Below are 56,428 nucleotides of genomic sequence, written 5' to 3'. Positions count from 1 at the left end.
GGGGCCCACAAGCTTACCGAAATCAGCCAAACTCCGAATGCCGGTAAGTGAGAGCGCGGCAGTGAGACTGCGGGGGATAAGCTTCGTAGTCGAGAGGGAAACAGCCCAGATCACCAGCTAAGGCCCCTAAGCGTGTGCTAAGTGGAAAAGGATGTGGGGTCGCATAGACAACCAGGAGGTTGGCTTAGAAGCAGCCACCCTTTAAAGAGTGCGTAATAGCTCACTGGTCAAGTGGTTCCGCGCCGACAATGTAGCGGGGCTCAAGCACACCGCCGAAGCTGTGGCATTCACATTTTAACCACGCAACGCCTTGATGTGTTGTGCAGGTGTGTGGATGGGTAGGGGAGCGTCGTGCCGGGGGTGAAGCAGCGGGGTGACCCAGTTGTGGACGCGGCACGAGTGAGAATGCAGGCATGAGTAGCGAAAGAAGGGTGAGAAACCCTTCCGCCGGATGACCAAGGGTTCCAGGGCCAGGCTAATCCGCCCTGGGTGAGTCGGGACCTAAGGCGAGGCCGAGAGGCGTAGTCGATGGACAACGGGTTGATATTCCCGTACCCGCGAAAGAGCGTCCCTGATGAACCTCGTTGTGCTAACCACCCGAACCGGCTGCGATCTTCGGATCAAGGTTGGGGAGCGTGGGAACCTGGCGGGTAGTAGTCAAGCGATGGGGTGACGCAGGAAGGTAGCTGAGCCCGGCCGGTGGTTGTGCCGGGGTAAGCGTGTAGGCCGGTGTGTAGGCAAATCCGCACGCCATGAAGGCTGAGACGTGATGCCGAGCCGATTCAGGTGAAGTCAGTGATCCTATGCTGCCGAGAAAAGCCTCTAGCGAGTTCTTAGCGGCCCGTACCCCAAACCGACACAGGTGGTCAGGTAGAGAATACCGAGGCGATCGGGCGAACTGTGGTTAAGGAACTCGGCAAATTGCCCCCGTAACTTAGGGAGAAGGGGGGCCGGAGACGTGAAGCCCCGCGCGGGTGGAGCGTTGTATGGCCGCAGAGAGCAGGGGGAAGCGACTGTTTACTAAAAACACAGGTCCATGCGAAGAAGTAATTCGATGTATATGGACTGACGCCTGCCCGGTGCTGGAACGTTAAGGGGACCTGTTAGCTCCTTCGGGGGCGAAGCGGAGAACTTAAGCGCCAGTAAACGGCGGTGGTAACTATAACCATCCTAAGGTAGCGAAATTCCTTGTCGGGTAAGTTCCGACCTGCACGAATGGCGTAACGACTTCCCCACTGTCTCAACCACAGGCCCGGCGAAATTGCATTACGAGTAAAGATGCTCGTTACGCGCGGCAGGACGGAAAGACCCCGGGACCTTTACTATAGCTTGACATTGGTATCCGAATTAGCTTGTGTAGGATAGGTGGGAGCCGGTGAAGTCCATACGCCAGTATGGGTGGAGGCAATCTTGAAATACCACTCTGGTTGATTTGGGTATCTAACTTCGGACCGTTATCCGGTTCAGGGACAGTGTCTGGTGGGTAGTTTAACTGGGGCGGTTGCCTCCTAAAGGGTAACGGAGGCGCCCAAAGGTTCCCTCAGCCTGGTTGGCAATCAGGTGTTGAGTGCAAGTACACAAGGGAGCTTGACTGTGAGACTGACAGGTCGAGCAGGGACGAAAGTCGGGACTAGTGATCCGGCACTTGCGAGTGGAAGCGGTGTCGCTCAACGGATAAAAGGTACCCCGGGGATAACAGGCTGATCTTCCCCAAGAGTCCATATCGACGGGATGGTTTGGCACCTCGATGTCGGCTCGTCGCATCCTGGGGCTGTAGCAGGTCCCAAGGGTTGGGCTGTTCGCCCATTAAAGCGGTACGCGAGCTGGGTTTAGAACGTCGTGAGACAGTTCGGTCCCTATCCGCCGTGCGCGTAGGATACTTGAGAAGGGCTGTCCCTAGTACGAGAGGACCGGGACGGACGAACCTCTGGTGTGCCAGTTGTCCCGCCAGGGGCACGGCTGGTTAGCTACGTTCGGAAGGGATAACCGCTGAAAGCATCTAAGCGGGAAGCTCGCTTCAAGATGAGGTATCCCACCCACCTTTGGTGGGGTAAGGCCCCCAGCTAGACGACTGGGTTGATAGGCCGGAAATGTAAGCCCGGTAACGGGTTCAGTTGACCGGTACTAATAGGCCGAGGACTTGACTACTAAGCTGCTACGCGTCCACTGTGCAACTCACAGCAAACGAACAACAGACCACATTGTGTGTGTGGTGTTGTTTGATATGTTGATAGAGTTACGGCGGTCATGGCGGAGGGGAAACGCCCGGTTACATTCCGAACCCGGAAGCTAAGCCCTCCAGCGCCGATGGTACTGCACTCGGGAGGGTGTGGGAGAGTAGGACACCGCCGGACAATCTTTCAGTTCAGGGCCACCCCGTACGGGGTGGCCCTGAACTGCTTTCCGTGAACGGGAGCCCGTCAGAAGGCGTAGCGGACCCGGCAGTACGGTGCCTTCGCGGCGATCAGGTCCGTCAACGCCGCCACGTAGGCGCCCTTGCTGCCGGTGCGGTACCGCACGTTCCAGCCGCCGGTCTGCGACCGCTTCGGCTGCTGGAGATCCGGCCGCCAGAGGATCTCCTCGGCCTTCGGGTGCCAGCCGAGGTTCACCTCGTGCAGCCGGTCGTTGTGGGTCAGGAAGATGACCTCGGCGGCGAGCTGCGCCTTGGCGGCGGGCCCGAGCGCGTCGTCGAGCTGGTCGAGCAGCTCCGCCCAGTCGTCCAGCCACCCGTCGCGGACCACCACCGGGCTGAAGTTGACATGCACCTCGTAGCCGGCCGCGACGAAGTCGTCGATGGCGGCCAACCGCTCCGCGACCGGGGAGGTCCGGATGTCGAGCAGCTTGGCGTCGCGGGCCGGCATCAGCGAGAACCGGACGCGGGTCCGGCCCCGGGGATCCCAGTCGAGCAGGTCACGGTTGACGTGCTTCGTGGCGAACGTGGCCTTCGCGGTGGGCAGGCCCCGGAACAGGGTCACCAGGTCCCGGACGTTGTCGGAGATGCGGGCGTCCAGCGAGCAGTCGGAGTTCTCGCCGATGTCGTAGACCCAGGCGGCGGGGTCGCACTGGTTCGGCTCACTTTTGACGCCTTGCCGGCCCACGTGCCGGCCCAGGTAGCCGGTGATCCGGTCGATGTTGGCGAAGACCGTCACCGGGTTGCTGTAGCCCTTGCGGCGCGGCACGTAGCAGTAGGCGCACGCCATCGCGCAGCCGTTCGCCGTGGACGGGGCGATGAAGTCGGCCGAGCGGCCGTTCGGGCGGGCGGTGAGGGACTTCTTGACCCCCAGCACCAGGGCCTCCGTCTTGATCCGCACCCACCGGGCCACGTTCGTCTCGTCCCCGTACAGCTCCGGGATGCGGGAGTGGCTCTCGACCTCGACGCGCTCCGCGTCGGGAAAGCGCTCCAGCACGGCCCGACCACGGGGCAGCGCGGCGGCCTCCGGCTCCACGTAGATCCGCCGGATGTCGAACAGCCGCGGGTGCGGAGCAACGTCGGTCACGAAAGGGACAACTGCGGACCGATCGGTGTTGTTCCCGCACCCCGGACGCACCGTTTTCGCGCCCGTGCCGCGGGTACCCGGGCCGCATGCCCGAGGGCCACCTCGTCCACCGGTACGCGCGCGAGCAGCACGCCGCCCTCGCCGGGCAGGTCCTCGCCGTGTCCAGCCCGCAGGGTCGCCTCGACGCCGGCCCGTACGACGGGCGGCGGTTGCGCGCGGTGGACGCGTACGGCAAGCACCTGCTCTACCACGTCGACGACGCGCCAGCCCTGCATGTGCACCTCGGCATGCGCGGGCTGTTCCTGCGTCACGACGACCCGGCCGTCCCGCCCCGCAAGGGCGTCCGGCTGCGCCTGGCCCGCGCCGGCGTCGCGTACGACCTGATCGCGCCCATCCGCTGCGAACCGCTTCCGGACGACGGCGAGCGCGCGCTGCGGGCCTCGCTCGGCCCGGATCCGCTGCGTGCCGACGCCGACGGCGAGGACGCGGTACGCCGGCTCGGCGCCGCCAGGGGCGCGGTCGGCGCGGCGCTGCTCGACCAGGCGGTGTGGGCGGGCCTCGGCAACGCCTGGCGGGCGGAGCTGCTCTTCCTCGCCGGCCTCGACCCGGACGCCCGGGCGGTCGGTCCGGCACCGGCCCGCCGGCTGTGGGAGCTCGCCGTCGGGTACCTCACGCTGGGCCGCGACGCCGGCCAGGTGGTCAGCGACCCGGCGGCGCCCGACGAGCGGTGGGTCTACAAGCGGCCGACCTGCCGGCGCTGCGGCGCCCGGGTGCGCACGTGGCAGCTGGGCGGTCGCACGGCGTACGCCTGCCCGGTCGACCAGCCCGCGGCCTGACCCGTCCCCGGGCCGCCGGTCCGCCGGGATACCCCTCGGCCGGGAGGAGAGGTCCTTCCGGCCGGACGCCGCGGCGGTCGTCGGGAGCGGGCGTCCGGTGAAGGGGCAGGCATTCGGTGAAGGGGCGGGCGCTCAGTGGCGGGGCCGGCGCGAGGCGGCGAGCCGCAGGGCGTTGCAGACGTCGGCGACGCCCCGGACGTCCCAGGCGATCTCGCCGGCCACCCGCCGGGTCTCCGGGCCGGTCACGACGCCCGCGAGGATGACGACGCGGTTCTGGACGGTCACCACGATCTGCTGGCGGCGGGTGGTCCAGTCGCTGCTCAGCCGCTGGGCGACCAGCGCCGCCAACCGGCCGTCCTCGTCGTCCGGCGCGGGGCCCGGCGGCTCGGGGCGGAACGCGCCCTCGTCCGGGTACGGCCAGGGGATGAGCATGGCGTGCTTCCTCTCGATGGTCTGCGGCCGGGTGGTCCGGGCCCGGCGATCGGGTCAGCGGGACGACGCGTCGGTCACCGCCGCCGCGCGGAGACCGCGCGGATCCGGCCCGGCGGCGACGGCCGCCAGCCCGGCGGTGTCACCTGTCCCGCCCGGGGAGAGCCGCCGGAACGCCTCCTGCGGGCTCGCGAAGACCGGGAACAGCCCGTCGAGCCGCATGGTGTGCAGCACGGTGCGGATGAAACGGGACGGAGCGGCCAGGCAGAGCACGGCGTTACGCTCCCGGGCGTCGCGGTGGGCCCGGACGAGCAGCGCGAGCCCGCTGGCGTCGATGAGGTGCACCCGGGTCAGGTCGACCACCACGTGCCCGGCGACGTCCACCGCCTGCCCTAGCGCGGACCGCAGCTCGTCGGTGGTGTCGACGTCGACGTTCCCGGCGGCTGTCGCCGCCGCGACGTCGTCGAGGTGGTCCACGCCCGGCACCCCGCCCTGACCGGTGGCGTCGGCGTCGCCCCCGCCCGCGAGACCCGGCAGGCTGCACCGGGGACAGCGGTGCGGGCCCGTGGCGAACGGCGAGCCGCTCCAGCCGTGTTCGGCCACCAGGGTCCAGACGACCTCGGCGTCGGGCAGGACGCAGGCGGTGCCCGTGGTGGTGTCCCCGCAGCTGTCGCAGATCAACGTCATCAGGTGCTCGTCCGGTACGACGGTCATCGTGTCTTCCTCCACGGGAGGTCGGGCCGTGCCACGCGCCGGCCCGCGACCGGCGGCGTCTGGGCGGTGTCGAGGTCCGGCCCCGTCCCGCGCGGCGGGGCGGCGGCGCGCCGGGGGCCGGCCGTGGCCGCCACGAGGGCGACGCCGACGACGGCCGAGGCGGCCGGCACGCCGACGCGCCACGCGCCCGACCGGTCGGTGTCGAGGCCGACGATGCGGGCCAGGATGACGCCGAGCAGCGCGGTGACGATCCCCGCCACCAGGGCCAGCCAGGCCGGCACCTCCCGCCGGCGCGGGGTCACCCACCAGCCCGCCCCGGCGACGAGGAGGCCGACGGCGAGTGCGGTGAGGAGACCGGCGACGGTCATCTGGTCCCTCCTGCCGGGCCGGTCGGCCGACGGCAGCCGGCCCACGGATGTTTCCCCACCACCCTCGGCGCCGCCCGTGGCGCGGGTCACGCGGTTGTATGACAGTTGCGTGACAAAACCGCCGAACGCCGGACACGGTTGGGCGCCCGTCGCCGCCTTGGGGATGATGCCGGTATGACGGACGTGCTGGTGATCGAGGACGACGACCGGATCCGTCTGGCGTTGCTGCTCGCGCTCGAGGACGAGGGCTACCGCGTCCGGGGCGTGGCCACCGCCGAGGAGGGACTGCTGCGGCAGCGCCGGGAACCGGCCGACACCGTACTGGTCGACCTGATGCTGCCGGGCCTCGACGGCTTCGAGTGCATCCGGCGGCTGCGCCGCGACGACGACGTGCCGATCGTGGTGGTCAGCGCCCGCGACGACACCCACGACATCGTCGCGGCACTGGAGGCGGGAGCCGACGACTACGTGGTCAAGCCGGTGGCGATCAAGGAACTGTCGGCGCGGCTGCGCGCCCTGCGGCGCCGGGCCCGGGCGGCGCCCGAGCCGGTACCGGTACTCACCTTCGGGCAGCTGGAGGTCAGCCCGGACGCCGGGGAGGTACGCCTGGCGGGGCAGCCGGTGCCGGTCACCCGCACCGAGTTCCGGCTGCTGTGCGAGCTGGCCGAGCACGCCGGCCGGGTGCTGTCGCGCCACCAGCTGCTGCAACGGGTCTGGGGCTACGACACCGGCGACGAGCGGCTCGTCGACGTGCACGTGGGTCGGCTGCGGCAGAAGATCGAGGACGATCCGGGCAACCCCCGGCACCTGGTCACCCTGCGCGGCCTCGGCTACAAGCTGACCCGGTGAGGCGCCTCGGACTGCGGGCCCGGGTGTCCGCCGGGTTCGCGGTCGGCGCGCTGCTGCTGTCGGCCTCGATGGCGCTGGTCTCGTACGAGCTGACCAGGCGATCCCTGCTGGACGAGCGGGAGCGCACCGCCGTGCGGGCGGCGTACTTCGACGCGGCGGTGGTGCGTACCGGCCTGGACACGGAGGCCCCCGACGTGGTGGAGGTGCTGCGGTCCCTCGACACCGGCGGCAACCGCCGGCCGCTGCTGCACCGCGGCGACGACTGGTACGCCCGTACGGCCGACGCCGGCCTGACCGCCGCCATCCCGGTCGACCTGCAACAGCTCGTCCGCGCCGGGGAACCGGCCGTGCAGCGGGTCCGGGTCAACGGCCAGCCCACCCTGCTCGTCGGCCTGCCGCTGGCCCCGTCCACCAGCTACTACGAGCTGACGTCGCTGCGCGAGCTGGACCAGACCCTGCGGGTCCTGGCGCTGGCACTTACCGCCGTGGCCATCGTGGTCGCCGGGTCCGGCGCCGCCCTGGGCTGGTACGCCACCCGGCACAGCCTGCGGCCGCTGACGGCGGTGGCCGACGCCGCACAGGAGATCGCGGCGGGCAACTTCTCCGCCCGGCTCGCCGCGACCACCGACCCCGACCTCACCCGGCTCTCCACGTCCTTCAACCACATGGTCGACCAGCTCTCCCGCCGTATCGAGCGGGACCGGCGCTTCGCCGCCGACGTCAGCCACGAGTTGCGCTCGCCGCTGCAGACCCTCTCGGCCGCGGCCAGCGTCCTGGCCCGTCGCCGGGCCCACCTCGACGAGCGCACCGCCACCGCCGCCGGCCTCGTGGCCGATGAGATCACCCGGTTCCAGCAGCTTGTCGACGACCTCATCCAGCTCGCCCGCAGCGACCAGCCGGTCGACCGGACGCCGGTCGACGTGGCGGCGCTGGCCCGGCGCGTCTGTCAGGTCCGTGGGCTGCCGGCCACGCTCGTCCGGGTCGGCGCGGGTGTCCCGCCCACCTGGCTGGTCGACGAGCGTCGGGTCGAGCAGATCCTGGCCAACCTGGTCGACAACGCGCTGCGCCACGGCGGCGGGCCGGTGGCCGTACGGCTGTCGCAGCGGGACGGGACGGGGATCGTCGAGGTCGACGACGAGGGGCCGGGCGTGCCGCCGGAGGACCGTGACCCCATCTTCGACCGCTTCGTCCGTGGCCGGGCCGCGCACTCGCGGGCCGACGGCGACGGCACCGGGCTCGGGCTGGCCATCGTCGCGCAGCACGCCGCCGCGCACCGGGGACGGGCCGACGCGGGCGACCGCCCCGGCGGGGGCGCCCGCTTCCGGGTCGAGCTGCCCGGGGTGCTGCCGTGACCTGCCGCGCGGCCGTGCAGCCGCCGCCCGCCGCGACCGGCCGCATCCCCGTCCGCGTCCCGTCCGCGTCCGGCTGGCGGGCGGGCCGGTGGCGGGCCGTCGGCGGCGCGCTCGTCGTGCTGGGGCTGCTGGGCGGCTGCGGCGTCCCGATCGAGGGCGCCCCGCGCGCCGTGGCACCCCCGCCCGGGCCGTTCCCCTCGCCGGGGGCGATCGTGGCGACACCGACCCCCACCCTGACCGCGGGGCGGACGACGGAGGTCCTCTGCTTCGTCAGCGACGACCGGCTGGTCCGCGTCGAGCGTCGGGTCGACGGCACGCCCACCGTCGACGCCCAGCTCCAGCACCTGCTGGCCGGCCCGACCACCGCCGAGCGCGACCGGGGCCTGACGACGGCGCTGCCCGGGGCCGTGCCGGTCGCCGCCGCCCGGCCGCGAGGCAACGAGGTCGACGTGGACCTCGGCGGGGCCGGCGACGAGACGGGCCGCAGCGACGAGGTCCTCGCCTTCGGGCAGATCGTCTGCACCCTGACCGCCCGCTCCGACGTCGACACCGTGGCCTTCTTCCGGGCCGGGGCCCCGCTGGGGGTGCCGCGGGCCGACGGGTCGCTGTCCCGCCGGCCCTTGACCGCCGACGACTACGCCGGCCTCGTGGCACCCCGCTGACGGAACCGGCCCGTGCTGCGGACGCCCCGACGGGCCCGCGCCCGACGGCGCCCCGCCCGGTGTCCAGGGGTGGCCCGCTCGGTGCCCCCGACGCGGTCTCCGTCCGGTGCCCCGACGGCGGCCCCCGACCGGTGCTGCGGAGGCGGGCCGTCGGGCACTCCGGGGGCAGGCTGCCCACGGTGTCGCGCGGGCGTGGTCAGCCGCCGAAGGCGGTGAGGAACCGGTCGCGGAAGGCGTCCATCGGCCAGACCGGCGCGCGCGGCCCGGGCCGGAGTCCGTCGTCCCAGCCCCATCCCGAGATCCGGTCGAGCACGGCCGGGTCCCGGGCGACGACGGTGACCGGCACCTCCCGGCTCGCCCCGGCGCCGGTGACGACCGGGGCGGGCTGGTGGTCGCCGAGGAAGACCAGCACGAGGTCGTCGTCGCCGTGGGTCTCCAGGTAGGACACGAGGGTGCCCAGGGAGTACTCGACGGACCGGCGGTAGCCGGCGCGGGGCTGCGACGACGGGTTGCGGGTGGTCTCGGCGTGGAAGACGGTCCCGTCGCCGACCCGCGACCAGTCGACGAGGCGCGGGATCTTCGTCCAGGGGGAGTGGCTGGACACGAGCGCGATCTCGGCCATCACCGGAGCGCGATCCGCCCGGGAGCGCTCCAGGCGTTCGAAGGTCGCCAGGGTGTACTGGTCGGGCATCGGGGCGTAGCTGAACTTCGGCCCCCGGTAGCCGAGGCTGCGGGCGTCGTAGAAGCGTTCGTAGCCGAAGAAGGCCCCCTCCGGCCAGGGCCGGGTGGCGGCCGGCATCACCCCCACCGTGCGCCAGCCGGCCCGCCGGAAGGCGCCGCCCAGCGTCAACCGGTCGCTGGCCAGCAGGCTGCGGTGCCGCTGGTCGTTGTCCACCCACATGCCGGACAGCAGCGTGGCGTGGGCCAGCCAGCTGCCGCCGCCGGTGGTCGGCGAGGTGAGGAACCCGCTGCGCGAGGCGAAGCCGGCGGCCCGTAGCCGGCGGTCCCCGTCGGCCAGCACGGCGCCCACGCCCGGGGCGTACTCCGGGTTCTCCACCGCGTCGCGCCCGTAGCTCTCCACGAAGGCGACCACCACGTCCTTGCCGCGCAGCGCGGTCAGCAGGCGGTCGCCGGGGGCGTCCCGGAACGCGTCGACGCCGACCTGGGCCGCGAAGACCTCCCGGTCGCGCAGCCGGGCGCGCACCTCGCGGGCGTGGTCGCCGACCAGGTCGGTCGCGGCGGCGTCGGCCACCGGCACGCCGGGGGACACCCGCACGCCGAACGTGGCGCAGGCCAGCCAGACCACCACCAGCGCGGCGACCGTGCGCCGGGTGGCGGCGCGGTTTTGCACCAGCAGGGGGGTCAGCCGCAGCACGGACCGCGTCGTCGCGAGGAGCACGGCGGCGAGCAGCAGCACGGCCGCGACGACCGCCCCGGCGGCGCCCACCCGCCCGGCCGAATCGGTGAGGAACCCGATCGCGTCGTCGAGCAGGGCCCAGTCGAGCACCAGGTCGAAGGGGCGGCCGAGCGTCGCGAGGAAGCCCAGGTCGGCGACCTTCAGCAGGGCCAGCAACCCGAGCAGCGCGCCCACGAACGCCGCCACCGGCCGCCGCGTGCGGGCCGGCAGGGCGAGCAGCACGGCGACCGCGAGCAGGCCTTCGAGGGGCACCCGCACGAACGCGCCGGGCGTGAGCCGGGCGGGCTGGTGCGGCGCGGTCAGGGCGACCAGCACCAGCAGGGCGGCCAGCGCGGTCGTCACCCGCGCCGCGCCCCACCGTCGTCGGCCCGTTCCTTCGGAGGTACGGGCGCGCGCCCCGGCAGCCGACCGGTCGGTCGCGGGCGGCGACGAGGTCGGCTCGGTCGCGGGCTGCGACGGGGGCCGGTCAGTCACGGGTGGCGACGAGGTCGGGGCGTACCGCCGCGGGCCGGAGCCGGCGGCGCGGGGCGCCCGGCGGCACCGCCCGGGCCGAGCGGCGCCGCCACAGCCACCCGACGTCGCGGCCGAACGACTCGACGAGCAGGGCCAGCGCGACCGCCAGCACCAGCGCGTCGCCCGGCCCGGGCAGCACCCCGGCGGCCGCGACCAGCAGCAGCACGCCCTGCGCCGCCGCGACGACCTTGCGCCAGTACCTCGGGGGCAGCGGCCGGCGCAGCCAGGGCAGCACCCACCCGGCGGCGACGAACGCGTACCGCATGGCGCCAAGGGCGAGCACCCAGGCGCCCACGGCGGGCGCGACGGCCGCCCCGAGCACGAGGATGAGGAACGCGTCGACCTCCATGTCGAAGCGGGCCCCCAGCGCGCTGGCGGTGCCGGTGCGCCGGGCCACGTACCCGTCGACGGCGTCGAGGGCCAGCGCCACGGCGGTGAGGGCGACCAGCACCCCGACCGACGCGGCCCGGTCGACGGCGGTCGGGGCGAGCGCGTCCCCCGTCAGCGCCGTCACGCCGCCGACGAGGAGCGCCCGGGCCAGCGTCACCCGGTCGGCCGGCCCGAGGGCGTACGCGCCCGACCGGCGCAGCCCCCGGTCGAGGATCAGGCACAGCGCCGCCCCGTACGCGGCCCCGGCGAGCCAGCCCGCCGGGCCGAGACCGACCGTCGCGGCCAGCCCCGCCAGCAGGACAATCTGGACGATCAGCCCGATCGCCGGGTCTTTTCGAACCGTGGGCACCGTGCCTCCGTGTCTATTGTCGACGACATCCGACAGGAACTACGGGAAATACCGTCGTTCGGTTCGCCCCGGATGCGGGTGAGGAGGAGCCGGTGACCGGTGAGGCGCGCGCCTTCTGGCTGCGTACGCCCGGCGAGGGTGAGATCCGGTCGGTCCCGCTCGCCGACCCCGGCCCGGACGAGGTGCTCGTCCGCAGCCGGTACTCGGGCGTCAGCCGGGGCACGGAGACGCTGGTCTTCGCCGGCCGCGTCCCCGCCGACCAGCACGCGGCGATGCGCGCCCCGTTCCAGGAGGGGGACTTCCCGGCACCGGTGAAGTACGGCTACCTCAACGTGGGGGTGGTCGAGCGGGGCCCGGACGAGCTGTGCGGCCGGACCGTGTTCTGCCTGCACCCGCACCAGAGCGCGTACGTGGTCCCGGCCGGCGCGGTGGTGCCCGTGCCGGACGCGGTGCCGCCCGCCCGCGCGGTGCTCGCCGGGACGGTGGAGACGGCGGTGAACGCGCTCTGGGACGCCGCGCCCCTGGTCGGCGACCGGGTGAGCGTGGTCGGCGGCGGCATGGTCGGCTGCTGCGTGGCGGCGCTGCTCGCCCGCTTCCCCGGCGTGCGGGTGGAGCTGGTCGACACCGATCCGGCCCGGGCGACCGTCGCCGCGGCACTCGGCGTCGGCTTCGCCCCGCCGGAGGAGGCCGCCGGCGGGCGGGACCTCGTGGTGCACGCCAGCGCCACCGCCGCCGGCCTGCAACGCTCGCTGGAGCTGCTCCGGCCGGAGGGCACCGTCGTCGAGCTGAGCTGGTACGGCGACCGCACCGTCGCGCTGGCGCTGGGCGGGGCGTTCCACTCCGGCCGGCTGAGCGTGCGCGGGAGCCAGGTGGGCGCCGTCGCGCCGGTCCGACGGGGCAGCCGCAGCTTCCCCGACCGGCTGGGGCTCGCCCTGGAGCTGCTCGCCGAGCCCGCCTTCGACACGCTGCTCACCGGCGAGTCCCGCTTCGCGGAGCTGCCCGACGTGCTGGCCCGGCTGACCGCCGGCAGCCTCCCGGCACTGTGCCACCTCATCACCTACGACGGAGAGTGACCCGTGTTCAGCGTGACCGTCCGAGACCACATGATGATCGCCCACAGCTTCCGGGGGGAGGTGTTCGGCCCGGCGCAGCGCCTGCACGGGGCGACCTTCGTCGTGGACGCCACCTTCCGCCGTCCCGACCTCGACGCCGACGGCGTGGTGGTCGACATCGGGCTCGCCACCGACCAGCTCAAGGCGGTGCTCGGGGAACTGACCTACCGCAACCTCGACGACGACCCGGCCTTCGCCGGGGTGAACACGACCACCGAGGTGCTGGCCCGCGCGGTCGCCGACCGCCTGGCCGAGCGGATACGCGCCGGCGACCTCGGCGCGGGCGCGCGCGCCCTGGCCGGCATCACCGTCACGCTGCACGAGTCGCACGTCGCCTGGGCCAGCTACGAACGGTCGCTCTGAATGGCGACGGTGCACGTCGTGCTGCCGAACGACATCGACGACCCGGCCGAGCCGAGCGGCGGCAACGGCTACGACCGCCGGCTCTGCCGGGGCCTCGCGGCGGCCGGCTGGACGGTCCGCGAACACGCCGTGCCCGGCGACTGGCCCCGCCCCGACCGGGCCGCGCGCGCCGGGCTCGCCACGGTGCTCGCGGCGCTGCCCGACCGGGCGCCGGTCCTGCTCGACGGGCTGGTCGCCTCCTGCGTGCCGGAGGTGCTCGCCCCGCACACCCGGCGGCTGCGCCTCGTCGTCGTCGTGCACCTGCCGCTGGAGCACGACGCCGAGGCGGCCGCCCTGGCCGCCGCCGACGCGGTCGTCACCACCAGCGAGTGGACCCGTCGGCGGCTGTTCGACCGGTACGCGCTGCCGGCCGACCGGGTGTACGTCGCCCGGCCCGGCGTGGACCCGGCCCCGCCCGCGCCCGGGTCACCGGCCGGCGGGAACCTGCTCTGCGTCGCCGCCCTCGCCCCGCACAAGGGGCACGACGTGCTGGTGGAGGGCCTGGCGGCGGTCGCCGACCTGCCCTGGAGCTGCGTCTGCGTGGGGCCGCTGACCCGGGACCCGGGGTTCGTGGCGGCCCTGCGGCGGCGGGTGACCGGGCACGGTCTCGCCGACCGGGTGCGCCTGGTCGGCCCGCGCACCGGGGCGGCCCTGCACGCCGCGTACGCCGCCGCCGACCTGCTGGTGCTGGCCTCGCGCCGGGAGACGTACGGGATGGTGGTCACCGAGGCCCTCGCGCGGGGCGTGCCGGTGCTCGCCACGGCGGCCGGCGGGCTGCCCGAGGCCCTGGGCCGCGCGCCCGACGGCGCGGCGCCGGGACTGCTCGTGCCGCCCGACGACCCGGTGGCCCTGGCCGGCGCGCTGCGGCGCTGGCTCGGCGAGCCCGACCTGCGCCGGGCGCTGCGGCGGGCGGCGCGCGGGCGGCGGCGCACGCTCGACGACTGGACGGTCCCCGCGACCGTCGCGGGCGCGGTGCTGGCCGGGACGGCCGCGGCATGACCGGGCACCTGCCGCCGCGCTTCGCGCACTGGCTGGCGCTACGGGAGCCCGCCGACGCGGCGGCCCGCGCCGAGGAGCTGGTGGACCTGGTCCGCCCCCGGCTGGCCGGCGCCGGACCGCTCGTCGTGCACGACCTCGGCGCCGGCACCGGCGCGATGGGCCGCTGGCTCGCGCCGCGGCTGCCCGGCCCGCAGCACTGGATCCTGCACGACGCAGACGCCGACCTGCTCGCCCGCGCGGCCGCCGGGATGCCCGCCGCCGGCGACGGCGGACCGGTCACCGTCGAGGTCCGCCGCGGCGACCTCACCCGGCTGACGGCCGCCGACCTGGCCGACGCGTCGCTGGTCACCGCGTCCGCGCTGCTGGACATGCTCACCGCGGCGGAGATCGAGCGGCTCGTCGCGGCCTGCGCCGGGGCGGGCCGCCCGGCCCTGCTGGCCCTGTCGGTGGCCGGCCGGGTGCGGCTCACCCCGGCGGCTCCGTGGGACGGGCGGATCGCCGCCGCGTTCAACGACCACCAGCGACGCACGGTCGACGGGCGCGCCCTGCTCGGGCCGGACGCCGTGCACGCCTGCGCGGCGGCGTTCGCCCGGCACGGCGTCGACGTGGTGCTGCGGCCCAGCCCCTGGCGGCTCGGCCCGCAGCGGGCGGAGCTGGCCGGCGAGTGGTTCACCGGCTGGCTCGACGCCGCCTGCGAGCAGCGGCCCGAGCTGACCGGCCCGACCCGGGCGTACGCCCGCCGGCGCCGCGCCGAGATCGCCGCCGGCCGGCTCGACGTGCTGGTCGAGCACCTCGACCTGCTGGCCGGCGGTGGCTGAACCGGGTGCCCCGCCGGTGCGCGACCACCGGCGGGGCGGGCATCCGGGACGGGCCCGGCCGGTGGCGCGCCGGTGCTGGCCGTGGGCGCGGACGCTCGGTGGCGGGGGCGTGCTGGCCGTGCTGCTGGGCTGGCTGGGCGCCGGCCCGTTCCTCGCCGGGATCCGCCTGGTCGACGGCCCGGCGCTGGCCGCCGCCGTCGCCATCGGAGCGCTGACGACGGGCTGCTGCGCCTGGCGGTGGAGCCTCGTGGCCAACGGGCTGGGGGTGCGGCTGCCGCTGCCGGCGGCGCTCGCGCACTGCTACCGGGCGGTGTTCCTGAACTCGACTCTCCCTGGCGGTGTGCTCGGCGACGTGCACCGGGCGGTGCGGCACGGCCGCGACGTCGGCGACGTCGGCCGGGGGGTGCGCGCGGTGCTGTGGGAACGCGTCGCCGGGCAGGTCGTGCTGGCCGCCGTGGCGGTGGTCGTGCTCGCCGCGTTCCCGTCGCCGGTGCGGCCCCACCTGCCGGCGGTGGCGGCGCTGCTGGTTGTCGCCGGGCTGGGCGTCGTCCTGCTGGCCCGCGCCCTGCCCGCCGCCGGGCCGTCGCGGTGGGCGCGGGCGGCGCGTGCGGCGGTGGCCGACGTGCGCGCCGGGCTGCTCGGCCGCCGCGCCTGGCTGGGCGTGCTCGTGGCCTCCACCGTGGCCGTCGCCGGCCACCTCGCGACGTTCGTGCTGGCCGCGCGCACCGCCGGCTCCACCGCGCCGCTGACCCTGCTGGTGCCGCTGACCCTGCTGGCGCTGCTGGCCATGGGGGTGCCGGTGAACGTCGCCGGCTTCGGCCCCCGCGAGGGCGTGGCCGCGTGGGCGTTCGGCGCCGCCGGCCTGAGCGCCGCCGAGGGCGTCGCCACCGCCACGGTGTACGGGGTCCTGGTGCTCGCCGCCAGCCTGCCCGGCGCCGCCGTCCTGCTGGTCCGCCGTGCCCGCGTGCCCGCCGGCACCCTCTGACGAGGAGCCCGATGTCCGAATCCCCGCCCACCGCCACGGTCCGTACGCAGGTCACCGTGCCGCTGCGGTTCCCCGACGGATACCTCACCACCGCCCGGGTGTTCTCCTTCGACGGTCTCGTCGACGGCCGGGAGCACCTCGCGTTCGGGCTGGGTGACCGGGCCGGCCCCGTCGACGGGGCCACGGCGCGCCCGTCACCGCCGCTGGTCCGCCCGCACAGCGAGTGCCTGACCGGGGACGTGTTCGGCAGCCGGCGCTGCGACTGCGGCCCCCAACTGCGCGAGGCGGTCGAACGCATCGCCGACGCCGGCGGCTACCTGCTCTACCTGCGGCAGGAGGGACGCGGCATCGGCCTGTACGCCAAGCTCGACGCGTACGCGTTGCAGGACGCCGGGCTGGACACCTACGAGGCGAACCTGGCGCTGGGCCACGAGCCGGACGAGCGGGACTACACCGTGGCCGCGCAGATGCTCGCCGCCCTGGGCGTGGACCGGGCCGCCCTGCTGAGCAACAACCCGGACAAGGCCGCACAGCTTCAGCGGCTCGGGGTGACGGTCACCGCGCGCGTACCCACCGGGGTGCACCTGTCCCCGGCGAACGCCGGCTACCTGGCGGCGAAGGCCGGGCGTGGCGGGCACGCCCTCGACCTGCCCCTCGTCCGTGACTGACCGCCCGTACGTCCTGCTCAGCTGCGCCACGTCGATGGACGGCTACCTCGACGACGCGAGCGGGCAGCGGCTGCTGCTGTCCAACGAGGCCGACCTGGACCGGGTCGACGCGGTCCGGGCGGGCTGCGACGCGATCCTGGTCGGCGCGGGCACGGTCCGTCGCGACGACCCGCGGCTGGTGGTCCGTTCCGCCCGGCGGCGCGCCGAGCGCGTCGCGCGGGGCCTGCCCAGTTCCCCGACCAAGGTGACGGTGACCGGCTGCGGCGACCTGGACCCGACGGCCCGCTTCTTCACCACCGGCGACGCCGACCGGATCGTCTACTGTGCCACCCCCGCCGTGGCGAAGACGGGGGAGCGGCTGGCGGGCCGGGCCACCGTCGTGGACGCGGGCGAGCCGGTGGAGCCGGCGTGGCTGCTGGCGGACCTGGCCGGCCGGGGGGTGGACCGGCTGATGGTGGAGGGCGGGGCGAGCGTGCTCGGGCAGTTCCTCACCGCCGGCCTCGCCGACGAGCTGCACCTGGTCCTGGCCCCGTTCTTCGTCGGTGACGGGCGGGCGCCCCGGTTCGTCGGCGACGGGAGCTTCCCCTGGCATCCCGGCCGCCGGGCGCGGGTGGCGGAGACCCGCCAGATCGGCGACGTCGTGCTGGTCCGCTACGCGCTCTCGGAGCGCTGCGACGTCACCTGAGCGGGCACCACCCCGAGCGCCTCGTCGACCCGCTCCAGCACGGCGACGTCGTCGTGGCCGACGCCGCGCAGCAGGTCGATGGCGGTCGCCCGGATCTGGCCGACGATCATCGTGACGGGCAGCGCCGGGTCGGACGCGAGCAGCCGGCCGGCGACCCGGACCGCGGTCATGGCCGCCTCGTCGGCCCGGGCGGCGTGCCGGGCGGCGTCCTCGCCGGTCAGGTCCGTCGCGACGGACTCGCCAGCGGCGCGTACGGCGGCGGCCAGGGCGGGGATCGCGTCGCCCAGCTCCGGCGGCGTGTCGGCGCACAGCCGGGTCAGCGTCACCCCGGCGCGGGCCAGGACCCGGACGTTGCGCACGGCGTAGTCCAGCTGCCGGGCGGTCGCCTCCACCTCCCGTACCTGCCCGACGTGCCGCCGCCGGCGGACCCGGAACCGCAGCGTCTCCCCGGTGGCCCGGACCGCCGTGCGCAGCCGGTCCACGCAGTCGTCCAGCTCCCGGGCCCGGTCCAGCGCCGTCCGGGCGGCGGTCTCGTCGCAGCGGGCGAGCGCGTCGTCGAGCGCGTCGAGCACCTCGGCGAGGTCGGCGAAGCTCTGCCGGGCCTCCCGCACCAGCGGGGCGAGGGGGTCGCGGGCCGCCAGGAGCTGGCTCGCGGCCAGCGCGACCGCGCCGCCGATCAGCGCGTCGACGAACCGGAAGGGCATCAGCGTGCCGCTGGGCGCGGCGACCGCCACCAGGTACATCGCGGAGACCGCCGCCTGCACCACGAGGGTGGTGCGGGCCCCGATCGCCACCATCAGGCCGGTGGTCAGCAGCAGCACCAGGAAGACGGTGCCGGTGCCGGGGCCGAGCGCGTACACCAGCAGTTCGGCGACGAGCACCCCGGCCGCGACCCCGAGCAGGATCTCCACCGTCTGCCGGACCCGCCGCCCCCGTGCCTCGCCCAGCACGACCAGCGCGGCCGTGGGCGCGAAGAACGGGTCCGGGTGGCCGATCACCCGCGCGGCCAGCATCCAGGCGACGGTCGCGGCGAGGGTCAGCTCGACCACGGTCATGCCGTCGTCGCGGATCCGCCCGCGTGCGCCCCGCCACCACTGTCGCACCGTCGGCACCCCCTCTTCCGGTCGGGGCGCGCTCCACACCGGACCCGCTCGCCGGGCCGGCGCCGAGGACCGCCCCGGCGAGCCCCCCGTTCCGGTCGGACCGGTTCGAGGGTCGCCTCTACCCGCGCCGCGCCCCTGGTAACCGTGCCGGCGCGCAGCCGCCGGGCGGCGGGCGGCGCGGCGTGCCGGCCGGCGCGCGTGCGGCGATCGACCTGTGCATACTTGCGCGGTCGATGTTGTGCCGGCGGGCGGGCCCCCGGCTGCTGCGCGAGGTGGTTGTGGTGGTCGAGAAGACGGCGTCGCGGCGCAACCCGGCGACCGGAGGGGCCGCGGCGATGGCCGACCCGGGGCTCCGGCAGCTGCTGGCCGGCCTGACGGCGGTGCGCGACGGTGACTTCGGCACGCGGCTGCCGGAGGACGCCGACGGCCTGCTCGGGGAGATCGCCACGGTCTTCAACGGCATGGTCGACCAGTTGTCGCTGTTCACCTCCGAGGTGACCCGGGTGGCCCGGGAGGTCGGCACCGAGGGGCAGCTGGGCGGCCAGGCCGAGGTGCCCGGGGTGTCGGGCACCTGGAAGGACCTCACCGACTCCGTCAACGCCATGGCGGGCAACCTGACCGACCAGGTCCGCGACATCGCCGAGGTGGCCACGGCGGTGGCCCGGGGCGACCTGTCGCAGAAGATCACCGTGGACGTGCGCGGCGAGATCCTGGAGCTGAAGATCACCATCAACACGATGGTGGACCAGTTGTCGTCGTTCGCCGACGAGGTGACGCGGGTGGCCCGGGAGGTCGGCAGCGAGGGCCGCCTCGGCGGCCAGGCCGAGGTGCCCGGCGTGGCCGGCACCTGGCGCGACCTCACCGACTCGGTGAACTTCATGGCCGGCAACCTGACCAGCCAGGTCCGCAACATCGCCCAGGTCACCACGGCGGTGGCCCGGGGCGACCTGTCGCAGAAGATCACCGTCGACGCCCGGGGCGAGATCCTGGAGCTCAAGAGCACCATCAACACGATGGTGGACCAGTTGTCGTCGTTCGCCGACGAGGTGACGCGGGTGGCCCGCGAGGTCGGCACCGACGGGCGGCTCGGCGGTCAGGCCCAGGTCAGCGGCGTGGCCGGCACCTGGCGTGACCTCACCGACTCGGTGAACTCGATGGCGGTCAACCTCACCGACCAGGTGCGCAGCATCGCGCAGGTGGCCACGGCGGTGGCCCGGGGCGACCTGTCGCAGAAGATCACCGTCACGGCGCACGGCGAGATCCTGGAGCTGAAGAACACCATCAACACGATGGTGGACCAGTTGTCGTCGTTCGCCGACGAGGTGACGCGGGTGGCCCGGGAGGTGGGCACCGAGGGGCGCCTCGGCGGCCAGGCGGACGTCAAGGGCGTCTCCGGCACCTGGAAGGACCTCACCGAGTCGGTCAACGTCATGGCGGACAACCTCACCGCCCAGGTGCGCAGCATCGCCGAGGTGACCACCGCCGTGGCGAAGGGCGACCTGACGCAGAAGATCAGGGTCGACGCGCGCGGCGAGATCCTGGCGCTGAAGGAGACCATCAACACGATGGTCGACCAGCTCTCCGCGTTCGCCGACGAGGTGACCCGGGTGGCCCGGGAGGTGGGCACCGAGGGCCGCCTCGGCGGCCAGGCCCGGGTGTCCAACGTGGCCGGCACCTGGAAGGACCTCACCGACAACGTCAACGAGATGGCCAACAACCTCACCAACCAGGTGCGCTCGATCGCGCTGGTCGCCACCGCCGTCGCCCAGGGCGACCTGAGCCGGCAGATCACCGTGGAGGCCAAGGGCGAGGTGGCCGTGCTCGCCCAGACCATCAACACGATGGTCGGCACGCTCGGCGCGTTCGCCGACGAGGTGACGCGGGTGGCCCGTGAGGTGGGCACCGAGGGGCGCCTCGGCGGCCAGGCGCGGGTGCCGAACGTGGCCGGCACGTGGAAGGACCTCACCGACAACGTCAACTCGATGGCGAACAACCTCACCGGCCAGGTCCGCAACATCGCCCAGGTCACCACCGCCGTGGCCCAGGGCGACCTGACCAAGAAGATCGACGTCGACGCGCGCGGCGAGATCCTGGAGCTGAAGACCACCATCAACACGATGGTGGACCAGCTGTCGTCGTTCGCGGCCGAGGTGACCCGGGTGGCCCGGGAGGTCGGCAGCGAGGGGCGCCTCGGCGGCCAGGCCGAGGTCGAGGGCGTCTCCGGCACCTGGAAGCGGCTCACCGAGAACGTCAACGAGCTGGCCGGGAACCTCACCCGCCAGGTACGAGCCATCGCCGAGGTGACAAGCGCCGTGGCCACCGGCGACCTGACCCGCTCCATCACCGTGGACGCCCCCGGCGAGGTCGGCGAGCTGAAGGACAACATCAACTCGATGGTGGAGTCGTTGCGCGAGACCACCCGCACCAACCAGGAACAGGACTGGCTCAAGACCAACCTGGCCCGCATCGCCGGCCTGATGCAGGGCCACCGCGACCTGGACGTGGTCGCCGGTCTGGTGATGAACGAGCTGGCCCCGCTGGTCTCCGCGCAGCTCGGCACGTTCCTGCTGGTGGACGACGGCCCCGGCGGGACCGGCCTGCGGGTCGTCGGCGGGTACGGCCACGACACCTCCGGCCGCCGGTACGCCCTCGGCGACTCCCTCGTCGGGCAGGCCGCGGTGAGCAAGCGGGCCATCGTGGTGGACACCGTGCCGGCCGACTACGTCACCGTCTCCTCCAGCCTCGGCGCCGCCGCCCCGCTGCACCTGGTGGTGCTGCCGATCCTCTTCGAGGACCAGGTGCTCGGCGTCATCGAGCTGGCCAGCATGAGCCGCTTCACGGAGGTGCAGCGCGACTTCCTCGACCAGCTGACCGAGACCATCGGCGTGAACGTCAACACCATCGTCGCCAACGCCCGTACCGACGTGCTGCTCACCGAGTCGCAGCGCCTCGCCGCGGAGTTGCAGGCCCGCTCGGAGGAGTTGCAGGCCCGCTCCGAGGAGCTCCAGCGCTCAAACGCCGAGCTGGAGGACAAGGCGGCCCTGCTGGCCCGGCAGAACCACGACATCGAGACGAAGAACTCCGAGATCGAGCAGGCCCGGCAGGAGCTGGAGGCCCGCGCCCAGCAGCTCGCCCTCGCCTCCAAGTACAAGTCGGAGTTCCTCGCGAACATGAGCCACGAGCTGCGTACGCCGCTGAACTCGCTGCTCATCCTCGCCCAGCTGCTCGCGCAGAACCCGAACCGCAACCTGACCGCCAAGCAGGTGGAGTACGCGACGGTCATCCACTCGGCCGGCACTGACCTGCTCCAGCTCATCAACGACATCCTCGACCTGTCCAAGGTGGAGGCCGGGAAGATGGACATCAACCCGGAGACGTTCGAGCTGGCCGCGCTGCGCGACTACGTCGACGCCACCTTCCGGCCGCTGACCACGCCCCGGGGCCTGGAGCTGGAGATCAGCACCGGGCCGGGCGTGCCGGCCGAGCTGCACACCGACGAGCAGCGGCTGCGGCAGGTGCTGCGCAACCTGGTCTCCAACGCGGTCAAGTTCACCGAGAAGGGGCGGGTGCGGCTGCGCATCGAGCGGGCCGCGCCGGACGAGCTGCCGGAGGGGCTCGCCCAGACGGACGTCGTCCTCGCGTTCCGGGTGATCGACACCGGCATCGGCATCGCCGAGCAGCACCTGACCGCGATCTTCGACGCCTTCCAGCAGGCCGACGGCACGACCAGCCGGCGGTACGGGGGCACGGGCCTCGGGCTGTCCATCAGCCGGGAGATCGCCCACCTGCTCGGCGGCCGGATCCAGGCGCGCAGCGTGCTCGGCCAGGGCAGCACGTTCACCCTCTACCTGCCCGTCGGGCCGGTGCCCGCCGGGACCGGCGACGCGGCGGTCACGGACGATCGCCCGGGCGGCGCGTTGCCGGCTGCGGGCCGTGCCGGCGCGCTGCCCTGGGCGCCGCAGGCCACGCTGCCGTGGACGCCGCCGGCCACCCTGCCGTGGGCGCCGCCGGCCACGCTGCCGCCGGCCGTGACCCTCCAGCCCGGCGAGGTCCGCCGGATGCTGGTGCTGGAGCGCCACGACAAGGGGCTGCTGACGCTGCTCGCCCAGGGCGTCGCGGCGGACCTGGGCGACGCCCACCCGCCGGTGGAGATCTCCACCGCGGTGGACGTGGCATCGGCGGTCGAGGCGCTCGCCACCGGGCGGCACCACGTCCTGGTGCTCCAGCTCGACCTGCCCGACGACGGCGGCACGAACCTGCTGAAGGCGCTGCACGACGATCCGGCGCTGCGCGGGGTGCCCGTGCTGGCGTACCACGGACACCCGCTGCCGGCCGGCTCGCAGGCCCTGGTGCAGGCGCTGGCCCACGAGCGACCGCTGGAGGTCCTGCGCAGCCTGGACGACCTGCGCGAGCGGATCGCCCTGCACCTCACGGCGGTGACGCCGGAGCGGGTGCTGCCGTTCGCCCCGGTGCTGCCCGACGTCCGTCCCGTCGTCGACGCCCTGCCCGGCGACCTGGCCGGGCGCAAGGTGCTGGTGGTGGACGACGACGCGCGCAACGTCTTCGCGCTGACCAACATCCTGGAGCTGCACGGGCTCGACGTGGTGTACGCGGAGAACGGCCGGCAGGGCATCGAGACGCTGATGCGCCACGACGACATCGACCTCGTGCTGATGGACGTGATGATGCCGGAGATGGACGGCTACGCCGCGACGGCGGCCATCCGCGCCATGCCCCGCTACGCCGACCTGCCGATCATCGCGGTGACCGCGAAGGCCATGCACGGCGACCGGGAGAAGAGCATCTCCTCCGGCGCCAGCGACTACGTCACGAAGCCGGTCGACGCCGCCGACCTGTTGCAGTGCATCCACCGCTGGCTGCACGGCTGAGGCGTCCCGCCGCACCCCCGGGCAGCTCCGCCCCCACTGCCGGTCCCGGCGGCGGGGGCGGGGCGAGTCGGATTTCGGCCCGTCGCCAATGCGACTTGCCGCATCCGTGCGGTGACGCCGGGTGCTCCCATGTCTCCCACTGGTCCGCACCGGGCGGGCCGACGGAAACGGAGAGTGCGAGTGGGACCCAACCTGCTGCGCCGCGTCGCCACGGCGACCGTGGCGCTCAGCTGCGCCGTCATCGGGACGGTGGTGGCGACGACGGGACCGGCGGCGGCCAGCCCGATCCGCAACAACACCCCCTGGTCGGTGCTGCTCTGCAAGTTCAGCGACAAGCCGGCTGAGCCGAAGACCCCGTCGTTCTTCGCCAACTTCCTCACCGACGCCGGTCTCGGCACCTCCGGGGTGGCGGACTACCTGGCAGACCAGTCCGGTGGCCGGGTCTCGCTGGCCGGCTCGGCGGTCCGGGGCTGGTACACGATGCCGTACACCCTGGCGCAGTTTCAGTCGATCGACCGCGGCACCCGCATCCAGCGCTGCGTCGACACCGCCGCGGCCAACGGCTACACCGTCCCCGCCGGGCACCGCACCGCCGTCATGCTGAACGACTGGGTCGACTCCGGGGCCGCCGGCGGGCGGGTGCTGCTCGACCCGGGCGCCTGGAACGTCGGCTTCGCCGCCCACGAGATGCTGCACGGCTACAACCTGGGGCACTCGTTCTCCAACGACACCACCTACCAGAACGCGCCGTGGTCCCAGCCGGGCGAGTACGACGACCCGTGGGACGAGATGAGCGCGATGCACATCTACGCCTTCGCCACGGCGAACTACGGCACGAGCGCGGTCGGGCTCAACGCGTTCCACCGCGACGAGCTGGGCTGGCTGCCGAAGAACCGGGTGTTCACCATGGCCGCCGACGGGGTGGGCTCGCGGAGCATCACGTTGGCGCCGCTGGAGGTGCCCTCGGCGAGCGGCCCGCAACTGGTCCGGATCCCGTTCGACCCCGCCGACACGTTCCATTACTACACGGTGGAGTTCCGCCGGAAGACCGGCTGGAGCGCCGGCATCCCGGCCGACACGGTCCTGCTGCACGAGGTCCGCAACGGCACGCCCACGCTGCTGCGTACCGGGCCCGGCGGCGGTCCGGCCCAGTCGCTCAACGCCAACGGGGTGCAGATCGGCGTGAACTGGATCTCGGGCAACTCCGCCTCGGTCACCGTCACCACGGACGTGGTGAACCGCTGCCTGCAGGGGTACGTCTGGCGGGAGGCCCGGCCGGGCGACATGGTCTGCGTCACCGGGGCCACCCGCAGCCAGGTGTGGGCGGACAACGCGGCGGCCCCGAGCCGCTGGACGAACGGCGCGTACGGCCCGCACACCTGCATCTCCGGCTACGTGTGGCGGGAGGCGTACTCCGGTGACGACGTCTGCGTGACCGGCGCCCAGCGCACCCAGGCCGCCTCGGACAACGCCGCTGCGGCGAGCCGCCGCAACCCGGCGCGCCTGGTCGCCGGGCCGAACACCTGCGTCAGCGGGTACGTCTGGCGCGACGCCGACCAGTCCGACTACGTCTGCGTCACCGGGACGACCCGCTCCCAGGTGCTCGCGGACAACGCCGTCGCCACGAGCCGCTGGGTCAACGGCCCGTACGGCCCGCACACCTGCGTCGCCGGCTACGTGTGGCGCGAGGCGTTCCTCGGTGACGACGTCTGCGTCACCGGCACCCAGCGCAGCCAGGCCGCGGCGGACAACGTCGCGGGCCCGGGCCGGGTGCTGCGACCGGGCGGCTGAGCCCTCGACGCTCCCCGGGCGGGCGACCGCCCGGGGAGCGTCGCGCGTCTCAGGGCCGGCCGGCCTCGAACGTCTCCCGGTCGAGGAAGAGCAGCCGGGCCCGCTTGCCGTTGACGTCGACCAGCGGGCCGGCCACGAAGCCGGTGCGCAGGAGCCGCTCGACCGCCTTGTCGTTGCGCGCGTCCGGCTCCATCACGACGCGCCGGTGTCGCGGGTCGGCGAAGACGAAGTCGAGGAACACGCGCAACAGGGTGCCGGTGAAGCCCCGCTCGACCGCGCCGGGCGGGCCGATCAGCAGGTGGGCCCCGTGGTCGCCGGGCTGGACCGGGTAGCACTCGCCGACCGGGTCGGCGTTCGGCTCGTAGGTCTGGAACAGCGCCACCGGTGTGCCGTCGCGGTGGGTCAGCCAGGCGTGGTGGGTGGGCAGCGAGTCGAGGTAGCGGTAGATTTCCTCGACCCGGTCCCGGCCGGCGTCGCGCATGCCCCAGAATCGGGCGCGTTCCTGGCTGACCCAGCCGTGGATCAGGTCGATGTCGGTGTCGGGGTCGACGGGGCGGATCGTCACCCGGCCGAAGCCGTCGACGTCCTGTCGGTAGGTGCTGGCGAGATCACGCATCGTGTGCCACCGTACGGTGATTCCGGTCGATGCGCGAGTAGATCGGGCCGCGGCGCGGCGCGGGCCGGCCGGCGGCCCGGGCCGCCGGCGCGAACGCTCGTCACCCGCCCACCTTCCCGCCGGCGGCGGTGACCGCCGCGGCCCGGCGGCGGGCGGCGGGGACCACCAGCGGGGTGCCGGTCTCCGGGTCGTCGATCACGCGGCAGGGCAGCCCGAAGACCTCCTCGACCAGCTCGGCGGTGACCACCTCCCGGGGCACGCCGGCGGCGACCACCTCTCCCTCACGCATCGCGATCAGGTGCGTCGCGTAGCGGGCGGCGTGGTTGAGGTCGTGCAGCACCGCCACCAGCGTGCGGCCCTGCTCCTCGTGCAGCCTGGCGCAGAGGTCCAGGATCTCGATCTGGTGGGCGATGTCCAGGTAGGTGGTCGGCTCGTCGAGCAGCAGCAGGGGGGTCTGCTGGGCCAGCGCCATCGCGATCCACACCCGCTGCCGCTGCCCGCCGGAGAGCTCGTCGACGGCCCGGTCGGCCAGGTCGGCCACCCCGGTGGCGGCCATCGACTCGGTGACCACCCGCTCGTCCTCGCGCGACCACTGCCGCAGCAGCCCCTGGTGCGGGTACCGGCCGCGGGCGACGAGTTCGGCCACGCCGATGCCGTCCGGCGCGATGGACGTCTGCGGCAGCAGGCCGAGGGTGCGTGCCACGCTGCGGGCCGGCTGCCGGTGGATGTCCTCGCCGTCGAGCAGGACCGCCCCGGCGGCCGGCTTCAGCAGCCGGGACAGGGCCCGCAGCAGGGTGGACTTGCCGCAGGCGTTGGGGCCGATGATGACCGTGAAGGACCGGTCGGGCACGGCGACGCTCAGGTCCTGCGCGATGGTCCGCCGCTCGTAGGCGAGGGTCATCGCGGTGCCGCTCAGCCGGGACTGCATGCTCGGTGCTCCGTTCTCGTCGTGGGTGGCCCGCCGGCCGCGCCCGGTCACAGTCGGCCGGCCCGGCGCTCGGTGGCCAGCAGCCAGACCAGGTAAGCGCCGCCGAGCACGCCGGTGACCACACCGACCGGCAGCTGGTGCCCGGGGAAGGCCCGCAGCGCGACCTGGTCGGCGGCGACCAGGAGGACCGCGCCGACGGCCGCCGAGGGCAGCAGGTTCGGCCCGGGGGCCCGGGTCAGCCGCCGCGCGAGGTGCGGCGCGGTGAGGGCCACGAAGTTCACCGGCCCGGCGGCGGCCGCCGCGAGGGAGACCAGCAGCACCGCCGCCGCCAGCACGACGAGGCGCAGCCGCTCCACGCGTACGCCGAGGGCGGCGGCGGTGTCGTCGCCCATCTCGACCAGCCGCATCGCCGGCCCGTAGCCGGCCAGCATGAGGGGCACCAGCACGCCCAGCGCGATCAGCAGCGGCAGCGCGTTCGACCAGCCGCGACCGTCGAGGCTGCCGGTGAGCCAGAGCACGGCGCGGGCGGCGTCCATCAGCGGGGCCCGGGTGAGCAGCCAGCCGTTGACGCCGGTGAGGATCGCCATGGTGCCGATGCCGACCAGGATCAGCCGGTACCCGTGCACGCCGCGCCGCCAGGACAGCGCGTAGACCAGCGCGCCGGTGACCAGCCCGCCGACCACCGCCGACGAGGCCAGCGCCACGCTGCTGCCGCCGAGCACCACCACGACGAGCGCCCCGGTGGCCGCGCCCTGGGTGAAGCCGAGCATGTCGGGGCTGCCGAGCGGGTTGCGTACGAGGGACTGGAAGACCGCGCCGGCCAACGCCAGCGCGGCGCCGACGCAGAGGGCGGTGACCACCCGGGGCAGCCGCAGCTCGGTGACGATGAACTCCTCGGCCGGGGTGCCCCGGCCGGTGAGGGCGCGCAGCACGTCGGCGGGGCTCACCGGGTAGTCGCCGCTGCCGATGGCGAGCACGCCCAGCGCCAGGGCCAGCAGCACGCAGGTGACGCCGACGGCGACGGCGCGGGGACGCAGCCGCAGGGACAGGCCGCGGGTACGCAGGGTGATCACGGGTGGGCCACCCGTCCGCGCTGCACCAGCCAGAGGAAGAGCGGTCCGCCCGCCACGGCGGTCACGAGCCCGACCTGGAGCTCGCCGGGGCGGCTCAGCACCCGCCCGAGCACGTCGGCGCCGAGCAGCAGCACCGGTGCCAGCACCGCGCAGTACGGCAGCAGCCAGCGCAGGTCCGGCCCGGTGAGCGCGCGCACCAGGTGCGGCACCAGCAGCCCGACGAAGACGATCGGCCCGCAGGCGGCGGTGGCGGCGCCGCAGAGCAGCGTGATCGCCAGGATGACCGCGCCCCGGACCAGGGCCGGGCGGGCGCCGAGCGCGCGCGCCGCGTCGTCGCCGAGGGCGAGGGCGTTGAGCGGACGGGCGACGGCCAGGGCGACCAGCAGGCCCGCCGCCATGAACGGCGCGACCGTGCGGACGGTCGACGGTTCGGCGCTGGCCAGCGAGCCGACCGTCCAGAACCGCAGCCGCTCCAGCGAGGCCGTGTCCATCAGCATCACCGCGCTGACGTACGAGTAGAGGGTGGCGTTGAGTGCCGCGCCGGCCAGCGCCAGCCGGGCGGGGGTGGCCCCGCGCCCGCCGCCGACGGCGTACACGGCGGCGGTGACGGCGGCCGCGCCGAGCAGCGCGAACCACACCTGCCCGCCGACGCCGCCGATGCCGAACAGCAGCGCCCCGGTGGCCACCGCCGCCGCCGCGCCGGCGTTGATGCCGAGCAGGCCGGGGTCGGCTAGCGGGTTGCGGGTCAGCGCCTGCATGACCGCGCCGGCGACGCCGAGCGCCGCCCCGGCGAGCAGGCCGAGCAGCGTACGCGGCAGCCGCATGCGGTGCACGACGGCGTACTCGGCGGCGTCGCGGTCCAGCAGGCCCTGCCACACGTCGGTGAGGGGGAGCTGTTTGGCGCCCACGGCGATGCTGAGCACCGCGACGGCCGCGAGCAGCAACACCGACGCCGCGAGCCCGGCGGCCCGCAGGGCGGACCGGCCGGGCCGGCGTACGGCCGGCGGTGCCGGCGGCGCGCCGACGCGGGGGGAGAGGGTGGCGGACAGTGTGGGCTCCGATTGGTGCGGAATTCCGAACGGGACTTGACAGCCGTTTAGGTTAGGTTAACCTAACCCCGCTGTCCATGGTCATTCGCCCGACCCTGATCGAAAGACACCGCCATGCCGCATCCCGTGTCCGCCCGCCGCCTCTCCCGCCGGGGCCTGCTCGCCGCCGGTGGCGCCGCCACCCTGGCAGCCCTGCTCGCCGGCTGCGGCGGGGACGAGGACTCCGCCACCCCTGCCGCCAAGGACTCCGGCGGGCCGTGGTCGTTCACGGACGACCGCAACGAGAAGGTCAGCGCCCCCGCCCGGCCGACCCGGGTGGTCGCCTTCACGGGGGTCGCCGCCGCGCTTGTCGACTTCGGGCTCGACAAGCAGATCGTCGGGGTGTTCGGCGAGACCAAGCGCTCCGACGGCAGCAAGGACCCGCAGGCCGGCGACCTCGACGTCGAGTCCGTGGAGATCCTCGGCAACGTCTGGGGCGAGTTCAACCTGGAGAAGTACGCCGCCCTGCGGCCCGAACTGCTCGTCACCCACATGTACGACCCGGGCGCCTTCTGGTACGTGCCGGACGAGAGCAAGGGCAAGATCCTCCCGCTCGCCCCCACCGTCACCGTGACCACCGCGCGGGTGCCGATGACCAAGCCGATCGAGCGGTACGCGCAGCTCGCCGAGTCCCTCGGCGCCGACCTGTCCGCCAAGAAGGTCACCGACGCCAAGGCCCGCTTCGAGGCCGCCGCCGAGTCGGTCCGCCAGGCGGTCAAGGACAACCCGGGCATCAAGGTGCTCGCCTGCTCCGGCAGCCCCGACCTGTTCTACGCCTCCAACCCGAAGGTCAGCACCGACCTGATGTACTTCGCCGAGCTGGGCGTCGACATCGTCGTCCCCACCAAGCTGGAGGCCGGCGACTACTTCGAGGCGCTGAGCTGGGAGAACGCGGGCAAGTTCCCGGCCGACCTGCTCCTGCTCGACAACCGCAGCACCGCCCTGCAGCCCAAGGACCTGGCCGCGAAGCCGACCTGGCAGCAGCTGCCGGCGGTCAAGGCCAACCAGGTCGCCGCCTGGGACGCGGTGCCCCGTTTCTCGTACGCCGGCGCCGCGCCGCTGCTGGAGAACCTGGCCACCGCCATCAAGGGCGCGAAGAAGGTCACGTCGTGACCACCGCCGTCGCCGTGCAGTACCGCCTCTTCGCCGCGCAGGTCGTCGGCGCCCGCCGCGTCGGCGCCTCCCTGGTCCGGGTCACCTTCGGCGGGCCCGAGCTGGCCGACTTCGCCGGCGGCGGCCGGGACCAGAGCGTCTCGCTGTTCCTGCCGCACCCCGGTCAGCCCGAGCCGGTGCTCCCCGTCGGGGCGGGGGAGGACTGGTTCGGCGCCTACCGGGCCATGGACCCCGACGTGCGCGCCGTGATGCGCTCGTACACCATCCGGGAGCAGCGCCCCGAGGTGGCCGAGGTGGACATCGACTTCGTCAGCCACGGCGACACCGGCCCCGCCTCCCGCTGGGCCCGGCACGCCCTGCCCGGCGACCGGGTGGTGCTGCTCGGCCCGGCCGTGCACGACAACCGCAGCGTCTGCTTCCGGCCCCCGGTCGGCACGGACTCCGTCCTGCTGGTGGCCGACGAGACCGGGCTGCCGGCCGCCGCCGGGATCCTGGCCTGGCTGCCGCCGGGCACCCCGGTGCGGGCCTGGATCGAGGTCCCCGACGCGGGAGACATCCAGGAACTGCCCACCGAGGCGCGGGCAGAGGTGCGCTGGATCGTGCGCGGCGCCACCGCCCCCGGCAGCGCCCTGCTGGCGGACGCGGTGCGCGCCGCCCGGCTGCCGGCCGGCAGCCCGTACGCCTGGATCGCCGGCGAGTCCTCGATGGTGCGCTCGGTGCGCCGGCACCTCGTCGGCGAGCGCGGCCTGGACCGCCGCCACGTCACCTTCTCCGGCTACTGGCGCCGGGGCGCCTCCGAGGAGGACCTGCGCGCCGAGGCCGTCGCCAAGGCCGCCGTCTGACGATGCCCGCCGCGCGCCGCGTCCCGCCCCGATGGGACGCGGCGCGCGGCGTCCGGCCGGTCGCTCAGAACTCGCGGTACATCACGTGCAGGCCCACCCGGCCGAGGGTGGGATGCCGGAACGCGCCGGGCACGGTGCCCACCACGTCGAACCCCTCCCGCCGGTACAGCTCCACGGCGGTGACGTTGCTCGCCACCACGGCGTTGAACTGCATGCCGGCGTAGCCCCGCCCGCAGGCCCAGTCGACGGCGTGCCGGCACAGCGCGGTGCCCACGCCCCGCCCGCGCGCCGCGCGGGCCACCATGAAGCTCGCGGTGGCGACGTGCGCGCCCGGCCCGGGGCGGTTGGTGCCCATCTTCGCGGTGCCCAGCACCGCGTCGCCGTCGACCGCGACGACCGTCCGGCCGGGCGCGGCCTCCACCCACATGTCGTACGCCTGCTCGGCGGTCAGCTCCGGGTCGTAGGGGAAGGTCTCCCGCGCCCGGACCACCTCCTGGACGATCGGCCACACCTGGGCCCAGTCGGACTCGTGGAACTCGCGGATCCGCATCCGGCGGATGCTAGGGACGCCCCGGGCGCGGCGGCAAGGCGTTTACCGGCGGGGAGGGTGCGGCCCGGGACGGCGGGGCGGACGTCCGCGCACTACCCGTCGACGAGCTGCTCCCGGAGGATGTCCGCGTGCCCGCAGTGCTGGGCGAGCTCGCGCAGCACGTGGAGATACACCCACCGCAGCGGAAGCGGGCCGCGCCGGTTCCCGGGCAGGATGTCGTCCAGACCCAGGGACGCCGTCGCGCGGCGTGACGCCTCGCAGGCCTCGCGGTGTGCGCGCTGGACGGTGGCGATCGTGTCGTCGTCCTCGAGGATGAACGACTCGTCCGGCGTCGCGGGGATGCCGATCTCAGCGCGCGACCGGCACGTGACGGCCTCGTCGAACCAGACCTTCTCGACGAAGGTCACGTGCTTCACGAGGCCCAGCAGTGTGGTCCGGGAGGCCACCAACGACCGGCGCGCCTGTTTCTCCGTCAGCCCGTCCAGGCAGCCGTTGAGCGCGCGACGGTGCTCGTCGAGGAACGCCTCGAACTGGGCCCGGGCCGGCTGGTGGACGACCTGGTCGGCGAAGGTGGGTGGGTAGGAGGGCATGGTGGGAAGCATTCCAGATCGGCGCCCGGGAAGGGGATCTCCTCGCCCCTGACGGACTGGCGGCGCTCGCCGCAGCCGGGTCGGTCGTCGGGCGGCGGCTGGCAGGCTAGTTTGCTCGGATGAGTTCCCTCGATGACGTCGCGAGGCGTGACGGCTGGCGGTGCTGGGTCTGCGACGAGCCGGTCGACGCCGACATGTCGGTGAACGACCCGCGCGGTCCCAGCGTCGACAGCCGCACCGCCGACAGGAAGGCCAAGGTCGCCGAGCGACTCGCGCACCGGGCCTGCAACACCCGCAAGGGCGCGGTCAAGGTGGTCATCGCCTGGCCGGACCACCTGCACGTGGTGGAGCCCGCGCCCCTGATCACCGTCGCCGAGCGACTACAACGCAAGGGCGGTCGCGAGCTGGTCGCCCGCTGCCCGAGCGGGAAGGACGCCCAGGAGGCGGCGGACTGGCTGGTCGACCGGTTCTCCCGGCTGGTGCCCGGACTGCCGGTGACCGCGAGCATCGACGCCGGTGGCGGGCAGTATCTCGTCACCCTGGCCACCGGCCGTCGCTGACCGGTGACCAGAAAACCTGTCTTCTGATCAGAAGGGGGGTGCGTCCTCGCCCATCAACGCCAGCACGACGCCCCCCTTCCCGCTCTTGAGGCCCTGGACCACGACCTTGCCGGTGCTGCCGTCAGGAAGCTCCAACGTGAAGGTCTTCCCGACCGCGTTCTTGGGGCCGTTGCCGGCGCTGTTGGCGGGCCGGAAGTCACCTGCCCACGGCGGGGTCCCACCCCTGCGGGCGGGCTCGGCGAAAAGGGCGGCGGTGCCAGGGGTCCTGGTGCCGTCCGAGGAGAGAAGCACTGAGGCGCTGCGATAGGTAGCCATATGCGCCAAGGCTATCCCGTCTGCCTCGCGGAGGGTGTCCGCGGGCACGATCGGGGCCGCGATGGCGGCGGCGCTGCGGTTCCGCGATCTGGACCTGCTCGAATTTTCGGGCGTGGTGTCGGATCAGGATGTAGCCGTTCGTGGAACCAGTGTGCGGCGGCGGCTGGGCCGCCGGACACGGGGAGCCGGGTAAGGCCCTCGTCCGGGACCGAGAGGAGACGACATGACGGAGTACCTGATCACCTTCAACGACGAGTGGGTGTCCGAACACACGGCGGAGCAGCTTCGCGAGAAGAGCAGGGCCGGCTGGGCCGTGATGGCGGACATGCAGGCCGAGGGCGTCCTGCTCTTCAGCAACGGGGGGCTCGACCGGTCCACCGCGCTGTGCAGCGTCGAAGCGGTCGACGGCAGGCCCGTCTTCACCGACGGCCCGTACGTCGAGACCAAGGAGCACCTCGGCGGCTTCGCCGTCGTGGACGTGCCTGACGACGAGGCGGCACGATACTGGGCCGGCCGGCTCGCGACCGCGCTCGACTGGCCGCAGGAGGTGCACCGGTTCCGAGGCCCCGGGGCGCGCCCGGCGTAACGGCTCCGGGAGCAGTGAGCGTGGTGCCCGGATACCTGCTGTCCGTCCACGCGACGCGGCCCTGGCCCTCGCCGCCGAGGGATCGAGAGCGTGTCGCGGTACGGTCGAGGTGCGTCCCTTCCGAACCGGGGAATCCGTCCGAGCGCTGCCGGAGCCATGACCGTTCTCACCGTCGAGCAGGCGATCACCCGTGCCCACCACGAGGAGTGGGCGCGGGTGGTCGCCGGCCTCGCGCGCCGTTTCGGCGATCTCGACGTCGCCGAGGAGGCGACGGCCGAGGCGTTCGTGACGGCCGCGGAGCGGTGGCCGCGCGAGGGCGTACCGTCCAATCCCGGCGGTTGGCTCGCCACCACCGCGACCCGCAAGGCGATCGACCGGCTCCGTCGCGAGTCACAGCGCGACGCCAAACACCAGGCGGCCCGGATCATGTACGACGACACCCCCGCCGAGCCGACCGGCCCGGTCGACGACGACCGGCTCAGACTGATCTTCACCTGCTGCCACCCCGCGCTCGCGTCGGAGGCCCGGGTGGCGCTCACCCTGCGCCTGCTCGGCGGCCTCACCGTGCCCGAGATCGCCCGCGCCTTCCTGGTGCGGGAGACCACCATGGCGCAACGGATCACCCGCGCCAAGGCGAAGATCAAGGCGGCGCACATCCCCTACCGGGTGCCCTCGGCCGACGACATCCGCGAACGGCTCGCCGGCGTGCTCGCGGTCGTCTACCTCGTCTTCAACGAGGGCTATCTCGCCAGCGAGGGGAACGACCCGGTGCGCGTCGACCTCACCGAGGAGGCGATCCGCCTCGGCCGCCTGCTCCGGACCCTCCTCCCGGACGACGGCGAGGTGGCCGGCCTGCTCGCCCTGATGCTCCTCACCGACGCCCGGCGGCCGGCGCGCGTGTCCCGCACCGGGGAGCTGGTGACCCTCGCCGAGCAGGACCGCGGCGCCTGGGACCGCACGCTCATCGCCGAGGGCAACGCCCTCCTCCGCGAGCGGATCGAGGCGGTGGCGACCGGCGGCGACCCACCCGGGCGCTACCAGCTGCAGGCCGCGATCAACGCGGTCCACACCGACGCCCCGTCCGCCCGGGACACCGACTGGTCCACCATCGTCGCCCTCTACGGGCGCATGTCGCTGCTCGACCCCTCACCGATCGTGCGGCTCAACCGGGCGGTCGCGGTCGCCGAGGTCGACGGCCCCGGCGTCGGGCTCGCCGAGATCGACCGGCTCGCCGAGGCCCTCGACGGCTACCACGCCTTCCACGCCGCGCGCGCCGACCTGCTGCGGCGACTCGGGCGCGGCGGTGAGTCGCGGACCGCGTACGACCGGGCCATCGGTCTCGCCGGCAACCCCGCGGAGCGGGCCTACCTCACCCGCCGCCGCGACCAGCTCGCCGGCTGACTCCCACATGGAGCCAGCGCGTCGACCGGCGCGCGGCAGGGGCAGTGGTGGCTCGACGACCGTGGCAGGATCGCGCTTTCGACCCCTGCCGCGACGCCGAGGAGCCAGCCTGGTGAAGGCCGACCACTACGACAGTTTCGCCGAGCGCTACAGCGCGGACAACGAGTCCAACCTGATCAACGGCTACTACGAGCGCCCCGCGATGATCGGGCTCGCCGGGGACGTGACCGGCCGGCGGATCCTCGACGCCGGCTGCGGCTCGGGTCCCCTGTCCGCGGCGCTTCGCGCGCGAGGGGCCGTCGTGACCGGCTTCGACTCCAGCCGCGCGATGGTCGAGCTGGCCCGACGGCGGCTGGGCGGGGACGCCACGCTGCTGGTGGCCGACCTCAGCGGGCCGCTGCCCTTCGCCGACGGCGCGTTCGACGACGTCGTCGCTTCCCTGGTCCTGCACTACCTGGAGGACTGGACCGCGCCCCTGGCCGAGCTGCGACGGGTCCTGAGGCCGGGGGGTCGCCTCATCCTGTCCGTGAACCACCCGATGGTCTACACGGCGGTGCACCCGGACGCCGACTACTTCGCCCTCGCGCGATGGTCGGAGGAGTACACCTTCGACGGGCACACCGCGGAGCTGACCTACTGGCACCGGCCGCTGCACGCGATGACGGCTGCGTTCACCGACGCGGGCTTCCGCCTCTCGGTCGTCAGCGAACCCCCCATGTCTCCCGAGACCCCGCGCGAGGTCCTGCCGCCACATCTCGTGGACCGCACCACGTTCATCTGCTTCATCTTCTTCGTCCTCGAAGCGCACTGAGCCCGGGCCGGTCCGCCGCCGCACGCCACCGCCGGCCTTCCCCTCCGGGCCGGCGCCGACGGTGCCACACGCGCGGTCGGCGGCTCAGCCGAGGCGCACGTGGGCCGGCCGTTCGGGCCGGCCGCCGCCGGTGCCGGTGCCGTCGAGCGTCGTGCCGACCGGGACGGCGGGCCGGGCCGGTACGACGGGCGCGTCCCGGCCGGTGCCCCGGTGGCCGTCCCCGTCGTGGCTCGACTCCTCGTGGTAGTCCTGCTCCACGTTGACCGACCACACGTCGTGCCGGGTGCCGCAGGCGATGTTCTCGGCGGTGAGCATCGCCGTCAGCATCGAGTGGTCCTGGTTGTTGTAGCGGTGCATGCCGTTGCGGCCCACCGGGTGGACGTTGGGCACCTCGTGCGCCAGCCAGTCCCGGATCACGTCGACGTTGTGCTGGTAGCGCTCGTCGTAGACCGGGTACGCCTTCGGCATCCGCACCACGTACCCGGCCTCGACCACCCCCGGCCGGACCAGGCCGAGCCGCTCCAGCTCGGCCGTCGCGGCGACGACCAGTTCGGCGTCCGGCGTACGCCAGGTCTCGTCGTCCTCGAACACGAAGTACTCCAGGCCGAGGCAGGTGCGGCCGTCCTTGACCAGGTGCGGCGACCAGGAGCCGAAGTTCTGTATCCGGCCGACCCGCACCGCCGGGTCGTGCACGTAGATCCAGTTGTCCGGGAACGAGAACTCCTCCGGCACCACCAGCGCGACGGTCAGGAAGTCCCGGTACCGCAGGTCGGCCGCGGCGGCCAGCACCTCCGGCGGGGCCGCCGGGCGCAGCGCGGCGACCAGCTCGGAGATCGGCATCGAGGAGACGACGTGCTCCGCCGGCTCGGTACGTTGCCCGCCGGCCCCGTTGACGGTCACGGCGACGGCCCGGCGGCGCTCCGGGTCCCGGTGCACGGCGGTCACCCAGGTGCCGGTGTCCACCCGGCCCCCGCGCCGGCGCACCTCCTCGGCGCAGCGTTCCCACATCATGCCCGGGCCGAGCTTCGGGTACTGGAACTCCTCGATCAGGCTGGTCACGTCCTTGCGGTTGCGTCGGGGCAGCACCGCGTTGCGGACCGCCTTGGCCAGCGACAGGTTCTTGATCCGCTGGGCGGCCCAGTCGGCCTGCAACCGGTCGGCCGGCATCCCCCAGACCTTCTCGGTGTACGTCTTGAAGAACATCGAGTAGAGCCGCCAGCCGAACCGGGCCGAGACCCAGCCCTCGAAGTGCGACTGGTCCTTGGGCGGGCGCAGCCGGGCCCGCGCGTACGAGCCCATGCACAGCACGGCCTCCCGCACGCCGAGGTTGCGCAGGGCGTTGACGGCGCTCAGCGGGTAGTCGAACAGGGCGCCCCGGTAGTAGATCCGGCTCATCCGGGGCCGCAGCAGGAAGTCCTCGTCGGGCAGGATCTCGTGCCAGAACTCCTCGACCCGGGCCACCTTCGTGAAGAACCGGTGCCCGCCGATGTCGAAGCGCCACCCGTCCCGCTCGACGGTACGGCTGATCCCGCCCACCACCTCGTCGGCCTCGAACACCCGGACCGCGCTGTCGCGCCGGAGCAACTCGTACGCCGCCGTCAGGCCCGCCGGTCCAGCGCCGATGACCACCGTGCCGTGCTCTTCGCCCATGCCCGTCGCCCCCTGCTTCCGCCTCCCGGAGGCGGCCCGCTTACCCGGCACCGGCCCGAACTCACCCCGGATTCCCGTCCGCTCCCGGGACACCCCGACGGGCGGAGCGCCCGGGACGCGCCGCGACGCGCCCGGCGCCCGGTTCCGGGCCGGGATCGCGCCGACGTGTCAACGGTCCCGGAACGGGGATGTGGCACCGGTCGGGCCGCCGGACCGGGAGACGCGTGATGGACAGTGGGCGGGCCGTCTCGGACCGGCGGTGGCGCGCGCTGCCCGCCCGGCTGGCCGGGCACGGGCACGACCTGCGGCGGGCGGCGTCGCGGGCCGCCGGCCGGATGCCGGCGCCGTGGCTGTTCGTCCTCGCGGTCTTCTTCGGTACGAAGATCGTGCTCAGCGCCCTCGGGGTGCTCGCGCTGAGCGCCTTCGACGACGTGCCCTGGGCCCCGCCGCCGGACGAGACGATGATGCGCGAGCAGCAGCGGGCGATCTCCGGGCACCGCGCGCTCGCGCTCTGGTTCGCCTGGGACTCCTTCCTCTACGACCGCCTGGCGCAGCTCCCGTTAGACGAGCCGTGGCCCGACTTCGGCTTTCCCCTGCTCTATCCGTTCCTGGCCCGTCCGCTGGCCCCGCTGCTGGGCGGGGACACCGCGCTGGCGTTGCTGCTCGTCGCGAACGTCGCGTTCCTGCTGATGCTCTTCTACGCCCACCGGCTGGGCGAGCGACTGCTCGGCGACGACGCCTCCGCCCGCCGGTTCGTCCGCTACCTCGTGCTGCTGCCGGCCGGGTTCCTGTTCCAGGCGGCGCTGACCGAGTCGCTGTTCCTCTGCCTCGCGCTCGCCGCCTTCCACTACGCCGAGCGGCGGCGCTGGCTGCTCGTGGGCGTTGTCGGCTTCTTCCTGGCGACGAGCCGCTCGGTCGGGTTCCTCGTCGTGCTCCCGCTGGCCCTGGTGCTGCTACGGCAGCACGGCTACCGGCTGGGCCCGCGCGCGTGGTGGGCGTACGTGCGCGTCGGCTGGCCGCTGGCGCTGGTGCCCGCCGGCTGGCTGGCGTTCATGGCGTTCTGCCGGTGGCAGAGCGGCGACTGGTTCGCCTACAAGCACGCCCAGGAGACGGGTTGGGGCATCCGGGTGCAGAACCCGTTGGCGGTGCTGTGGCACGGCCTGACCGGCAGCCCGCCGCGCGACGCCCTGCGGGTGTGGGTCGCCGTGCTGGTGCTGGCGGTCCTGCTCGCGGGCGCCCGCCGACTCGGGCTGCCCTATCTCGTGTACGGGCTGACCATGGTCCTGGTGCCGCTGTCGATGGGCCCGCCGGTGTACAAGAGCCTGCTGCGTTATCTGCTTGCCGTCTTCCCGGTCGCCCTTGTGCTGGCCCGTTGGGCCCGGCACGCGGGCGCCGACGCCTGGCTGACCGCCGCCCTGGCCCTGCTCCAGGGCGCGCTCTTCGTCACCTGGCTCGCCTACTGGACCCACTTCATCATCTGAGCCCGTGCGTGCCGCGCCACCGGGGGCGGTCGGCAGAATGTGGATCGTGCACGACGTCATCGACCGCCCCGACCGCCGTACCGGCAGGCTGCTCGCCCGCGCCGCCACCGAAGTCTTCGCCCCGGCGCTGCTGGCCGCGCTGATGCCCGTCGTCGTGGGCCTGCACGCCGTGTCGCCCGTCGAGGTGGGCCTCGCCTGGGCCCTGGTCGGCTCCCTGTTCTGCTCGATCATCCCCAACAGCCTGATCTGGTGGGGCGTACGCCGGGGCCGGCTGACCGACCACCACATCGGGCGACGGGAACAGCGCCGGCGGCCACTGGCGTACGGGCTGCTGTCCGTGCTGGTGGGCCTCGCCGTGATGATCGGGTTCGGCGCCCCGCGCCCCGTCCTGGCGATGGTCGTCGTCATGTTCGCCCTCGGCCTCGCCGTGACCGTGGTCAACCTGGCGTGGAAGCTCAGCATCCACGCGGCCGTGGCGGCGGGCGCGGCGGCCGTGCTCGTGATCGAGTTCGGACCGGCGCTGCTCGCCTCGGCGCCCGTGGTGGCGCTGGTCGGCTGGTCGCGGGTGCGCCTGCGCGACCACACCGTCGGTCAGGTGGCCGCCGGCACCGTCGTGGGGACGCTCATCGCCGCCCCCACGTTCCTGCTGCTGCGGTGAACGGAGGCGGGAACACCCTACGTCCGGCCGCGCCCCGTGGTCTTGTCGCGTGCCTCCAGCGCCGCGACCTGCTCCACGATGGCGCGTAGGCCCGCCCTGGGCGCCTCCGGCGGCAGCCGGTCGGCGAAGGACGTGGGTCGTCAGCCGGCTGACGCGCCCGATCCCCCCGTCCGTGGGCGGACCGGGGCCGACGGGGCCGGCCCGGTGCTGTCCCGGCGCACCACCTCGGCGGGCAGCACCTCGACGCGGGGCGCCGCGGCCCCCGGGTCGAGCGCCAGCGACATCGCGCGGGCCCCCATCTCGACCAGGGGCAGCCGGACGGTGGTCAGTGCCGGGGTGACGTCCCGGGCGATCGGCATGTCGTCGAAGCCGATGACCGACACCTGCCGGGGCACCGCCACCGACCGGGAGCGCAGCAGCGCCAGCGCGCCGATCGCCATCGAGTCGTTGAGGGCCACGACGGCGGTCAGCTCGGGGTCGGCGTCGAGCAGCGCGGCCGTGGCGGCGACGCCGCCGTCGCGGTCGAACTCGGCGTGCCGGACGCGGTGCTCGGGCAGGCTCAGCCCGTGTGCGGCGAGGGACTCCCGCAGGCCGGTGAGCCGGTCGGTGGTGGTGGTGAGCACCGCCGGCCCGGCCACCACCCCGATCGCCCGGTGGCCGAGTTCGTACAGCTCCTCGCCGATCAACCGGCCGCCGGCGCGGTTGTCCGGCATCACCGCGTCGCCGGAGTGCTCGTGCCGGCCGATGACCGCGACCCGTCCGCCGGTCGCCTCGTACGCGGCGAGCTTCTCGTTGAGCAGCCGGGTGAAGGTGGCGTCGTGGTAGCCCGAGCCGGCCAGGATGATCGCGGCGACCTGCTGGCCGCGCAGCAGCTCGACGTACTCCAGCTCGCGGTCCGGGTCGCGGTAGCTGTTGCAGATCATGAGCAGCCGGCCCTGGTCGGTGGCGACCCGTTGCAGGCCCCGGGTGATCTCGGCGAAGTACGGGTCGGAGACGTCGTGCACGATGACGCCCACCGCCATGCGGTGCGAGCGGGCCAGCAGCTGGGCGTGCGCGTTCGGCACGTACTGGAGTTCGGCGACGGCGCGCAGCACGCGCTCGCGGAGCTCCTCGGTGACGGGCTTGCTGCTGCCGTTGATCACCCGGGAGGCGGTCGCGGGCGAGACCCCCGCCCGCCGGGCCACGTCGGACAGGGTCGCCACTGCCGCCCCCTCGGTCGTTTCTCGACGGCCGCGCCCCGGTGCCGGCCATCCGTCACCGTACCGCAGCGAAAGCGCTTCCCCGCCCCGGTGCCCGCCCGTGTGGTCCGGCGGGCGGCGCCGGCCGCGAGACGGGTCGGACAGCCCCTTGCCTGAGGAGGGAGGCGTTCCCTACGCTGCCCAGGAAAGCGCTTGCCTGAGATCCGCCGCCGGGGGCCTCCCGGCGGCGGCGCAGGCGTGGAACAGGTCGCCGCCCGCCGCCGTCCCGGTCGGAGGCGCCCGCGGAGGGAAGGAACACCATGACCCGCAGGTCGATAGGCATCATCGTCAACGGCGTCACCGGCCGGATGGGCTACCGGCAGCACCTGGTGCGCTCCCTGCTCGCCATCCGCGAGCAGGGCGGCGTGCCCCTGGCCGACGGCACGTCGATCTGGCCCGAGCCCGTCCTGGTCGGGCGCAGCGAGACCAAGCTCCGCGAGATCGCCGAGCGGCACGGGCTGACCGACTGGACCACCGACCTGAGCGCGGCGCTGGCCCGCGACGACGTCGAGATCTACTTCGACGCCCAGGTCACCCAGCAGCGGGAGAAGGCGATCCGCCGGGCGCTGGACGCCGGCAAGCACATCTACACCGAGAAGCCGCTGGCCGAGGACACCGAGGGCGCCCTCGACCTGGCCCGGGCGGCGCGCGCCGCCGGCGTGCGTACCGGGGTGGTGCAGGACAAGCTCTTCCTGCCGGGGCTGCGCAAGCTCAAGCGGCTCATCGACGGCGGCTTCTTCGGCCGGATCCTGTCGGTGCGCGGGGAGTTCGGCTACTGGGTGTTCGAGGGCGACTGGCAGCCGGCCCAGCGCCCGTCCTGGAACTACCGCAGCGAGGACGGCGGCGGCATCGTCGTGGACATGTTCCCGCACTGGCAGTACGTGCTGGAGGAGCTCTTCGGCCGGGTGCGTTCGGTCTCCTGCCTCACCGCCACGCACGTGCCGCAGCGGGTCGACGAGGCGGGCCGCACGTACCCGGCGACCGCCGACGACGCCGCGTACGGCATCTTCGAGCTCGACGGCGGCGTGGTCGCGCAGCTGAACTCCTCCTGGTGCGTCCGGGTGCACCGCGACGAGCTGGTCGAGTTCCAGGTCGACGGCACCGAGGGCAGTGCCGTGGCCGGGCTGCGCAGCTGCCGGGTGCAGCACCGGGCGGTCACCCCGAAGCCGGTGTGGAACCCCGACCTGCCGGTCACCGAGCCCTTCCGGTCGCAGTGGACGGAGGTGCCGGACAACGAGGAGTTCGACAACGGCTTCAAGGTGCAGTGGGAGGCGTTCCTGCGGCATGTCGTCGCCAACGAGCCGTTCCCGTGGGACTTCCTGGCCGGCGCGCGCGGCGTGCAGCTCGCCGAGCTGGGCCTGCGCTCGGCGCGCGAGGGCGCCCGCCTCGACATCCCGGAGCTGGAGCTGTGAGCGCGAGGAGTGAGCCGGGTTTGCGAGCCCCGCAGTCGCGGACGGAGGTGGCGCTGTGAGCGCGAGGAGTGAGCCGGGTTTGCGAGCCCCGCAGTCGCGGACGGAGGTGGCGCTGTGAGCGCGAGGAGTGAGCCGGGTTTGCGAGCCCCGCAGTCGCGGACGGAGGTGGCGCTGTGAGCGCGAGGAGTGAGCCGGGTTTGCGAGCCCCGCAGTCGCGAACGGAGGTGGCGCTGTGAGCGCGAGCAACGAGGTGGTGCTGCCGGGTGGGCGGCGGTACCGGTTGGCCGGGGGCGCCGGCTTCCCGCGCCCCGCCGGGCCGCCGAGCAGCCGGATCGCGTACGCCGCCGCGCACGTGGTGGCCGATCCGACGGCCGAGAACACCCCGGGCACCCCGGCCGTGCTGGACTGGGACCGCACCCTGGCCTTCCGGCACCACCTGTGGTCGTACGGCTTCGGCGTGGCCGAGGCGATGGACACCGCGCAGCGCGGCATGGGCCTGGACTACCCGGCCACCCGCGAGCTGATCCGACGCAGCGCCGCCGAGGCCCGCGCGGTCGGCGGGCGGATCGTCGCCGGGGTCGGCACCGACCAGCTCCCGCCCGGCCCGGCCACCCTGACCGAGGTCGCCCGCGCCTACCGCGAGCAGCTCGACGACGTGCGGGCCGCCGGGGCCCGCCCGGTGCTGATGTGCAGCCGCCACCTGGCCGCCGCCGCCCGCGGCCCGGAGGACTACCTGCGGGTGTACGACGAGCTGCTGAGCGCCGCCGACGAGCCGGTGGTGCTGCACTGGCTCGGCCCGATGTTCGACCCGGCGCTTGCGGGCTACTGGGGGTCGGCCGATCTCGACGAGGCCGCCGACGCCGTGGTGGAACTGATCAAGGCCCACGACAGCCGGGTGGACGGGATCAAGGTCTCCCTGCTGGACGCCGGCCGCGAGGTGGCGTTGCGGCGCCGGCTGCCCGCCGGGGTGCGCCTCTACACGGGCGACGACTTCCACTACCCGGAGCTGATCCGGGGCGACGCGAGCGGCTACTCCGACGCGTTGCTCGGGGTGTTCGCGGCGATCGCGCCGGCCGCCGCCGCCGCGCTGGCCGCGCTGGACCGGGGGGACCTGGAGGCGTACGACCGGATCTTCGCGCCGACCGTGCCCCTGGCCCGGCACATCTTCGCGGCGCCCACCTGGCACTACAAGACCGGCATCGTCTTCCTGGCCTGGCTGACCGGGCACCAGGACCACTTCACGATGGTCGGCGGGGCGCAGTCCGGCCGCTCGCCGGAGCACCTGGCCACCCTGCTCACCCTCGCCGACGCCGCCGGGCTGCTGCCCGACGCGGACCTGGCCGCCGCCCGCGCGCGGGCGCTGTTCACGGTGGCGGGGGTGGCCCAATGAGTGGCCTGGAACGGTTCTCGTTCAACCAGGCCACGTCGCAGCACTGGCCGTTGCCCGAGGTGGTCGACGGCTGCGTCGCGGCGGGCGTGCCGGGGATCGGGCTCTGGCGGGAACCGGTCGCCGAGTACGGGCTGGCCCGCGCCGCGAAGCTGGTCCGCGACGCGGGCCTGGAGGTCACGTCGCTCTGCCGGGGCGGGTTCTTCACGTCCGACGGCTGGCGGGAGGAGAACCTGCGCGCCATCGAGGAGGCCGCCACCCTCGGCACCCCGGTCCTGGTGCTGGTCTCCGGCGGGCTGCCGCCGGGCAGCCGGGACATCGACGGCGCCCGCCGGCAGGTCGCCGACGCCATCGCCGAGTTGGCCCCGCACGCGGCGGCGGCCGGGGTGACGCTGGCGATCGAGCCGTTGCACCCGATGTTCAGCGCCGACCGCTGCGTGGTGTCCACCCTCGGCCAGGCGCTCGACATCGCCGAACGGTTCGACCCGGGCGTGGTCGGGGTCGTCGTCGACGCGTACCACGTGTGGTGGGACGACACGGTGTACGCGCAGATCGCCCGGGCGGGCGAGCGGATCGCCGCGTTCCAGGTGTGCGACTGGGTCACCCCGCTGCCCGAGGGGGTGCTGCTGGGCCGGGCGCTGCCCGGCGACGGCTGCATCGAGCTGCGTCGCCTGCGGGAGGCCGTGGACGAGGCCGGCTACGCCGGGCCGGTCGAGGTGGAGGTCTTCTCGGCCGAGGTGTGGGCCCGGCCCGGCCGGGAGGTCCTCGACGCGTCGGTCGCGGGCTACCTGCGCCACGTCGCCTGACGACGGGTCCCGGCCGGTCGGGCGGCCGGCCGGGATCCGGGCGAGGATGAGGGGGTGACCGACCGACGGGTGCACCTCGACGATCTCGGCGCGTGGCTGATCAAGGGCAACGCGGACCGGGTCGACCTGGCCGGCCGCTTCGCCCGTGATCCGCGGGTGACGGGCTGGTGCGTACGCCCCGGCTACCGGGCCCGGCTGATGCGCCCCGGTCAGCCGGTGGTCCTCTGGGCCAGTGGCAGCCGCGGCCGGCTCGCGTACGGCGTCTGGGGCGTGGGGCTGGTGGCCGCCGCCGCGGTGCCGGGGGAGCCGGGCGCGGCCTGGACGGTGCCGTTGGACCTGACGGTCCTCGACGAGGCGCACCGGGTGCCCCGGGAGTCCTTCCGGGGCGACGCGCGGCTGGCCGGCGCGGAGGTGCTCCGGCAGCCGCAGGGGGCCAATCCGTCCTTTCTCACGGTGGCCGAGTTCGCCGCGCTGCGCGAGCACCTGCCGCCGCGCTGACGGCCGGGTCCCGGCCGGCCCGATCCGGACCGTCGGCGCCGAATCCGCAGCGGCCGGCGAGTGCGGTGACCCGGACGTGGGCCGGGCGGCCCGCCGTCTTCACCCAGCCCCGCCGGCTCTCTATGATCGGTGAAAACTGTCGCCAGGCAGCCGGTCACGAGCCGGCAAAAAGCTACAGGGAAGGGTGGGCATGGCGCTGTCCGCGACCGTCCTCGCCGAGCTGCGCGGGATCGTCGGCCCGTCGCACGTGCACGACGCGGCCGGCGACCTCGTGGCGTACGCGCGGGACGCGACGCCGCTGTTCTCGCACCGCCCGGACGCGGTGGTCTTCCCGGCCGACACCGCCGAGGTCGCGGCGGTGCTGGCACTCGCCACCCGGCACCGGGTGCCCGTGGTGCCCCGCGGCGCGGGCTCCAACCTGTGCGCCGCCACGGTGCCGCTGCGCGGCGGGATCGTGCTGGTGCTGACCCGGCTCAACGCCATCCTGGAGGTCAGCGGGGACGAGCTGCTCGCCCGGACGCAACCGGGCGTGACCAGCGCCGCCCTCGCCGACGCCGCCGCCGCGCAGGGCCTGCTCTGGGCGCCCGACCCCGGCAGCCGGACCGTCGCCACGGTCGGCGGCACCATCGCCACCTGCGCGGGCGGGCTGCGCGGCCTGAAATACGGCGTGACCCGCAACTACGTGCTGGGCCTGGAGGCGGTGCTGCCCACCGGCGAGGTGATCCGCACCGGCGGCCGGCTGTGGAAGGACGTCGCCGGCTACGACCTGACCCGGCTGCTCACCGGCTCCGAGGGCACCCTCGCCGTGATCACCGAGGCGACCGTGGCGCTGCTGCCCGCACCGGCGTCGGCGAACACCGGGGTCGCGTACTTCCCGACGCTGGCCGACGCGGGGGAGGCGGTCGCCCGGGTGATCCGGGCGGGGGTGGTGCCGGCGACGCTGGAGTTCCTCGACCGGGCCTGTATCGACGCCGTCGAGGACTTCGCCCACCTGGGGCTGCGTACCGACGCCGGCGCCCTGCTGCTCTTCGGCGACGACGGCCCGCCGGACCTGGTCGCCGCCCACCTGGACCGGATCGGCGCGGCCTGCGTCGAGGCCGGCGCGGTGGAGGTCACCACGGCCCGCGAGGTCGCCCAGGCCGAGGCGCTGCTGGCCGCCCGGCGCTGCGCGCTGCCGGCGCTGTCCCGCCGGGGCGGGGTGACCATCCTGGAGGACGCGACCGTGCCCCGGCCGCGGATCGCCGAGATGGTCGACCGGATCGACGCCATCGCCGCCCGGCACGGCGTCGCCATCGCCACCTTCGGCCACGCCGGCGACGGCAACCTGCACCCCACCTGCGTGCTCGACTCGGCCGAGGACCACGACGCGGTACGCCGGGCCGAGGCGGCCTTCGCCGACGTCTTCGCCGCCGCCATCGACCTCGGCGGCACGATCACCGGCGAGCACGGGGTGGGGGCGGCGAAGCTGCCGTTCCTCGCCGCCCGCCTCGGCGAGGACCAGCTCGCCCTGCTGCGCCGGATCAAGAGCGCCTTCGACCCGGCGGGCATCCTCAACCCCGGAAAGCTGGGCTCATGACCGGCGACGTGTTCGACCCGGAGCAGTTGTCCCGCTGCATCTCCTGCGGGTTCTGCCTGCCGGCCTGCCCCACGTACGCGATGACCGGCGACGAGGCGTCCTCGCCGCGCGGCCGGATCACGCTGATGCGGGCGTTGCAGGACGGCACCCTGCCCCCGGACGACGGCACCCTCGCCGAGCAGGCCTCGTTCTGCCTGGGCTGCCGGGCCTGCGAGCCGGTCTGCCCGGCCGGGGTGGAGTACGGCAGCCTGCTGGAACAGTGGCGGGTGCACCAGTGGCGGGGCTGGCGGCGACCGCTGGTGGCCAGGGCGCTGATGCTCTTCGTCGAGCAACGCTGGCTGCTGCGGCTGTCCGGCCTCGTCCGCCGCGCGGCCCGCGGCCGCGCCGCCACTCCGACCGCGTCGGCATCGAGCACGCCGGTCTCGGGCGCGGCACCCGTGCCGGCGGCCACCCCCGGATCCGCCGCCGGCGGGGCGGGCGCGCAGCTGATGCTGGGCTGTGTCGAGCGGGGGCTCTACCCGGCGGTCAGCCGGGCGGCGCGCGCGCTCGCCCCCGAGCTGGCCGTCCCCACCGGCCAGGGCTGCTGCGGCGCGCTGCACGCGCACAACGGCGACCTGGCCGGCGGCGAGCGGCTGGCCGAGCGCCTCGGCGCGGACCTGCCCGGCACGATCGTCACCACCTCCGGCGGCTGCGCCGCGCACCTGGCCTCCGTGCTCGGCCGGGACCGGGTGCGCGAGCTGTCCACCTGGCTCGCCGACCGGCCCGCCGGGACGGAACTGCGGGTGGGCGGCCGGCGGGCACGGGTCACCCTCCAGGACTCCTGCCACCTGCGCAACGGCCTCGGCGTCTTCGCCGAGCCCCGGACGCTGCTGCGCCAGGTCGCCGACTACGTCGAGCTGCCGTCGGCGGCCGCCTGCTGCGGGGCGGCCGGCACGTACTCGCTGCTGCGGCCGAAGGAGTCGCGGCGGATCCTGGACGCGAAGCTCGACGAGATCGAGGCCGCCGGGGTGGACCTGGTGGTGGCCGTCAACCCGGGCTGCCTGCGGCAGCTGCGCACGGGGCTGCGCCGGCGCCGGTCGGCCGTACGGGCCGTGCACCTCGCCGAGCTGCTCGCCCGCGTCGAGTCGCCGTAGCCGGCCGGCGCCGCCGCCGGGCGCACCCGCGGTGCACCCGGCGGAGGGTCACTCCGTACGGATGCCGTCCGGGCGGGTGAGCCGCCACAGCACCGGCAGGCTGAGCCCGGTGACCAGCAGCACCACGGCCGCCCCGAGGCCGGTGGAGATGCCCAGCGCCGGCCAGGCGACCGTCACCGGCGTCTGCACCATGCGCAGCAGCACCGCGCCGAGGCCGAGGCCGAACACCACCGCCAGGGCGAGCCCGATCACCACCGGCACGGCGCTCTGCCACAGCACCGACCAGCTCAGCGTGGAGCGCCGGGTGCCCACCGCGACCAGCATCGCCAGCAGCCGGCGGCGCTCCCGTAGCTGCTCCAGCACGCCGACCAGCATGCTGGCCCCGATCAGCAGCAGGGTGACCACCGCGCCGACGTAGAGGCCGCGCTGGACGTTGACGAACTGGCTGGCCTGGCGGTTCTCGGTCAGCGTGAGCACCGAGGCGTACGGGTCGACGCCGGCGGCGGCGTTGCGGACGTGCTCCACCGCGTCCGGCCGGTCGGGCGCGAGCCGCAGGTACGCCTCGGCGCGCAGCGGCCCCAGCCGGGCGGTGTCGACCGCGCCGGGGGTGGCCAGCACCCCGCCGTGCCGGTAGCCGGACGGGTCGCTGCGCCCCGGCGCCTCCCGGGCGGTGGACGGCACCCGCCAGGGCACCCTGTCGGCGACCGTGACCGCGCTGCCCGCACCGAAACCGGCCGGATCGCCCTCCGCGTCCGGGACCAGGAACACGTCGCCGTCGGCGCACCGGTCGAGCCGCGCGAACTCGGCCAGCGCCACGCAGTCGCCGATCCGCAGCGTGCCGTACGCCTCGCCGGCCCTGACCGAGGTGGCCAGCGTGGCGTTGCTCGCGGTCACCCCGGGCGCGCCGGCCAGCCGGTCCAGCCCCGCCGCCACGTCCGACTGCGGGGAGAACTGCACCTGCACCTGGGCCCGGGAGGTGTCCTGGCCGGTGTCGAAGGTGAACCGGCCGGCGACGCCGGCGAAGAGCATCTGCAACCCGATGGTGCCCGCCACGGCGACCGCGATGCCGTTGACCAGCCGCGCGGAGGCGGCGCTGTCGAGCTGGAGGCGGCGCACCGCGAGCTGCCACGCGACCGGGCCGCCGCGCAGCCGGCGTACGACCAGGTCGGTGAGCCAGGGGAGCAGGGTGACCACGCCGACCAGCAGGAGCACCGCGCCGGCCGCGGTCTGCCGCTCGCCGCCCAGCGGCACGACCCCGGCCGCGCCGGCCAGCAGCAGCCCGAGCCCGGCGGCCGGCAGCAGCAGCCGCCACACCAGCCGCCGGCGCACCGGCGTGGCCCGCCGGGTCACCCCGAGCGGCTCGACCAGCACGGCGCGCATCGACACCAGCGTCACCACGACGGCGAGCGCCGGCACCGCCAGCGCGACGGCGGCCACCAGCGGCAGCGGCGGGCGCACGTCGGCGGCGTACACGCTGAGGTCCATGAGGGTGACCAGCGGCACCACCTGCCGGCCGAGCGCGAAGAGCACGCCGCCGGCCGCGACGCCGAGCAGGGCGCCGGCGGCGGCCTCCCCGGCGGCGATCCGGCGGACCATCGCGGCGTCGGCGCCGACCAGGCGCAGCGCGGCCAGCCGCCGGTCGCGCCGCTCACCGCCGAACCGCACGGCCGCGCCGAGGAACACCGCGATGGGCAGCAGCAGGACCACGAAGATGACGACCACCAGCACCACCAGCACCGGGTCGAAGGCCTCGCCGGGCAGCCCGCCGCCGAACGCGTCCAGCCGGGTGGCGTCGTCGGCGGCGAGGGTGTCGCTGCCCAGGTAGTAGGCCAGCTCGCGGGGGCCGGCCAGCCCCTCGTCGGCGATGACACCGGTGACCTTGGCCCCGCCGAGGCGGGGGGCGAACAGCGCGCCGTCGGCGGAGCCGAGCAGGTCGCGCAGGGCGGGGGAGACCAGCACCTCACCGGCGTGGGGCAGCGCGGCCACCCCGGGCGGCGCCGGCGCGGCCGGCCCCTCGGGCCGCAGCACCCGGCCGCGCACCGGCTGCCCCCGGAACTCGGTGTCGCTCTGGCGGACCAGCAGGGTGTTCGCGGCGGCCGGGATCTTCTCGCCCATCCGCAGGTCGTCGCGGGCGTCGCCGCGCGCCTGCCGGGCGTCCAGCGCGCCGGGCACCGCGGCGGCGAGCAGCAGCATCGCCACCCCCACCCCGACGCCGACCGCCGTGAGCACCGCCCGCAGCCAGCCGTCCCGGCCGCCCGTGAACGCCATCCGGGCGCCCATGACCAGGTCGGCCGCGCGGTCGCGCAGCCGCGTCACGCCGCGACCTCCAGGTCCCGGGTGCGGCCGTCGCGGACCACGACCTCCCGATCGGAGTACGCGGCGACCCGCGCCTCGTGCGTCACCAGCACCACGGCCGCCCCGGTGTCCCGGGCGGCGGCGGTGAGCAGCCGCATGACCCGCTCGCCGTTGAGCGAGTCGAGGGCGCCGGTCGGCTCGTCGGCGAAGACCACCCGTGGCCGGGTGACCAGTGCCCGGGCGACCGCCACCCGCTGCCCCTGCCCGCCGGAGACCTCGCCGGGCCGCTTGCCGGCCACCTCGGTGACCTCCAGGCGGTCCAGCCACTCGGCGGCCCGCCGCTCGGCCTCGCGCCGACCGACGCGACCCAGCCGCAGCGGCAGCGCGACGTTCTCCAGGCAGGTCAGCTCCGGTACGAGCTGGCCGAACTGGAAGACGAAGCCGAACTCCTCGCGGCGCAGCGCGCTGCGCTCGGCGTCGCTCAGGTCGGCGAGGTCACGGCCGGCGTAGCGGACCCGGCCGGAGTCGGGCCGGGCGATGCCGGCGAGGCAGTGCAGCAGCGTGGACTTGCCGGAGCCCGACGAGCCCATCACGGCCAGCACCTCGCCCGGGTGGACGCGCATGCTCGCCCCGGCGAGCGCCCGGGTCGGGCCGAACGAGCGGTGCAGGTCCTCGGCGAGAAGCAGCGGGGCGCTCACGACCGCACCGTCGCGGCCAGCTCGTCGAGGCGGGCGGCGGTCAGCTCCAGCCAGCGCAGGTCGGCCTCCAGGTGGAACAGCGCGTGGTCGCAGACCAGCTGCTCGGCGAGGTCGCCGTCGCGCTTGCGGCGGGTCAGCTCGCGCATCATCCGCAGGTGCTCGGAACGCTGCACGTCGAGCACGTCGGCGGCGGGGCGGCCGGTCAGCAGGGCCAGCACCACCTTCGTGTAGAGGGTGCTCTGCAGGTACGGCTCGGGCTTCTCGGCCCGGGCCAGCCACTGCGCCACGTCGGTGACGCCCGCCTCGGTGATCGCGTACCGCTTGCGTTCCGGGCCCTCGCCGGGCTCCACCGCCTCCACCTCGACCAGGCCGCCGCGCAGCAGCCGGGACAGGGTGGCGTAGACCTGCCCGTACGCGAGCGGTCGGGCGTGACCGAAGCGCTCGTCGTAGAGGCGTTTGATGTCGTAGCCGTGGCGGGGGGTGGCCTCGAGGAGGCCCAGGAAGGTCTGTCCGATCGACATGTCGGCGACTATACACACCGCGTATACCCGGAGCGTATAGCGGTACATTGCCCGCTCAACCGTCTGCACCGGAGGTCACCGTGTTCGCCCTGTCCCTGACCGAGGACGCCGAGCTGCGTCCCCTGGAACCCTGGCGGGCCGAGGAGTTCCTCGCCCACCTCGACCGGGCCCGTACGCACATCGCGCCCTGGGTGTCGCCCTCGTTCCTGGTCGACGACCTGGCCGGTGCCCGGGCCGTGCTCCAGCGCTACGCGGAGCTGTGGGCGCGCGACGCCGGCGGAATCTGGGGCATCTGGCGGCGGGGTGAGCTGGTCGGCGGGGTCATGCTGGTCTCGTTCGACGCCGCCAGGGGCGTCTGCGAGGCGGGCTGCTGGCTGGAGCCGGCCGGGGAGGGCCACGGGCTGGTCAGCCGGGCGGTCGGCCGGCTCGTCGACTGGGCGGTACGGGAACGCGGCATCCACCGCGTCGAGTGGCGCACGAAGCCGGACAACACCCGCAGCATCGCCACCGCCCGGCGGCTGGGCATGCGCCTCGACGGGACGCTGCGCCAGGTCTATCCCGGCCCGTCCGGACGGGTCGACATCGAGGTGTGGTCGGTGCTGGCGCCCGAGTGGCGCGGCGTGCGCTCAGACGCCGGCGAGCACCGCATCGAGTGAGCGGGGCACCCGGTCCGGCTCCAGCGCCGCCACGAGCAGCCGCGCGTACACGCTCTTGCGGCCGGACCGGGTGCCGAGAAACCGGCGCAGCTGCGCCTCGACGGCCCGGCCCCGCTGCGCCGGCTGCCGTTGGAACAGGTCGAACGAGCGCAGCTCGCCCTCGGCGGCGAGCACGTCCTGGACCTCGGCGACGCCGACCGCGCGGATCAGTTCGTCCTCCAGGTCGGCCACGCAGACGTGGAACCCGAGGGCCGCCATGCCGGCCCGGGACAGGTCGGCGCCGAAGCCGCAGCGTTCCAGCCCGCGCCGGAAGTAGCCCTCCTCGGCCTCGTCGTAGAGGCCCGCCAGCCGCAGGCCGCGTCCCGCCGGGCCGAGCTGGTCGAGGAAGTGGCCGATGTTCGTCGCGCCGCCCATGGCCACCACCCGTACGCCCTCGGCGTCGAGGTCCCGGCCGCGGCGCGCGGCGAGGGTCTCCAGGGCGACCCGGTCGCTCGGCCCCTCGACGAGCACCACCGTCCGCGCGTCGGTCCCGTGCGCCAGGTCACCGATGCTCCGCACTCCGCCTCCCCGTCCCCGATGCCGCAGCGCCCGCCCGGGGTCGGCCCGGCGGTCCGGCCCCGACGTGCGGGACGTACCACCGGGACGACGTGTGTCGGGCGGGCAGCACGGCCCGTCGCCCGTTGCGGCAGCGCGGCCCTGCCCGCCAGGGCAGCGTGGACCGGGCCGGCCCCCGACGCAACCGGATTGCGGGCGGCAGGGAACCGCCGGGGGCCGGCGGTCGTGCCACCGCCCGGGCCATGGGACCCGGGCGGCGGCACCCGGCTCAGGGCAGCGACTTCAGGAACGGGCCGTGGCTCAGGCGGAACTCCCAGGCGTAGAACCGGTCCCAGTTGATCGACCACGTCATCAGGCCGCGGAACGCCGGGTTGGTGCCGCTGCGCGGGGTGTACGGGCCGCAGCCCTGCCCCTTCACCAGGCAGGTCACCGCCGCCTGCACCCCGGCCGGGGCGAGGTAGCCGTTGCCGGCGCTGGGGGAGGAGGGCGCGCCGAAGGCCACCTGGTCCTCGCGCAGCGGCGGGAAGACGCGGTCGGCGTTGCCGGCGACGGGGAAGCCGGCGAGCAGCATGTCGGTCATCGCGACGTGGAAGTCCGCGCTGCCCATGGTGTGGTACTGGTTGTCGAGCCCCATGATCGGCCCCGAGTTGTAGTCCTGCACGTGCAGCACCGTGATGTCGTTACGCAGCGCGTGGATCACCGGCAGGTACGACCCGGCGCGCGGATCCTGCCCGCCCCACGGGCCCGAACCGTAGTACTGGTAGCCGAGCTGGACGAAGAACGTCTCCGGCGCCATGGTGAGCACGAAGCCCGCCCCGTACCGCTGCTTGAGGGTGCGGATCGCGGAGATCAGGTTGACGATCACCGGTGTGGTCGGGTTGCGGAAGTCGGTGTCCCCGGTGTTCAGGTAGAGCGAGTGGCCCTCGAAGTCGATGTCGAGCCCGTTGAGGCCGTACCTGTCGATGATGGCCGCCACCGACCGGACGAAGGTGTCCCGGGCGGCGGTCGTGGTGAGCTGGACCTGGCCGTTCTGCCCGCCGATGGAGAGCAGCACCTTCTTGCCCTGCGCCTGCTTGGCGCGGATCGCGGCGATGAACTCGGCCTCGGTCTCGACGCCCGGGCACTCGGCCGCCGGGCAGAGCTGGAACCGGATGTCGCCCGAGGTGACCGTGGTGGGCTCGCCGAAGGCGAGGTTGATGATGTCCCAGTCGGCGGGCACGTCGGCCATCCGCAGGTAGCCCGAGCCGTTGGCGAAGCTGGCGTGCAGGTAGCCGATCAGCGCGTGCCGGGGCAGCCCACCCGTCGGTGGCGGCGTGGTCGGCGGCGGTGTGGTCGGCGGCGGTGTGGTCGGCGGAGGCGTGGTGGGCGGTGGGGTGGTCGGCGGCGCCGTGGTGGGCGGGGCGGTCGTCGGCGGGGCCGTGGTCGGCGGGGTGGTGGGCGTGCCGCCCGAGCAGGGCACGCCGTTGAGCGTGCAGTTGGTGGGGGAACCGGAGCCGGTGGCCAGGAAGCCGAACGACACCGAGGCGCCGGGGGCCACGGTGCCGTTCCAGGAGCGGTTGGTGAAGGTGTGCCGCTGGCCGACGCTGCTGACCGTGGCGTCCCAGTAGGAGCCGAGCGTGGTGCCCGTCGGCAGGGTGAAGGCCACCTGCCAGCCGGTGATGGTGCTCGGGCCGCCGTTGGTGACGGTGTAGCGACCCTCCCATCCGGTGCCCCAGTCGGCGGTCTTGACGAAGGTGGCGGTCGGGCCGGCGGCCTGGGCCGGCGCGGCGAGGGTCAGCGTGGTGGCGGTGACGGTGGCGAGGGCCGCGACGGCGGCCAGCAGCAGGTTTCGGGCAGGGCGACGCATCCGGACCTCCCGGGTACGAGGGCCGTCGGATCGACGGATGCACAATTATTAGGATTGTTAACTGTAGTTGTCCAGGCATACGTGCGAGGAAGGGCCCCTTACCTGTCGCCCAGGCGATAGGAAGGGGCCCTTCCTTACACTTCGGGTCAGCGCCTGGCCTCGCGACGCTTCAGGGTGCGCTCGTAGTCCTGGAACCGCGCCTTGGCGATGGCCGAGCGGTCCGCCGCGCGGAGCACCAGCCCCTCGGACCGGCCGGCCGGACCGTCCAGGGCCACCAGGGTCCGGGGCAGGTGACCGGTCAGGAACGCGTGCGTCCCGGCGATGTCGCGGGGCAGTTCCTCGGCGGGGACGGTGGCCAGCCGGGGCACCGTCGGCAGGCCCGACGCGTCGGCCCGCCCGACGAGGTCCGCCTCGCCGAGGAAGCGCTGGCCGCCGCCGTCGCGCCAGGCCGAGATCCGCTGCGTCGGCCAGTCGAGCATCGGCGCGGGGTCGTCCAGCACTGCCACGTCGAAGAGCCGGTGCCCGACCCGGCGTTCGGCCGTGTACTGCCGGGAGGCGGCGGTGACCTTGCCGCCGTAGACCTCCAGGTAGAAGACCGTGATCCGGTCGGCCGCCGCCGCGACCGTCAGCCGCTCGGCCACGTCGCGCAGGGCGTCCACGATGCCGAGCGCCGGGTTGCCGATCAGGTCGCCGCGCGCGTACAGCAGCTCCTCGCGGCTGCCGATCAGGTACGCGCCGCCGGGCAGCACGACGATCCGGGCGTTCGTCCCGTCGACCTTCTCGGTGAGGGTGACCGGCCCGGTGAACGCCACGCACTCCGCCAGCAGCCCGCCGTTGCCCGGGTCCAGGGCGTGGTAGGTGGGGATCGACGGGTACTTGGTCAGCGAGTTGACCGTCCGCAGGTCGACCGTCCGGACGTCGAGGCGGGACACGGCAGCTCCTTCACGTGGTGGGGTGCGCCGCGCCGGTTCGCGGTGCGGCGCCGGGCCGGCAGCGTATCCGCCGCGAGGGCCCCGGCTCGCGCCAGTTTCCGGTCCACGCGTCCATCCTGGACCGTCGGCGTGCGGAAATGTCGTACCCGGGGGCGACCATCCATCCATGGCTGTCCCCGCTCTCACCCCGCACACCGACCAGCCGCGCTCGGTGCCGCTTCGCGAGGCGCGCACCCGGCTCACCCAGCTCGTCGCGCTGGCCGAGTTGACCGACACCGTCACCGTCGTCACCCGCGACGGCGATCCCCGCCCGGTGGCCGCGATCGTCCCGGCGGCCGCCGCCCGCAGCGCCGCCCAGGCGCGCGCCGACGGGGACCGCCTCGCCGCCGTCACCGCCGGCTGGGCCCGGCGCCTCGACGAGGCGCACCGGCGCAGCGCCCACCGGCACGCCGCCGAGCTGCGCGCGGTCACCGCCGCCCTCGCCGAGGTCTGGGCCGAGCTCGACCGCCGGGTCACCCCGGGCAGCGACGCCGGTCTAGCCCGCCTCCGGGCCGCCCACGCCGACCTGCTGGCCGCCGACCCCGCCGCCTGACCCGCCCGGGGTCCGCGCCGCGTCCGGCGCCGCTCCCGTCCGCGCCGTCCCGGGCTCGCGCCACCCCCGGCCTCAGTGTCGGGCGGTTGCCTGGCCGGGATCGGGTGTGCCGCCGTCGACCGCGCCCCGACGCCGCCGCGGGCCGCGCTCGCGCGGGCCGCCGGCCCTGGGGCCGCAGGGCGTCAGCCGGCGGGGTACGCGTGGGTCTGCGCCGCCTTCACCGCGGCCCAGACCGGCTGGCCGGGGGCCAGTCGCAGCTGCGCGGCGGCGGCCGGCGTGACGTCCGCCGACACCCCGATCGGCCCGTCGAGCTGCACCCGCAGGTCGTCGCCGTGCCGCTGCACGCCAGCCACCGTCGCCGCCCAGGTGTTGCGCGGGCTGCCCTCGGGGCGCGACGGGTGCAGGGCCACCGCCGAGGGCCGGAAGGCGACGAAGACCTCCCCGTCGAGCCGGTCGGCGACGGTGAGGGTCAGCCCGTCGGCGACCCGGACCCGGTGCCCGTCGGCGTGGCCCCGGTGCAGGTTCAGCCCGACGAGCCGGGCCACGTAGTCGGTGCGTGGCCGCGCCGTCACGGTCGCGGCGTCCCCCTCCTGCACCACCCGGCCCTCCTCGACGACCACGAGCCGGTCGGCCAGCACCAACGCGTCCAGCGGATCGTGGGTGACCAGCAGGGTGGCCCCCGGGTGCGCGGCGAGGTGCCGGTGCAGCTCGGCCCGGGTGTCCAGGCGGGTGCGCGCGTCGAGCGCGGCGAGCGGCTCGTCCAACAGCAGCAGCGCCGGCTCGACGGCCAGCGCGCGGGCCAGCGCGACCCGCTGAGCCTGCCCGCCGGAGAGCTGCCGGGGCCGGCGGTGGGCGTGCTCGGCCAGGCCGACCCGGTCCAGCCAGTCGTGGGCGGTTTGCCGGGCGGTCCGCCGGTCGGCGCCGTGCCGCCGGGGCCCGAAGGCCACGTTCTCCAGCGCGCTCAGGTGCGGGAAGAGCAGGTAGTCCTGGAAGACCACGCCGATCGGCCGGCGCTCGGTCGGCGTCCAGGCGCGGCGCTGCGGCCGGTCCAGGTCGACGCCGTCGAGGGTGAGGTGCCCGCCGGTCAGCGGGAGCAGGCCGGCGAGCGCGCGCAGCGCGGTGGTCTTGCCCGCCCCGTTGGGGCCGAGCAGCGCGACCACCTCGCCGGCGGCGACCCGCAGCGCGACGTCGAG

The 56,428-nt window shown here is 74.5% G+C and carries 50 protein-coding genes, 2 rRNA genes and 1 pseudogene (2 of these 53 running past the window's edge); 31 read left to right on the top strand and 22 right to left on the bottom strand.

The window, feature by feature from the left end; all coding sequences use genetic code 11:
- Positions 1 to 2,148 (top strand): 23S ribosomal RNA (locus AC0OO9_RS01960) (it extends 964 nt beyond the left edge of the window).
- A gap of 89 nt (positions 2,149 to 2,237) precedes the next feature.
- Positions 2,238 to 2,354 (top strand): 5S ribosomal RNA (rrf, locus tag AC0OO9_RS01955).
- A 66-nt stretch (positions 2,355 to 2,420) separates the two neighbouring features.
- Here rrf and AC0OO9_RS01950 read toward each other — a convergent pair.
- Positions 2,421 to 3,497: a spore photoproduct lyase family protein gene (locus AC0OO9_RS01950; protein WP_484515073.1), complete on the bottom strand. Its 1,077-nt coding sequence runs from the start codon at positions 3,495 to 3,497 to the stop codon at positions 2,421 to 2,423.
- A gap of 86 nt (positions 3,498 to 3,583) precedes the next feature.
- On the opposite strand from AC0OO9_RS01950, the gene AC0OO9_RS01945 reads away from it, so the two are divergent.
- Positions 3,584 to 4,333 (top strand): DNA-formamidopyrimidine glycosylase family protein, encoded by a 750-nt coding sequence (locus AC0OO9_RS01945; protein WP_484515071.1) that lies wholly within the window; start codon positions 3,584 to 3,586, stop codon positions 4,331 to 4,333.
- Between the two features lie 132 nt (positions 4,334 to 4,465).
- On the opposite strand, the gene AC0OO9_RS01940 is transcribed toward AC0OO9_RS01945, so the two are convergent.
- The 3 genes from AC0OO9_RS01940 to AC0OO9_RS01930 are packed head-to-tail and all read right to left on the bottom strand — an operon-like array spanning position 4,466 to position 5,844.
- Positions 4,466 to 4,765, bottom strand: coding sequence for a BON domain-containing protein (locus AC0OO9_RS01940; protein WP_484515069.1), 300 nt, complete (start codon positions 4,763 to 4,765; stop codon positions 4,466 to 4,468).
- 54 nt (positions 4,766 to 4,819) lie between these two features.
- Positions 4,820 to 5,476 (bottom strand): STAS domain-containing protein, encoded by a 657-nt coding sequence (locus tag AC0OO9_RS01935; RefSeq protein WP_484515067.1) that lies wholly within the window; start codon positions 5,474 to 5,476, stop codon positions 4,820 to 4,822.
- On the bottom strand, positions 5,473 to 5,844 hold the full coding sequence (locus AC0OO9_RS01930; protein ID WP_192581595.1) for a GlsB/YeaQ/YmgE family stress response membrane protein: 372 nt from the start codon (positions 5,842 to 5,844) through the stop codon (positions 5,473 to 5,475). The genes AC0OO9_RS01935 and AC0OO9_RS01930 overlap by 4 nt, the downstream gene beginning before the upstream one ends.
- Positions 5,845 to 6,018: 174 nt before the next feature.
- Here AC0OO9_RS01930 and AC0OO9_RS01925 point away from each other — a divergent pair, with 174 nt between their 5' ends.
- The 3 genes from AC0OO9_RS01925 (at position 6,019) to AC0OO9_RS01915 (ending at position 8,707) form a co-directional block, all read left to right on the top strand.
- Positions 6,019 to 6,693, top strand: coding sequence for a response regulator transcription factor (locus AC0OO9_RS01925; protein ID WP_484515065.1), 675 nt, complete (start codon positions 6,019 to 6,021; stop codon positions 6,691 to 6,693).
- Positions 6,690 to 8,045, top strand: coding sequence for a sensor histidine kinase (locus AC0OO9_RS01920; protein ID WP_484515062.1), 1,356 nt, complete (start codon positions 6,690 to 6,692; stop codon positions 8,043 to 8,045). Before AC0OO9_RS01925 ends, AC0OO9_RS01920 begins: the two co-directional genes overlap by 4 nt.
- A gap of 116 nt (positions 8,046 to 8,161) precedes the next feature.
- Positions 8,162 to 8,707: a GerMN domain-containing protein gene (locus AC0OO9_RS01915; protein WP_484518121.1), complete on the top strand. Its 546-nt coding sequence runs from the start codon at positions 8,162 to 8,164 to the stop codon at positions 8,705 to 8,707.
- Positions 8,708 to 8,903: 196 nt separating this feature from the next.
- Here AC0OO9_RS01915 and AC0OO9_RS01910 read toward each other — a convergent pair.
- Positions 8,904 to 11,376 (bottom strand): annotated as a pseudogene (locus AC0OO9_RS01910) (CDP-alcohol phosphatidyltransferase family protein).
- Between the two features lie 92 nt (positions 11,377 to 11,468).
- Here AC0OO9_RS01910 and AC0OO9_RS01905 point away from each other — a divergent pair.
- The 7 genes from AC0OO9_RS01905 (at position 11,469) to AC0OO9_RS01875 (ending at position 17,045) form a co-directional block, all read left to right on the top strand.
- Entirely contained in the window at positions 11,469 to 12,449 is a 981-nt protein-coding gene (locus AC0OO9_RS01905) for a zinc-dependent alcohol dehydrogenase (protein WP_484515060.1), read from the top strand.
- A gap of 3 nt (positions 12,450 to 12,452) precedes the next feature.
- Entirely contained in the window at positions 12,453 to 12,851 is a 399-nt protein-coding gene (locus tag AC0OO9_RS01900; RefSeq protein WP_484515058.1) for a 6-pyruvoyl trahydropterin synthase family protein, read from the top strand.
- On the top strand, positions 12,852 to 13,889 hold the full coding sequence (locus tag AC0OO9_RS01895; protein ID WP_484515057.1) for a glycosyltransferase family 4 protein: 1,038 nt from the start codon (positions 12,852 to 12,854) through the stop codon (positions 13,887 to 13,889).
- Complete coding sequence (locus AC0OO9_RS01890) at positions 13,886 to 14,707, top strand: methyltransferase domain-containing protein (RefSeq protein WP_484515056.1); 822 nt, start codon at positions 13,886 to 13,888, stop codon at positions 14,705 to 14,707. Before AC0OO9_RS01895 ends, AC0OO9_RS01890 begins: the two co-directional genes overlap by 4 nt.
- Before the next feature lie 61 nt (positions 14,708 to 14,768).
- Entirely contained in the window at positions 14,769 to 15,692 is a 924-nt protein-coding gene (locus AC0OO9_RS01885; protein ID WP_484518120.1) for a lysylphosphatidylglycerol synthase transmembrane domain-containing protein, read from the top strand.
- 11 nt (positions 15,693 to 15,703) lie between these two features.
- Entirely contained in the window at positions 15,704 to 16,360 is a 657-nt protein-coding gene (locus AC0OO9_RS01880; RefSeq protein WP_484515054.1) for a GTP cyclohydrolase II, read from the top strand.
- Positions 16,353 to 17,045, top strand: coding sequence for a RibD family protein (locus AC0OO9_RS01875; RefSeq protein WP_484515053.1), 693 nt, complete (start codon positions 16,353 to 16,355; stop codon positions 17,043 to 17,045). The genes AC0OO9_RS01880 and AC0OO9_RS01875 overlap by 8 nt, the downstream gene beginning before the upstream one ends.
- On the opposite strand, the gene AC0OO9_RS01870 is transcribed toward AC0OO9_RS01875, so the two are convergent.
- Positions 17,012 to 18,148 carry an FUSC family protein gene (locus tag AC0OO9_RS01870; RefSeq protein WP_484515051.1) on the bottom strand — a complete coding sequence of 379 codons (1,137 nt, stop codon included), beginning with the start codon at positions 18,146 to 18,148 and terminating at the stop codon, positions 17,012 to 17,014. The two genes, AC0OO9_RS01875 and AC0OO9_RS01870, sit on opposite strands and share 34 nt — an antisense overlap.
- Positions 18,149 to 18,483: 335 nt before the next feature.
- Here AC0OO9_RS01870 and AC0OO9_RS01865 point away from each other — a divergent pair, with 335 nt between their 5' ends.
- A complete protein-coding gene (locus tag AC0OO9_RS01865; protein WP_484518119.1) occupies positions 18,484 to 23,037 on the top strand; it encodes a HAMP domain-containing protein in 4,554 nt (1,517 codons plus the stop codon).
- 180 nt (positions 23,038 to 23,217) lie between these two features.
- Complete coding sequence (locus AC0OO9_RS01860; protein ID WP_421450397.1) at positions 23,218 to 24,828, top strand: metallopeptidase domain-containing protein; 1,611 nt, start codon at positions 23,218 to 23,220, stop codon at positions 24,826 to 24,828.
- Positions 24,829 to 24,877: 49 nt separating this feature from the next.
- On the opposite strand, the gene AC0OO9_RS01855 is transcribed toward AC0OO9_RS01860, so the two are convergent.
- The 4 genes from AC0OO9_RS01855 to AC0OO9_RS01840 form a co-directional block, all read right to left on the bottom strand.
- Positions 24,878 to 25,444, bottom strand: coding sequence for a GNAT family N-acetyltransferase (locus AC0OO9_RS01855; RefSeq protein ID WP_484515049.1), 567 nt, complete (start codon positions 25,442 to 25,444; stop codon positions 24,878 to 24,880).
- A gap of 100 nt (positions 25,445 to 25,544) precedes the next feature.
- Complete coding sequence (locus AC0OO9_RS01850) at positions 25,545 to 26,372, bottom strand: ABC transporter ATP-binding protein (protein ID WP_484515047.1); 828 nt, start codon at positions 26,370 to 26,372, stop codon at positions 25,545 to 25,547.
- A 47-nt stretch (positions 26,373 to 26,419) separates the two neighbouring features.
- The gene (locus AC0OO9_RS01845; protein ID WP_484515046.1) at positions 26,420 to 27,445 is read right to left on the bottom strand and encodes a FecCD family ABC transporter permease; all 1,026 of its coding nucleotides are present in this window, start codon (positions 27,443 to 27,445) and stop codon (positions 26,420 to 26,422) included.
- Positions 27,442 to 28,518 carry a FecCD family ABC transporter permease gene (locus tag AC0OO9_RS01840; protein ID WP_484518118.1) on the bottom strand — a complete coding sequence of 359 codons (1,077 nt, stop codon included), beginning with the start codon at positions 28,516 to 28,518 and terminating at the stop codon, positions 27,442 to 27,444. The genes AC0OO9_RS01845 and AC0OO9_RS01840 overlap by 4 nt, the downstream gene beginning before the upstream one ends.
- Before the next feature lie 90 nt (positions 28,519 to 28,608).
- Between AC0OO9_RS01840 and AC0OO9_RS01835 the strand changes: the two genes are divergently transcribed.
- Positions 28,609 to 29,646 (top strand): ABC transporter substrate-binding protein, encoded by a 1,038-nt coding sequence (locus tag AC0OO9_RS01835; protein ID WP_484515044.1) that lies wholly within the window; start codon positions 28,609 to 28,611, stop codon positions 29,644 to 29,646.
- Positions 29,643 to 30,488: a siderophore-interacting protein gene (locus AC0OO9_RS01830; protein WP_484515042.1), complete on the top strand. Its 846-nt coding sequence runs from the start codon at positions 29,643 to 29,645 to the stop codon at positions 30,486 to 30,488. Before AC0OO9_RS01835 ends, AC0OO9_RS01830 begins: the two co-directional genes overlap by 4 nt.
- A 64-nt stretch (positions 30,489 to 30,552) precedes the next feature.
- Here the strand turns inward: AC0OO9_RS01830 and AC0OO9_RS01825 are convergent, their stop codons facing one another.
- Entirely contained in the window at positions 30,553 to 31,038 is a 486-nt protein-coding gene (locus AC0OO9_RS01825) for a GNAT family N-acetyltransferase (protein ID WP_484515040.1), read from the bottom strand.
- Between the two features lie 92 nt (positions 31,039 to 31,130).
- On the bottom strand, positions 31,131 to 31,628 hold the full coding sequence (locus tag AC0OO9_RS01820; RefSeq protein ID WP_484515039.1) for a DinB family protein: 498 nt from the start codon (positions 31,626 to 31,628) through the stop codon (positions 31,131 to 31,133).
- Between the two features lie 119 nt (positions 31,629 to 31,747).
- Here AC0OO9_RS01820 and AC0OO9_RS01815 point away from each other — a divergent pair, with 119 nt between their 5' ends.
- Positions 31,748 to 32,188, top strand: coding sequence for a hypothetical protein (locus AC0OO9_RS01815; RefSeq protein ID WP_484515038.1), 441 nt, complete (start codon positions 31,748 to 31,750; stop codon positions 32,186 to 32,188).
- 27 nt (positions 32,189 to 32,215) lie between these two features.
- On the opposite strand, the gene AC0OO9_RS01810 is transcribed toward AC0OO9_RS01815, so the two are convergent.
- Positions 32,216 to 32,503, bottom strand: a complete 288-nt coding sequence (locus AC0OO9_RS01810; RefSeq protein ID WP_231926050.1) for a hypothetical protein — start codon at positions 32,501 to 32,503, stop codon at positions 32,216 to 32,218.
- Positions 32,504 to 32,726: 223 nt separating this feature from the next.
- Here AC0OO9_RS01810 and AC0OO9_RS01805 point away from each other — a divergent pair, with 223 nt between their 5' ends.
- The 3 genes from AC0OO9_RS01805 to AC0OO9_RS01795 all read left to right on the top strand — a co-directional run bounded on the left by AC0OO9_RS01805 (position 32,727) and on the right by AC0OO9_RS01795 (position 35,301).
- On the top strand, positions 32,727 to 33,089 hold the full coding sequence (locus tag AC0OO9_RS01805) for a YciI family protein (protein WP_484515037.1): 363 nt from the start codon (positions 32,727 to 32,729) through the stop codon (positions 33,087 to 33,089).
- Between the two features lie 156 nt (positions 33,090 to 33,245).
- Positions 33,246 to 34,490 carry an RNA polymerase sigma factor gene (locus AC0OO9_RS01800; protein WP_484515036.1) on the top strand — a complete coding sequence of 415 codons (1,245 nt, stop codon included), beginning with the start codon at positions 33,246 to 33,248 and terminating at the stop codon, positions 34,488 to 34,490.
- Positions 34,491 to 34,602: 112 nt separating this feature from the next.
- Positions 34,603 to 35,301 carry a class I SAM-dependent methyltransferase gene (locus AC0OO9_RS01795; protein ID WP_484515034.1) on the top strand — a complete coding sequence of 233 codons (699 nt, stop codon included), beginning with the start codon at positions 34,603 to 34,605 and terminating at the stop codon, positions 35,299 to 35,301.
- Between the two features lie 84 nt (positions 35,302 to 35,385).
- On the opposite strand, the gene AC0OO9_RS01790 is transcribed toward AC0OO9_RS01795, so the two are convergent.
- On the bottom strand, positions 35,386 to 36,951 hold the full coding sequence (locus tag AC0OO9_RS01790; protein ID WP_484515033.1) for an NAD(P)/FAD-dependent oxidoreductase: 1,566 nt from the start codon (positions 36,949 to 36,951) through the stop codon (positions 35,386 to 35,388).
- Positions 36,952 to 37,178: 227 nt separating this feature from the next.
- Here AC0OO9_RS01790 and AC0OO9_RS01785 point away from each other — a divergent pair, with 227 nt between their 5' ends.
- Both AC0OO9_RS01785 and AC0OO9_RS01780 read left to right on the top strand, forming a co-directional pair.
- A complete protein-coding gene (locus AC0OO9_RS01785; RefSeq protein WP_484515032.1) occupies positions 37,179 to 38,432 on the top strand; it encodes a hypothetical protein in 1,254 nt (417 codons plus the stop codon).
- A 46-nt stretch (positions 38,433 to 38,478) separates the two neighbouring features.
- Positions 38,479 to 39,090, top strand: coding sequence for a phosphoesterase PA-phosphatase (locus tag AC0OO9_RS01780; RefSeq protein ID WP_484515030.1), 612 nt, complete (start codon positions 38,479 to 38,481; stop codon positions 39,088 to 39,090).
- A 140-nt stretch (positions 39,091 to 39,230) separates the two neighbouring features.
- Here the strand turns inward: AC0OO9_RS01780 and AC0OO9_RS01775 are convergent, their stop codons facing one another.
- Positions 39,231 to 40,292 (bottom strand): LacI family DNA-binding transcriptional regulator, encoded by a 1,062-nt coding sequence (locus tag AC0OO9_RS01775; protein WP_484515029.1) that lies wholly within the window; start codon positions 40,290 to 40,292, stop codon positions 39,231 to 39,233.
- A 296-nt stretch (positions 40,293 to 40,588) separates the two neighbouring features.
- Here AC0OO9_RS01775 and AC0OO9_RS01770 point away from each other — a divergent pair, with 296 nt between their 5' ends.
- The 6 genes from AC0OO9_RS01770 to AC0OO9_RS01745 all read left to right on the top strand — a co-directional run bounded on the left by AC0OO9_RS01770 (position 40,589) and on the right by AC0OO9_RS01745 (position 47,140).
- On the top strand, positions 40,589 to 41,740 hold the full coding sequence (locus AC0OO9_RS01770; RefSeq protein WP_484515027.1) for a Gfo/Idh/MocA family protein: 1,152 nt from the start codon (positions 40,589 to 40,591) through the stop codon (positions 41,738 to 41,740).
- Positions 41,741 to 41,972: 232 nt separating this feature from the next.
- The gene (locus tag AC0OO9_RS01765) at positions 41,973 to 43,130 is read left to right on the top strand and encodes a dihydrodipicolinate synthase family protein (RefSeq protein ID WP_484515025.1); all 1,158 of its coding nucleotides are present in this window, start codon (positions 41,973 to 41,975) and stop codon (positions 43,128 to 43,130) included.
- Positions 43,127 to 43,933: a sugar phosphate isomerase/epimerase family protein gene (locus tag AC0OO9_RS01760; RefSeq protein WP_484515023.1), complete on the top strand. Its 807-nt coding sequence runs from the start codon at positions 43,127 to 43,129 to the stop codon at positions 43,931 to 43,933. The genes AC0OO9_RS01765 and AC0OO9_RS01760 overlap by 4 nt, the downstream gene beginning before the upstream one ends.
- Before the next feature lie 54 nt (positions 43,934 to 43,987).
- Positions 43,988 to 44,431 (top strand): hypothetical protein, encoded by a 444-nt coding sequence (locus tag AC0OO9_RS01755; protein WP_484515021.1) that lies wholly within the window; start codon positions 43,988 to 43,990, stop codon positions 44,429 to 44,431.
- A gap of 190 nt (positions 44,432 to 44,621) precedes the next feature.
- Complete coding sequence (locus AC0OO9_RS01750) at positions 44,622 to 46,007, top strand: FAD-binding oxidoreductase (protein ID WP_484515019.1); 1,386 nt, start codon at positions 44,622 to 44,624, stop codon at positions 46,005 to 46,007.
- Positions 46,004 to 47,140, top strand: a complete 1,137-nt coding sequence (locus AC0OO9_RS01745) for a (Fe-S)-binding protein (protein ID WP_484515017.1) — start codon at positions 46,004 to 46,006, stop codon at positions 47,138 to 47,140. Before AC0OO9_RS01750 ends, AC0OO9_RS01745 begins: the two co-directional genes overlap by 4 nt.
- Before the next feature lie 48 nt (positions 47,141 to 47,188).
- On the opposite strand, the gene AC0OO9_RS01740 is transcribed toward AC0OO9_RS01745, so the two are convergent.
- Genes AC0OO9_RS01740 through AC0OO9_RS01730 form a run of 3 tightly spaced genes read right to left on the bottom strand, consistent with a single transcriptional unit; the run spans position 47,189 to position 50,654 of the window.
- Entirely contained in the window at positions 47,189 to 49,456 is a 2,268-nt protein-coding gene (locus tag AC0OO9_RS01740) for an FtsX-like permease family protein (RefSeq protein ID WP_484515015.1), read from the bottom strand.
- Positions 49,453 to 50,133: an ABC transporter ATP-binding protein gene (locus tag AC0OO9_RS01735; protein WP_484515013.1), complete on the bottom strand. Its 681-nt coding sequence runs from the start codon at positions 50,131 to 50,133 to the stop codon at positions 49,453 to 49,455. Before AC0OO9_RS01735 ends, AC0OO9_RS01740 begins: the two co-directional genes overlap by 4 nt.
- Positions 50,130 to 50,654: a PadR family transcriptional regulator gene (locus tag AC0OO9_RS01730; RefSeq protein ID WP_484515011.1), complete on the bottom strand. Its 525-nt coding sequence runs from the start codon at positions 50,652 to 50,654 to the stop codon at positions 50,130 to 50,132. Before AC0OO9_RS01730 ends, AC0OO9_RS01735 begins: the two co-directional genes overlap by 4 nt.
- 80 nt (positions 50,655 to 50,734) lie before the next feature.
- Between AC0OO9_RS01730 and AC0OO9_RS01725 the strand changes: the two genes are divergently transcribed.
- Positions 50,735 to 51,310 carry a GNAT family N-acetyltransferase gene (locus AC0OO9_RS01725; RefSeq protein WP_484515009.1) on the top strand — a complete coding sequence of 192 codons (576 nt, stop codon included), beginning with the start codon at positions 50,735 to 50,737 and terminating at the stop codon, positions 51,308 to 51,310.
- Here AC0OO9_RS01725 and AC0OO9_RS01720 read toward each other — a convergent pair.
- The 3 genes from AC0OO9_RS01720 to AC0OO9_RS01710 form a co-directional block, all read right to left on the bottom strand.
- Positions 51,281 to 51,868 carry a TOPRIM nucleotidyl transferase/hydrolase domain-containing protein gene (locus AC0OO9_RS01720; protein ID WP_484515008.1) on the bottom strand — a complete coding sequence of 196 codons (588 nt, stop codon included), beginning with the start codon at positions 51,866 to 51,868 and terminating at the stop codon, positions 51,281 to 51,283. The genes AC0OO9_RS01725 and AC0OO9_RS01720 overlap by 30 nt on opposite strands.
- A gap of 265 nt (positions 51,869 to 52,133) precedes the next feature.
- Complete coding sequence (locus tag AC0OO9_RS01715) at positions 52,134 to 53,690, bottom strand: chitinase (RefSeq protein ID WP_484518117.1); 1,557 nt, start codon at positions 53,688 to 53,690, stop codon at positions 52,134 to 52,136.
- 167 nt (positions 53,691 to 53,857) lie between these two features.
- A complete protein-coding gene (locus tag AC0OO9_RS01710; protein ID WP_484515006.1) occupies positions 53,858 to 54,643 on the bottom strand; it encodes an RNA ligase family protein in 786 nt (261 codons plus the stop codon).
- Between the two features lie 166 nt (positions 54,644 to 54,809).
- On the opposite strand from AC0OO9_RS01710, the gene AC0OO9_RS01705 reads away from it, so the two are divergent.
- Positions 54,810 to 55,235, top strand: a complete 426-nt coding sequence (locus tag AC0OO9_RS01705; RefSeq protein ID WP_484515004.1) for a type II toxin-antitoxin system Phd/YefM family antitoxin — start codon at positions 54,810 to 54,812, stop codon at positions 55,233 to 55,235.
- Between the two features lie 182 nt (positions 55,236 to 55,417).
- Here AC0OO9_RS01705 and AC0OO9_RS01700 read toward each other — a convergent pair whose 3' ends face one another.
- Positions 55,418 to 56,428, bottom strand: partial view of an ABC transporter ATP-binding protein gene (locus tag AC0OO9_RS01700; protein WP_484515002.1) — the 3' portion only. It continues 54 nt past the right edge of the window; only the last 1,011 of its 1,065 coding nucleotides appear in the window; its start codon lies beyond the right edge, outside the window; the stop codon is at positions 55,418 to 55,420.

This window comes from Micromonospora sp. USAFONa4 (genome assembly GCF_057197825.1).
The sequence above is the reverse complement of the archived record's forward strand: the minus strand, read 5'-3'. Positions and strand labels throughout refer to the sequence as shown.

Bases quoted from the DNA above. Each gene is read 5' to 3' on its own strand.
- AC0OO9_RS01800 (WP_484515036.1), top strand. From the start codon at position 33,246: ATGACCGTTCTCACCGTCGAGCAGGCGATCACCCGTGCCCACCACGAG.
- AC0OO9_RS01770 (WP_484515027.1), top strand. From the start codon at position 40,589: ATGACCCGCAGGTCGATAGGCATCATCGTCAACGGCGTCACCGGCCGG.
- AC0OO9_RS01785 (WP_484515032.1), top strand. From the start codon at position 37,179: ATGGACAGTGGGCGGGCCGTCTCGGACCGGCGGTGGCGCGCGCTGCCC.
- AC0OO9_RS01835 (WP_484515044.1), top strand. From the start codon at position 28,609: ATGCCGCATCCCGTGTCCGCCCGCCGCCTCTCCCGCCGGGGCCTGCTC.
- AC0OO9_RS01820 (WP_484515039.1), bottom strand. From the start codon at position 31,628: ATGCCCTCCTACCCACCCACCTTCGCCGACCAGGTCGTCCACCAGCCG.
- AC0OO9_RS01880 (WP_484515054.1), top strand. From the start codon at position 15,704: ATGTCCGAATCCCCGCCCACCGCCACGGTCCGTACGCAGGTCACCGTG.
- AC0OO9_RS01810 (WP_231926050.1), bottom strand. From the start codon at position 32,503: ATGGCTACCTATCGCAGCGCCTCAGTGCTTCTCTCCTCGGACGGCACC.
- AC0OO9_RS01730 (WP_484515011.1), bottom strand. From the start codon at position 50,654: ATGTCGATCGGACAGACCTTCCTGGGCCTCCTCGAGGCCACCCCCCGC.
- AC0OO9_RS01865 (WP_484518119.1), top strand. From the start codon at position 18,484: ATGGCCGACCCGGGGCTCCGGCAGCTGCTGGCCGGCCTGACGGCGGTG.
- AC0OO9_RS01925 (WP_484515065.1), top strand. From the start codon at position 6,019: ATGACGGACGTGCTGGTGATCGAGGACGACGACCGGATCCGTCTGGCG.
- AC0OO9_RS01940 (WP_484515069.1), bottom strand. From the start codon at position 4,765: ATGCTCATCCCCTGGCCGTACCCGGACGAGGGCGCGTTCCGCCCCGAG.
- AC0OO9_RS01855 (WP_484515049.1), bottom strand. From the start codon at position 25,444: ATGCGTGATCTCGCCAGCACCTACCGACAGGACGTCGACGGCTTCGGC.
- AC0OO9_RS01945 (WP_484515071.1), top strand. From the start codon at position 3,584: ATGCCCGAGGGCCACCTCGTCCACCGGTACGCGCGCGAGCAGCACGCC.
- AC0OO9_RS01750 (WP_484515019.1), top strand. From the start codon at position 44,622: ATGGCGCTGTCCGCGACCGTCCTCGCCGAGCTGCGCGGGATCGTCGGC.
- AC0OO9_RS01705 (WP_484515004.1), top strand. From the start codon at position 54,810: ATGGCTGTCCCCGCTCTCACCCCGCACACCGACCAGCCGCGCTCGGTG.
- AC0OO9_RS01760 (WP_484515023.1), top strand. From the start codon at position 43,127: ATGAGTGGCCTGGAACGGTTCTCGTTCAACCAGGCCACGTCGCAGCAC.
- AC0OO9_RS01825 (WP_484515040.1), bottom strand. From the start codon at position 31,038: ATGCGGATCCGCGAGTTCCACGAGTCCGACTGGGCCCAGGTGTGGCCG.
- AC0OO9_RS01895 (WP_484515057.1), top strand. From the start codon at position 12,852: ATGGCGACGGTGCACGTCGTGCTGCCGAACGACATCGACGACCCGGCC.
- AC0OO9_RS01815 (WP_484515038.1), top strand. From the start codon at position 31,748: ATGAGTTCCCTCGATGACGTCGCGAGGCGTGACGGCTGGCGGTGCTGG.
- AC0OO9_RS01935 (WP_484515067.1), bottom strand. From the start codon at position 5,476: ATGACCGTCGTACCGGACGAGCACCTGATGACGTTGATCTGCGACAGC.
- AC0OO9_RS01850 (WP_484515047.1), bottom strand. From the start codon at position 26,372: ATGCAGTCCCGGCTGAGCGGCACCGCGATGACCCTCGCCTACGAGCGG.
- AC0OO9_RS01790 (WP_484515033.1), bottom strand. From the start codon at position 36,951: ATGGGCGAAGAGCACGGCACGGTGGTCATCGGCGCTGGACCGGCGGGC.
- AC0OO9_RS01890 (WP_484515056.1), top strand. From the start codon at position 13,886: ATGACCGGGCACCTGCCGCCGCGCTTCGCGCACTGGCTGGCGCTACGG.
- AC0OO9_RS01805 (WP_484515037.1), top strand. From the start codon at position 32,727: ATGACGGAGTACCTGATCACCTTCAACGACGAGTGGGTGTCCGAACAC.
- AC0OO9_RS01930 (WP_192581595.1), bottom strand. From the start codon at position 5,844: ATGACCGTCGCCGGTCTCCTCACCGCACTCGCCGTCGGCCTCCTCGTC.
- AC0OO9_RS01745 (WP_484515017.1), top strand. From the start codon at position 46,004: ATGACCGGCGACGTGTTCGACCCGGAGCAGTTGTCCCGCTGCATCTCC.